48 protein-coding genes and 3 pseudogenes (2 of these 51 running past the window's edge) are annotated in these 56,958 nt (G+C 69.1%); 15 read left to right on the forward strand and 36 right to left on the reverse strand.

Going from position 1 to position 56,958, the window contains the following annotated elements:
- Window positions 1–1,151: the 3' portion of a sodium:solute symporter family transporter gene (locus tag ACZ7G1_RS13760; RefSeq protein ID WP_470871265.1), read on the forward strand. The gene continues 472 nt to the left of window position 1, outside the view; 1,151 of the gene's 1,623 nt are visible here — the last part of the coding sequence; its start codon lies beyond the left edge, outside the window; its stop codon occupies window positions 1,149–1,151.
- 300 nt (window positions 1,152–1,451) lie between these two features.
- Here the strand turns inward: ACZ7G1_RS13760 and ACZ7G1_RS13765 are convergent, their stop codons facing one another.
- The 7 genes from ACZ7G1_RS13765 to ACZ7G1_RS13795 form a co-directional block, all read right to left on the reverse strand.
- Window positions 1,452–2,798: an NAD(P)/FAD-dependent oxidoreductase gene (locus ACZ7G1_RS13765; protein ID WP_470871263.1), complete on the reverse strand. Its 1,347-nt coding sequence runs from the start codon at window positions 2,796–2,798 to the stop codon at window positions 1,452–1,454.
- Between the two features lie 43 nt (window positions 2,799–2,841).
- On the reverse strand, window positions 2,842–4,389 hold the full coding sequence (locus tag ACZ7G1_RS13770) for a long-chain-fatty-acid--CoA ligase (RefSeq protein ID WP_470871261.1): 1,548 nt from the start codon (window positions 4,387–4,389) through the stop codon (window positions 2,842–2,844).
- Window positions 4,390–4,506: 117 nt separating this feature from the next.
- Window positions 4,507–5,970 carry an aldehyde dehydrogenase family protein gene (locus tag ACZ7G1_RS13775; RefSeq protein ID WP_470871259.1) on the reverse strand — a complete coding sequence of 488 codons (1,464 nt, stop codon included), beginning with the start codon at window positions 5,968–5,970 and terminating at the stop codon, window positions 4,507–4,509.
- A gap of 27 nt (window positions 5,971–5,997) precedes the next feature.
- Window positions 5,998–7,095, reverse strand: coding sequence for a Zn-dependent alcohol dehydrogenase (locus tag ACZ7G1_RS13780; RefSeq protein ID WP_449472459.1), 1,098 nt, complete (start codon window positions 7,093–7,095; stop codon window positions 5,998–6,000).
- Between the two features lie 54 nt (window positions 7,096–7,149).
- Window positions 7,150–9,495, reverse strand: coding sequence for an AMP-binding protein (locus ACZ7G1_RS13785; protein ID WP_470871257.1), 2,346 nt, complete (start codon window positions 9,493–9,495; stop codon window positions 7,150–7,152).
- 68 nt (window positions 9,496–9,563) lie between these two features.
- On the reverse strand, window positions 9,564–10,280 hold the full coding sequence (locus ACZ7G1_RS13790) for a transporter (RefSeq protein ID WP_470871255.1): 717 nt from the start codon (window positions 10,278–10,280) through the stop codon (window positions 9,564–9,566).
- Window positions 10,281–10,305: 25 nt separating this feature from the next.
- Window positions 10,306–11,205 carry a phytanoyl-CoA dioxygenase family protein gene (locus tag ACZ7G1_RS13795; RefSeq protein ID WP_449472465.1) on the reverse strand — a complete coding sequence of 300 codons (900 nt, stop codon included), beginning with the start codon at window positions 11,203–11,205 and terminating at the stop codon, window positions 10,306–10,308.
- A gap of 203 nt (window positions 11,206–11,408) precedes the next feature.
- Between ACZ7G1_RS13795 and ACZ7G1_RS13800 the strand changes: the two genes are divergently transcribed.
- Window positions 11,409–12,002: a TetR/AcrR family transcriptional regulator gene (locus ACZ7G1_RS13800; RefSeq protein WP_026058698.1), complete on the forward strand. Its 594-nt coding sequence runs from the start codon at window positions 11,409–11,411 to the stop codon at window positions 12,000–12,002.
- A 126-nt stretch (window positions 12,003–12,128) separates the two neighbouring features.
- Here the strand turns inward: ACZ7G1_RS13800 and ACZ7G1_RS13805 are convergent, their stop codons facing one another.
- Genes ACZ7G1_RS13805 through ACZ7G1_RS13815 form a run of 3 tightly spaced genes read right to left on the reverse strand, consistent with a single transcriptional unit; the run spans window position 12,129 to window position 14,927 of the window.
- Window positions 12,129–12,902 carry a gamma-glutamyl-gamma-aminobutyrate hydrolase family protein gene (locus tag ACZ7G1_RS13805; protein ID WP_017241818.1) on the reverse strand — a complete coding sequence of 258 codons (774 nt, stop codon included), beginning with the start codon at window positions 12,900–12,902 and terminating at the stop codon, window positions 12,129–12,131.
- Window positions 12,899–14,269: a glutamine synthetase family protein gene (locus ACZ7G1_RS13810; RefSeq protein WP_470871252.1), complete on the reverse strand. Its 1,371-nt coding sequence runs from the start codon at window positions 14,267–14,269 to the stop codon at window positions 12,899–12,901. The genes ACZ7G1_RS13805 and ACZ7G1_RS13810 overlap by 4 nt, the downstream gene beginning before the upstream one ends.
- A complete protein-coding gene (locus ACZ7G1_RS13815; RefSeq protein ID WP_017241816.1) occupies window positions 14,262–14,927 on the reverse strand; it encodes a hypothetical protein in 666 nt (221 codons plus the stop codon). Before ACZ7G1_RS13815 ends, ACZ7G1_RS13810 begins: the two co-directional genes overlap by 8 nt.
- A 180-nt stretch (window positions 14,928–15,107) precedes the next feature.
- On the opposite strand from ACZ7G1_RS13815, the gene ACZ7G1_RS13820 reads away from it, so the two are divergent.
- The 4 genes from ACZ7G1_RS13820 (at window position 15,108) to ACZ7G1_RS13835 (ending at window position 20,025) form a co-directional block, all read left to right on the forward strand.
- Window positions 15,108–16,070 carry an alpha/beta hydrolase gene (locus ACZ7G1_RS13820; RefSeq protein ID WP_470871250.1) on the forward strand — a complete coding sequence of 321 codons (963 nt, stop codon included), beginning with the start codon at window positions 15,108–15,110 and terminating at the stop codon, window positions 16,068–16,070.
- A gap of 197 nt (window positions 16,071–16,267) precedes the next feature.
- Window positions 16,268–17,932, forward strand: coding sequence for a flavin-containing monooxygenase (locus ACZ7G1_RS13825; RefSeq protein ID WP_470871248.1), 1,665 nt, complete (start codon window positions 16,268–16,270; stop codon window positions 17,930–17,932).
- Window positions 17,929–18,309 (forward strand): hotdog fold domain-containing protein, encoded by a 381-nt coding sequence (locus tag ACZ7G1_RS13830; RefSeq protein WP_470871246.1) that lies wholly within the window; start codon window positions 17,929–17,931, stop codon window positions 18,307–18,309. Before ACZ7G1_RS13825 ends, ACZ7G1_RS13830 begins: the two co-directional genes overlap by 4 nt.
- 246 nt (window positions 18,310–18,555) lie before the next feature.
- Complete coding sequence (locus ACZ7G1_RS13835; protein ID WP_470871244.1) at window positions 18,556–20,025, forward strand: MFS transporter; 1,470 nt, start codon at window positions 18,556–18,558, stop codon at window positions 20,023–20,025.
- A 241-nt stretch (window positions 20,026–20,266) separates the two neighbouring features.
- Here ACZ7G1_RS13835 and ACZ7G1_RS13840 read toward each other — a convergent pair whose 3' ends face one another.
- Complete coding sequence (locus ACZ7G1_RS13840) at window positions 20,267–20,638, reverse strand: hypothetical protein (protein ID WP_470871242.1); 372 nt, start codon at window positions 20,636–20,638, stop codon at window positions 20,267–20,269.
- 1,204 nt (window positions 20,639–21,842) lie between these two features.
- On the opposite strand from ACZ7G1_RS13840, the pseudogene ACZ7G1_RS13845 reads away from it, so the two are divergent.
- Together ACZ7G1_RS13845 and ACZ7G1_RS13850 are read left to right on the forward strand one after the other, a co-directional pair.
- Window positions 21,843–22,013, forward strand: a pseudogene (locus ACZ7G1_RS13845) (pirin family protein); the annotation flags it as partial.
- A gap of 790 nt (window positions 22,014–22,803) precedes the next feature.
- The gene (locus ACZ7G1_RS13850) at window positions 22,804–24,486 is read left to right on the forward strand and encodes an ISAzo13 family transposase (RefSeq protein ID WP_470871240.1); all 1,683 of its coding nucleotides are present in this window, start codon (window positions 22,804–22,806) and stop codon (window positions 24,484–24,486) included.
- Between the two features lie 40 nt (window positions 24,487–24,526).
- Here the strand turns inward: ACZ7G1_RS13850 and ACZ7G1_RS13855 are convergent, their stop codons facing one another.
- Window positions 24,527–24,853 carry a hypothetical protein gene (locus ACZ7G1_RS13855; RefSeq protein ID WP_470871238.1) on the reverse strand — a complete coding sequence of 109 codons (327 nt, stop codon included), beginning with the start codon at window positions 24,851–24,853 and terminating at the stop codon, window positions 24,527–24,529.
- Window positions 24,854–24,857: 4 nt separating this feature from the next.
- A pseudogene (locus ACZ7G1_RS13860) lies at window positions 24,858–25,734 on the reverse strand (IS5 family transposase).
- Window positions 25,735–26,077: 343 nt separating this feature from the next.
- Here ACZ7G1_RS13860 and ACZ7G1_RS13865 point away from each other — a divergent pair.
- Window positions 26,078–26,926 carry a transporter gene (locus ACZ7G1_RS13865; protein WP_470871236.1) on the forward strand — a complete coding sequence of 283 codons (849 nt, stop codon included), beginning with the start codon at window positions 26,078–26,080 and terminating at the stop codon, window positions 26,924–26,926.
- A gap of 164 nt (window positions 26,927–27,090) precedes the next feature.
- Here ACZ7G1_RS13865 and ACZ7G1_RS13870 read toward each other — a convergent pair whose 3' ends face one another.
- The 3 genes from ACZ7G1_RS13870 to ACZ7G1_RS13880 all read right to left on the reverse strand — a co-directional run bounded on the left by ACZ7G1_RS13870 (window position 27,091) and on the right by ACZ7G1_RS13880 (window position 29,167).
- Window positions 27,091–27,807, reverse strand: a complete 717-nt coding sequence (locus ACZ7G1_RS13870; protein ID WP_470871234.1) for a hypothetical protein — start codon at window positions 27,805–27,807, stop codon at window positions 27,091–27,093.
- A gap of 438 nt (window positions 27,808–28,245) precedes the next feature.
- Entirely contained in the window at window positions 28,246–28,662 is a 417-nt protein-coding gene (locus ACZ7G1_RS13875) for a PPOX class F420-dependent oxidoreductase (protein ID WP_376424975.1), read from the reverse strand.
- 178 nt (window positions 28,663–28,840) lie between these two features.
- Complete coding sequence (locus ACZ7G1_RS13880) at window positions 28,841–29,167, reverse strand: DUF6087 family protein (RefSeq protein ID WP_470871232.1); 327 nt, start codon at window positions 29,165–29,167, stop codon at window positions 28,841–28,843.
- Between the two features lie 409 nt (window positions 29,168–29,576).
- Between ACZ7G1_RS13880 and ACZ7G1_RS13885 the strand changes: the two genes are divergently transcribed.
- Window positions 29,577–29,912, forward strand: coding sequence for a nucleoside triphosphate pyrophosphohydrolase (locus tag ACZ7G1_RS13885; RefSeq protein WP_376595683.1), 336 nt, complete (start codon window positions 29,577–29,579; stop codon window positions 29,910–29,912).
- A 147-nt stretch (window positions 29,913–30,059) separates the two neighbouring features.
- Here ACZ7G1_RS13885 and ACZ7G1_RS13890 read toward each other — a convergent pair whose 3' ends face one another.
- The 4 genes from ACZ7G1_RS13890 to ACZ7G1_RS13905 all read right to left on the reverse strand — a co-directional run bounded on the left by ACZ7G1_RS13890 (window position 30,060) and on the right by ACZ7G1_RS13905 (window position 33,044).
- Window positions 30,060–30,629 (reverse strand): hypothetical protein, encoded by a 570-nt coding sequence (locus ACZ7G1_RS13890; protein WP_470871230.1) that lies wholly within the window; start codon window positions 30,627–30,629, stop codon window positions 30,060–30,062.
- Window positions 30,630–30,719: 90 nt separating this feature from the next.
- Window positions 30,720–31,193 carry a DUF317 domain-containing protein gene (locus tag ACZ7G1_RS13895; RefSeq protein ID WP_470871228.1) on the reverse strand — a complete coding sequence of 158 codons (474 nt, stop codon included), beginning with the start codon at window positions 31,191–31,193 and terminating at the stop codon, window positions 30,720–30,722.
- Between the two features lie 52 nt (window positions 31,194–31,245).
- The gene (locus ACZ7G1_RS13900) at window positions 31,246–32,367 is read right to left on the reverse strand and encodes a sensor histidine kinase (RefSeq protein ID WP_470871226.1); all 1,122 of its coding nucleotides are present in this window, start codon (window positions 32,365–32,367) and stop codon (window positions 31,246–31,248) included.
- On the reverse strand, window positions 32,364–33,044 hold the full coding sequence (locus tag ACZ7G1_RS13905) for a response regulator (RefSeq protein WP_470871224.1): 681 nt from the start codon (window positions 33,042–33,044) through the stop codon (window positions 32,364–32,366). Before ACZ7G1_RS13905 ends, ACZ7G1_RS13900 begins: the two co-directional genes overlap by 4 nt.
- Before the next feature lie 324 nt (window positions 33,045–33,368).
- Here ACZ7G1_RS13905 and ACZ7G1_RS13910 point away from each other — a divergent pair, with 324 nt between their 5' ends.
- Window positions 33,369–33,896 (forward strand): hypothetical protein, encoded by a 528-nt coding sequence (locus ACZ7G1_RS13910; RefSeq protein WP_470871222.1) that lies wholly within the window; start codon window positions 33,369–33,371, stop codon window positions 33,894–33,896.
- Between the two features lie 84 nt (window positions 33,897–33,980).
- On the opposite strand, the gene ACZ7G1_RS13915 is transcribed toward ACZ7G1_RS13910, so the two are convergent.
- Window positions 33,981–35,687 carry a phosphatidylglycerol lysyltransferase domain-containing protein gene (locus tag ACZ7G1_RS13915; protein WP_470871220.1) on the reverse strand — a complete coding sequence of 569 codons (1,707 nt, stop codon included), beginning with the start codon at window positions 35,685–35,687 and terminating at the stop codon, window positions 33,981–33,983.
- 391 nt (window positions 35,688–36,078) lie between these two features.
- On the opposite strand from ACZ7G1_RS13915, the gene ACZ7G1_RS13920 reads away from it, so the two are divergent.
- From ACZ7G1_RS13920 to ACZ7G1_RS13935, 4 genes are all read left to right on the forward strand, one after another.
- The gene (locus ACZ7G1_RS13920; RefSeq protein WP_470871218.1) at window positions 36,079–36,654 is read left to right on the forward strand and encodes a TerD family protein; all 576 of its coding nucleotides are present in this window, start codon (window positions 36,079–36,081) and stop codon (window positions 36,652–36,654) included.
- 166 nt (window positions 36,655–36,820) lie between these two features.
- Window positions 36,821–37,402, forward strand: a complete 582-nt coding sequence (locus tag ACZ7G1_RS13925) for a TerD family protein (protein WP_470871216.1) — start codon at window positions 36,821–36,823, stop codon at window positions 37,400–37,402.
- A 219-nt stretch (window positions 37,403–37,621) separates the two neighbouring features.
- On the forward strand, window positions 37,622–38,770 hold the full coding sequence (locus tag ACZ7G1_RS13930; RefSeq protein WP_470871977.1) for a DUF418 domain-containing protein: 1,149 nt from the start codon (window positions 37,622–37,624) through the stop codon (window positions 38,768–38,770).
- Window positions 38,771–39,074: 304 nt separating this feature from the next.
- Entirely contained in the window at window positions 39,075–40,361 is a 1,287-nt protein-coding gene (locus ACZ7G1_RS13935; protein WP_470871214.1) for a DUF418 domain-containing protein, read from the forward strand.
- A gap of 98 nt (window positions 40,362–40,459) precedes the next feature.
- Here the strand turns inward: ACZ7G1_RS13935 and ACZ7G1_RS13940 are convergent, their stop codons facing one another.
- The 15 genes and pseudogenes from ACZ7G1_RS13940 to ACZ7G1_RS14010 all read right to left on the reverse strand — a co-directional run.
- The gene (locus ACZ7G1_RS13940) at window positions 40,460–42,109 is read right to left on the reverse strand and encodes a lamin tail domain-containing protein (RefSeq protein WP_470871212.1); all 1,650 of its coding nucleotides are present in this window, start codon (window positions 42,107–42,109) and stop codon (window positions 40,460–40,462) included.
- A 416-nt stretch (window positions 42,110–42,525) separates the two neighbouring features.
- Window positions 42,526–43,023 carry a TerD family protein gene (locus tag ACZ7G1_RS13945; protein ID WP_470871210.1) on the reverse strand — a complete coding sequence of 166 codons (498 nt, stop codon included), beginning with the start codon at window positions 43,021–43,023 and terminating at the stop codon, window positions 42,526–42,528.
- A 184-nt stretch (window positions 43,024–43,207) separates the two neighbouring features.
- Window positions 43,208–44,995 carry an ABC transporter ATP-binding protein gene (locus ACZ7G1_RS13950; protein WP_470871208.1) on the reverse strand — a complete coding sequence of 596 codons (1,788 nt, stop codon included), beginning with the start codon at window positions 44,993–44,995 and terminating at the stop codon, window positions 43,208–43,210.
- A 642-nt stretch (window positions 44,996–45,637) separates the two neighbouring features.
- Window positions 45,638–46,015 (reverse strand): hypothetical protein, encoded by a 378-nt coding sequence (locus tag ACZ7G1_RS13955; RefSeq protein WP_470871206.1) that lies wholly within the window; start codon window positions 46,013–46,015, stop codon window positions 45,638–45,640.
- A 38-nt stretch (window positions 46,016–46,053) separates the two neighbouring features.
- Entirely contained in the window at window positions 46,054–48,171 is a 2,118-nt protein-coding gene (locus tag ACZ7G1_RS13960) for an integrase (protein WP_470871204.1), read from the reverse strand.
- Window positions 48,168–49,823 carry a hypothetical protein gene (locus ACZ7G1_RS13965; RefSeq protein ID WP_470871202.1) on the reverse strand — a complete coding sequence of 552 codons (1,656 nt, stop codon included), beginning with the start codon at window positions 49,821–49,823 and terminating at the stop codon, window positions 48,168–48,170. The genes ACZ7G1_RS13960 and ACZ7G1_RS13965 overlap by 4 nt, the downstream gene beginning before the upstream one ends.
- Before the next feature lie 175 nt (window positions 49,824–49,998).
- A pseudogene (locus ACZ7G1_RS13970) lies at window positions 49,999–50,406 on the reverse strand (ABC transporter ATP-binding protein); the annotation flags it as partial.
- A 253-nt stretch (window positions 50,407–50,659) separates the two neighbouring features.
- Complete coding sequence (locus ACZ7G1_RS13975; RefSeq protein WP_470871200.1) at window positions 50,660–51,430, reverse strand: 3-deoxy-manno-octulosonate cytidylyltransferase; 771 nt, start codon at window positions 51,428–51,430, stop codon at window positions 50,660–50,662.
- 22 nt (window positions 51,431–51,452) lie between these two features.
- The gene (locus tag ACZ7G1_RS13980; protein WP_470871198.1) at window positions 51,453–52,538 is read right to left on the reverse strand and encodes an NAD-dependent epimerase/dehydratase family protein; all 1,086 of its coding nucleotides are present in this window, start codon (window positions 52,536–52,538) and stop codon (window positions 51,453–51,455) included.
- Window positions 52,539–52,570: 32 nt separating this feature from the next.
- Window positions 52,571–53,407 (reverse strand): phosphotransferase, encoded by an 837-nt coding sequence (locus ACZ7G1_RS13985; RefSeq protein ID WP_470871196.1) that lies wholly within the window; start codon window positions 53,405–53,407, stop codon window positions 52,571–52,573.
- Window positions 53,404–54,060: a histidine phosphatase family protein gene (locus ACZ7G1_RS13990; protein WP_470871194.1), complete on the reverse strand. Its 657-nt coding sequence runs from the start codon at window positions 54,058–54,060 to the stop codon at window positions 53,404–53,406. The genes ACZ7G1_RS13985 and ACZ7G1_RS13990 overlap by 4 nt, the downstream gene beginning before the upstream one ends.
- Window positions 54,057–54,815, reverse strand: a complete 759-nt coding sequence (locus ACZ7G1_RS13995; protein WP_470871192.1) for a phosphotransferase — start codon at window positions 54,813–54,815, stop codon at window positions 54,057–54,059. The genes ACZ7G1_RS13990 and ACZ7G1_RS13995 overlap by 4 nt, the downstream gene beginning before the upstream one ends.
- A complete protein-coding gene (locus ACZ7G1_RS14000) occupies window positions 54,815–55,660 on the reverse strand; it encodes a class I SAM-dependent methyltransferase (protein ID WP_470871190.1) in 846 nt (281 codons plus the stop codon). Before ACZ7G1_RS14000 ends, ACZ7G1_RS13995 begins: the two co-directional genes overlap by 1 nt.
- A gap of 31 nt (window positions 55,661–55,691) precedes the next feature.
- Window positions 55,692–56,204: a P-loop NTPase family protein gene (locus ACZ7G1_RS14005; RefSeq protein WP_470871189.1), complete on the reverse strand. Its 513-nt coding sequence runs from the start codon at window positions 56,202–56,204 to the stop codon at window positions 55,692–55,694.
- 96 nt (window positions 56,205–56,300) lie between these two features.
- Window positions 56,301–56,958, reverse strand: the 3' portion of a protein-coding gene (locus ACZ7G1_RS14010) for a glycosyltransferase family protein (RefSeq protein ID WP_470871187.1). It continues 395 nt past the right edge of the window; 658 of the gene's 1,053 nt are visible here — the last part of the coding sequence; its start codon lies off the right edge, out of view; it ends in the stop codon at window positions 56,301–56,303.

Below are 56,958 nucleotides of genomic sequence, written 5' to 3' on the forward strand. Positions count from 1 at the left end.
TCAGCGCGGCCCTCCTGCTCGGCATGTCGAGCAACGCGGCCCAGGTGCTCTGCACGGTGCTGATGGGTTGCCTCGTCGCCTGCTTCGCGGGGGTGGCGGACCTGAGGGGCACCAGCTTCGTGCAGGTCGTCAAGGTACCTGTCACGCTGGTGACGCTCGCGGTGGTCGCCCTGCTCGCCCTGCGAAAGTTCTCGTGGAGCCCGGGCGCCCTGCTCTCGGCCGCGGTGGAACAGAGCACGGATCCGGACGCGTATCTGAGCAGGGGGCTCTGGGCGCACACGGCGGGCCTCGGCCCTGTGAACACGATCAGTGACCACATCGTCGTCGTCCTCGGCACGGCGATGATGCCCCACCTGATCCTCCGTGTCGCCGCCGCGCGGAACGGGTGGTGCGCACGCCGGTCCACGAGCATCGCGGTGGGTCTCACGGGTGCCTTCTACCTCCTCCTGATCACGGTCGGATTCGCGGCGGCGGCCGTGGTCGGCAGCGAGGTGATCGGTGGGGTCGACGCGAACGGTCAGGGGGCCCCGATCCTGCTCGCATCCGGCGTCCTCGATCGGGCGTCGACGGCACGCGTGGTCCTCATCACCGTGATGGCGTGCCTCGCCTTCCTCGCCGTGCTGACAGCGGTGACCAGCGTGACCTTCGCCGCCGCCGTCTCCCTCACACGTGACGTCATCGTCAGGAACGGCCGCCCCCTCACGGATCAGGGCGAGATCCGGGCTCTTCGCTCGGTCGTCGTCGCCCTTTGTGTGGGCGGGCTGGCGCTGTCCGTCGCCGTCAGCCAGTACCCCGTCGAGTTCCTGGTCACCTTCTCGCTGAGCGTCGCGGCGACGTGCGTCTTCCCCGCGCTCGTCTACTCCTTCTACTGGCCGGGGTTCAACCGCCGAGGGCTGTCGTGGTCGGTCTACGGCGGGCTGTTCCTCTGCACGGTACTCACGTTCTGCTCACCCGTGGTCTCCGGCACCGACTACGCACTGTGGCCGGAAGCGGCGTTCGACTGGTACCCCTTCCACACTCCCGGTCTGTTCTCCGTCCCGGTGGCTTTCCTCCTCGGATGGCTCGGCAGCAGGAGGCCGACCCGGCGGGAGGAGGGGGATTCTCGAAATCCCGGTCACGACCGGGTGGAGGCAGAGAGAACCGGGTGGTGATCTGTTCGCCGGCCGTGCCCGTTCTCACGTAAGAGGCGGCGGACTGCCGGGCGCCGGGTCCGGTCACCTCGGACCGCACGGCTGCTCCGACGGCGAGTCGCCGACGCAGGCGGTCGCGGCGCCCCGGCCGACGCAGCAGGTCCTGACAGCGCCTTCCGCCGGTCCCGGCCGGCGACGAAGCCTGTCGACTCGTCATCGGCCCCAGCCCGTTGGTGACAGTCGTGCACACATGCGGAAGGGGCCCCGCGGACCTGCCGATAGGAACGGCAGTCCCGAGGCCCCCTCTGCCCCACGGCCCGGTCAGTTCACCGGAGCCGCGCCGCGTCGGGCGTTCCGCCGGCTTCCGTTGATCCGGTCGTTGATCCGGTCGACAGTCCAGATGGTCCGCAGTCCTGGAGCCCCCATCATCACGGGGCGTCCGAACTTGGGCTTCTTCACCCAGAGGGCCTTCAGGTCCTCGTGCTGCTCTCCGTCCACGATGTGGTCGGCGATGAGCGAGCCGAGGTACGGCGCCTGGGCCAGGCCGTGGCCGTTGCAGGCGACCGAGTAGAAGACGTTGTCGCCGATGTCGCCGGCGAGCGGAAGCCACGACGTCGTGATCCCGATCCATCCGCCCCAGGCCCGAGCGGCCGCGACGTCGGCCAGCGCTGGGAAGCGGGTCTCGAAGCCGCGTGCGAGGTCGGCGACGACTGCCTCGTCCGGCTTCCTCAGGGGAAGCGGGTAGCTCTTCCCCCGCTGGATCCGACGCACGCCGAACACGATGGTGTTGCGCGAGGTGAGCCGGTAGTTCTCCATGAAGTTGTGCTGGGTGACCACTCCCGAACGGCTGGTCCAGCCGAGTGCTGCCAGCCGCGCGGGATCGATGGGCTCGGTCTCCACCTCGGTGACCCAGATCGGCACGGACAGTCGCTTCGGAGCGATCGCCAGCTCGCCGCCGAAGGCGTTCGTCGCGAGCACGAGCTTCCTCGCGCGCACCTCACCACCGGGTGTCATGACGGTGATGTGATGGCCGTCCCGCGTGATGTCGGTGACCCTCGTGCGCTCGAAGACCCGGGCACGCGACGAGAGGACGGCGCGGCGGATGCCCAGGCTGAACTTGCCGGGGTTCATCATCCCGCCGACGGACTCGCGAAAACCGCCGAGGAATCCGCGGGGGATGCCCAGCTCCGCACTCGTGCCGAGCTCGACCTTCCCGCCGGCCTTCCGCAGGATCTTGGTCACGCGACGCACGCGGCCCATTTGCCCACGGGACACGGCGGCGCAGACGTTGCCGGTGGCCTCGTAGTCGCAATCGATGTCCAGCCGTTCGATCAGGTGCTCCACGAAGTGCGCGGAGTTCTCGGCGAACCGGACGATGCCGGGGAACTTCCTGGGGTAGAGGATGTTCAGGAACTGGATGTCGCCGCCCGGGGCACCTGCCAGCTGCCCGGCATTGCGCGAAGCGGAGCCGTGGCCGCAGAACTCGGCTTCCAACAGCACCACGTCCTGGCCGCGCTCGGCCAGGCGCAGCGCCGTCGACATCCCGGCCAGTCCGCCGCCCACGACCGCCACCTCACAGGTGATGTCCTCTTGCAGGGCGGGCTGGACGTTGCTGGGAGGGTCGACCCATCCACTGAAGTTGGTGTACTCGACGTTGTCCGTCTTCATCACACGTTCCTTGCTTCGTGTTGTCAGTGGCAGAGGCTCGACTTCAGGCCAGCCGGCGCTTGAGGATCTTTCCGCTGCCGGTCATCGGCAGGCTCGACACGATCTCGACGATGCGGGGGTACTTGTAGGAGGCCATCTGCTCCTTGCCCCAGGCGACGAGCTCGTCGGCGGTGAGGGCGGCGTCCTTCTCGGGGATCACGAAGGCCTTGACCTCCTCACCATGGCTGTCGTGCGGGACGCCGATGACCGCCGCGAGGCTGACCGCGGGATGGGTGTGGAGCACCTCCTCGACCTCGCGGGGGTAGACGTTGAAACCGCCGCGGATGATGAGGTCCTTGGCCCGGTCGACGATGTAGTAGAAGCCGTCCTCGTCGCGTCGTGCGAGGTCCCCGGTGCGGAACCATCCGTCACGGATCGCCTCGGCCGTCGCCTCCGGGCGGTTGTAGTAGCCCTTCATGACGTTGTGGCCCCTGATCGCGATCTCGCCGACCTCCCCGGCCTCGGTGACCTCCGTCCAGTCCGGTCGGATCAGCTTCAGTTCCACGCCCCAGATCGGGACGCCGATCGAGCCCGGTCGGGACGGGAGCCGGGGGTCGCTGAACGTGGCGACGGGCGACGTCTCGGACAGCCCGTACCCTTCGAGCACGGTGACACCGAGGCGCTGCTCGACCCGGTTGATGATCTCGACCGGCAGGGCCGCCCCACCGGAGATCCCGATCCGCAGGTTGGCGGCGATCCGGCGGACGTCGACGTCGTCGGTGAGGGCGTTGAGCAGCCCCCACCACATGGTCGGAACACCCGCGAAGAACGTGATCACCTCGCGGCTCATGAGCTCGACCACCTCACGGGCGGCGAAGCGCGGCACGAGGTGCAAGGTCGCCGCGACCGAGAACCCCGCGTGCATCTGCACCGTCGCGCCGAAGGTGTGGAACAGGGGAAGGCACACCACGTGGCTGTCGGCGGCCGGTTCGTTGCGGAACAGCCGGTTGTTGGCCAGCACGTTCATCATCGTGTTCGCGTGGGAGAGTTCGGCGCCCTTGGCCTGTCCCGTCGTTCCCGACGTGTAGAGGATGACCGCGGTGTCGGTCGGCTCCCTGACCACCGACTCGAACACGGTGCTCATGCCGGCGAGTGCCTGATCGAGCGTCTCCGTACCGGCGATCGGGCTGGGAGATTCCTGGTCGGCGGTGATGACGAAGAAGTGCTCGACCGTCTTCGCCTCGAGGTAGCCGGCATGACCCTCTGCGGCCATGGCGAGCTCCGGGGTTCCTTCGAAGCAGAAATACGCCGAGACGTCCGCGTCGCCCAGGTGGTAGGCGATCTCGCGGCCCTTGAGCAGCACGTTGAGCGGGACCACGACGGCACCCGCCTTGAGCACGCCGTAGTAGACGATGGGGAACGAGGGCAGATTGGGGCAGCTGAGGGCGACCTTGTCACCGGGGCGGATGCCCCGGGACACCAGAAGGTTGGCGACCTGGTTCGCCGCCGCGTCGACCTGGCGGTAGGTCAGCCGGGTCGGGCCGAGCACGAGCGCGTCCCGGTCCGGGAACGTGCGGGCGGAGTCTTCGAGGAGGATCGAGAGGTTCAGCAAGGTGGTTCTCCAGCGGCTCTGGTTTGGTCATCGGGTGATCTCGACGACTGAGTCGAAGACGTCAGCCGCCAACCGCTGCGTCGTTCATCCGTGTCCCGAACACGACAGCGGCGCGATTCACAGCGGAAGGTCCGGCGAGTCGACCCCGACCACCCGGTCACCGCAGAACACGCGCACCGACTCGGCGGGGCCGTGACCGCCGATGCCGGACGGTCCCCAGAAGCTCTGCGCGGAATCGTCGCCGAGGTCGGCGAGCTTGGCGCCGTTGACCCGCACCTCGCCGGACAGCACGCGCGAGCCGACCTCGATCGCGCGTTCCGTGTCGCCGCCGAACACATAGGCATCGAGTCCCGACGGGTGGGCGTTCGCGATGCGCAGCGCCTCCTCGTCGGAATCGACGGCGTGCAGGGACACCACGGGACCGAACAGCTCCGCAGTGGCTTTCGCCGGGTCGGCCCCGGCGGCGACGGTCGGCGAGAGGAAGAACCCGTCGAGCTCGGGCAGCCGGGCCGGCCGGTGGACGCTCGCCCCCAAGGCGCGCAGTCCTTCGATCCGGCTCTCCAGCGTCGCGAAGTGCGGTGCGTTCGAGATCGGACCGAGCTCGGCGCTCTCGTCGAGCGAATGACCGATCACGACCTTGGAGATGCGCTCGGTCAGCGCTTCGAGCAGCGGCCGCACCAAACTCCTGTGGGCGAGGACCTTGCCCGGCCCCTCACACCACTGGCCGTTCAGCTTGGTCATGCCCTCGAAGATTCCGTCGGCGGCGACCTCGACGTCGGCGTCGTCCAGGACGAGCGCGGGGTTGTTGCCGCCGAGCTCCAATTGCAGGACCTTGAAGTCCTCCGCGGCGGCCCGGGCGATCGCCCGGCCGGCGGCCGGACCACCGGTGAACGACAGGACCTTGATGCGCGGGTCACCGGTCAGTGCGGCACCCACGTCGCCCCGGCCGTGTACGAGCTGCAGCGCGCCGCTGGGCAGCCCGGCTTCGACGAAGCACTCGACGATGATCTGCGCGCTGCCCGGTGCGTGCTCCGACGGCTTCAGGATCACCGGGCAGCCCGCCGCGACCGCGCTCACGACCTTCGCCGCGGGGATGAAGCTCGGGCCGTTCCAGGGCGTGAGGATCGCGGCCGGCCCCCACGGGACCTTGTACAGGCGGACATCGCGGCCGCCCGCCGCCAGAGCGCGCACCCGGGGGATGTTCAGCAGGTCCGCCGCCGTCGCCCGGATCCTGGCGGGCAGGAACGCCGCCACCTTCCGGGTGACGCCGATCGGCACACCGCTGGTCAGGGCATCCGTGCGGGCGATGTCCTCGACTCGGGTCTCGATGAGCGCGGCGACGCGTTCGAGCACGTCGGCGCGCTCCTGGCGGGCCTCGTCGTCCCACCGGCCGACGCTGTACACGCGTTCGGCGTGCTGCAGCGCCCGCTCGATGTCCTCGGATCCGGTCGTGACCATGCGGTGCACCGGTTCCCGGGTGTTGGGGTCGACGTTCCATTCGCCCTGGATCGTCTCGCAGTCGCTCCAGGCGTCCGCGATGTAGTTCACCGGCTGGGGAATCGTCGTCTCGCCGCTCGACATGTGAGTCACCTCTGCATCCGTTGTTGGTCAGGCCTGGAGGTCGACGACGACGCGCGTCACGTCACCGCTGCGCATCGCCTTGAAGCCCTCGTTGATCTCGCCGAACGGGATGACCTGCGTGACCATCTCGTCGAGCAACAGCCGCCCCTGCTGGTAGAGGCGCGCGAGCTGGACGATGTCCTGGCGCACCTGACCCGAGCCCATGTACGAGCCGATGAGGCGCTTCTCGCCGAAGAAGAAGTCCGACGCGGGCACCTTGAGCTCGGTGCCCTCCGGGGCGATGCCCACCAGGCACGCGGTGCCGGTCGCCCGCACCACCGAGAGTGCCGTGGCCGCGGTGCGCGCCGAGCCGACGGCCTCGAACGAGTAGTCGACGCCGTCGCCCAGCAGCTTCCGAACCTCCGCGGCGACGTCCTCGGCACCCCCGTTCACGACATGCGTCGCGCCGTAGCCCCGCGCGGCCTCAAGTCGCGCCTCGTCCAGGTCGATCGCGACGACGGCCGAGGCCCCCGCCAGTCTGGCTCCCTGGATGATGGCCGACCCGACGCCACCGCAGCCGATCACGGCGACCGTGCTTCCCGGACGCACCTGGGCGCCGCGGAAGACGGCGCCGACGCCGGTGATGACACAGCACGCCAGGAGACACCCCACGTGCAGCGGCACCGCGTCGTCCAGCTTCACCAGCGCGTTCTCCCGCATGAGGGTGTGCCGCGAGAACGCGCCGACGTCGCCGAGCCGCTCGACCGGCTCGCCGTTCGTCAGCTGGAACGCGGGACGCGGGCGACGACGGACCTCCGCCACGCGCTGACACTGCGTCGACCGGCCGGCCTCGCAGTTGACGCAGCGGCCGCACGACGGCGTCAGCGCCCCGACCACGCGGTCGCCGACACGCAGTCCGGTCACCGCGGAGCCGGTCGCCTCGACGACTCCGGCCACCTCGTGACCCACCACCACCGGCAGGTCGGTCGGCACCGTGCCGGTCATGTAGTGCAGGTCGCTGTGGCACAGGCCCACGTGCGAGACCGCGACGCGCACCTCGTCGGGCTCGGGATCGTCGACCTGGATCGCGGTCATCTCGAGCGGTTCGTTCACCGCGGTGAGCACCGCGGCCTCTGTGTCGATCACGTCTTCTCCTCAGTTGTTCCTTGCAGAAGGGGCCGTACCGACCCCTGTCCCGAGCTACTTGCCGGTGCCCTTCGCGGTCCAGAAGCCCTCGATGCCGGCCCTGAACACGCCGCTCTCCCAGGTCTCCCGCGCGGCGGCGTCCTCTCGGGCGAAGGCCTGCTCGATCTCGTCGAGCCGCGGCCGCAGCAGCGCGAGATGAAGCGCCGTCGTGTTGTTCTCCGGCGTCCACTCGACGACCAGGTCGACCGCGCGGTCGACCAGCTGGTCGGGCGCGACGATCGCGTCCAGGAGACCGATCCGCAGGGCCTCCTCGGCGCCGATCCGCGGCGAGCCGAGGACCATGCGCATCGCGTGGTTCCGGACAAGCCTGTTCAGCAGCAGGCTGGACGCGTTCGAGATCGTGATGCCCCGGCCGTTCTCCGGCTGGTAGTACTCCGCCTTCGGACTTCCGATCCGTGCGTCGCAGCAGAGGGTGATCTCCGAGGCACCGCCCACCGCGAGACCGTTCACTGCCGCGATGACGGGGACCCGTGTCTCCACGATGGCGCGGGTGATGTCGTGAAAGGTCTCGAACGCCTCCCGCATCTCCTCGTACGAGGTGGGCGGCGCCTGGAGGTCCTCGCCGGCGGAGAACGCCCGGCCCTCACCCGTGAGCACGATTCCGCGCACGTTGTCGCCGGCCCCGAACTTCCTTATGACATAGGCGAGTCGCCTTCGCGTGACGACGTCCATGGCGTTCAGCTTCTCCGGACGGCGCAGGGTCAGTACCGCCACGCCCCGTACGACGTCGACGTCGAGGACGTCCGTGGACGGGGGAGAGGACGGGACGGTGGGTGCGCCCGCAGAGCCGCGCCGGGCGCCCAGGTCGAAGGTGACACCGGGCTCGGCCGCGGCGCGGTCCTTGAGGGCTGGCTTGGACACGCGCTCGGACGGTGTCCGCGGGAAGTCGACGACGAACTCGACGTAGCGCGGCACTTTGAAACGGGCGAGCTGGCGGCCGGCCCGGTCGACGATCCGTGCGGCGGTCGTACGGTCGGCCGGCACCCCGGCGGCGAGCTGGACGAAGGCCTTGACCTCTTCACCGAAGGTCTCGTCGGGTTCGGCGACGACGGCGGCGGCGATGACCTCCTCGTCACGTTCGATGGCAGCCTCGACCTCGGCGCTCGCGATGTTCTCGCCGCCCCGGCGCACCATGTCCTTGATCCGACCGACGAGCTGGACGCCGCCGTCCGGCCGGCGGACGACGACATCGCCGGTGTGCAGCCAGCCGTCCCGCAGCACCTTGGCGGTGTCCTCCGGACGGTTCCAGTAGCCGCGCATCAGCGGCCTGCCCGAGACGATCAGCTCACCGGGCTCGCCGTCGGGCAGGTCGTCGCCCTGCGGATCGACCACCCGGACCTGCTTCGTCGGCACCGGAAGTCCCAGGCTCCCGCTCCCCACGGCGTTCACGTCATCGACGGAACTGAACAGGTCGACGCCGGACTCGGTCATGCCGTAGATCTCCCGCCACGGCGCTCCCCAGCGTTCCTCCAGCTGCGCGTGGATCCCGACCGGGATGCCCGAACAGAGCACCAGGCGCAGCTGGTTGTCCAGGTCGTCGGGGTTCGGCGGTTGCTTGAAGAGCAGCGTCGGCATGGACCCGAGCACGTAGAAGAAGGTGGCACGGTGGCGGCGGACATCGGAGAAGAAGCCCGACGCGGAGAACCGGGGCAACACGACCAGCGGGGCCCCGATCGTCAGGGCGAGCGCGGTGTTCCACTGCGGATCCATGTAGGAGAACGGCTGCGCGGTGAGCAGGACGTCGTCGGACCCGAGGCCGGTCAGTGCGGCGCAGGTCCAGCCCAGCCGCACCCAGTAGTCGTGGGTGAGCATGCATGCCTTGGGGAAGCCGGTGGTGCCCGACGTGTACTGGAGGTTCGCCAAGGTCTCGGCGGCGGCGGTCACCGCCGGAGCGGTCGCCGGGAACGGCGCGGACCCGTCCGCTGCGACGTCGACGATGCGCAGGTCAGCCAACTCGGCTTCGGCGTCGGTGACTTCCTTCAGGAGACCTGCCCGCTCGTGGTCGGTGAACACGACCCGGGCTCCCGAATCCCGCAGGAGGAAGGTGAGATCAGCCCGCTTGTACGAGGAGTTGACCGGCACTGCCACCGCCCCGGCCTTCAGCGCGGACAGCCACACGACCGGCCAGTGCACGATGTTCGGGAGCATGATCGCGACACGGTCGCCGGGCTGGATGCCGTCCACCTCGATCAGCCGATGTGCCAGCCTGGAGGTCCAGTCGTCGATCTCGGCAAACGTCCAGGATCCGTCGCCGAAGCGCAGGAACTCCCGATCGGGTGATCGCTGCGCACGCTCGGCCAGCAACCCGGTCAGCGTCGCGATGGACGGGTCCTCTCCCATCTGCTGGGGCCCGACGGCCGGCTGCGGACGGCTAGAGGCCGCATCTGCCTCTCGCTGAGGCGATTCCTTCACGACCACGACTGCTCCCCGGCCACGGCACGGCTCTGCTCGCGTCGGTTCGGCTCCGCATCGACCGACTCGTTGTGCCTGTGCAGGACGCGGTAGGCGAAGTAGTAGGTGAACATCTGGAAACCCCAGGTGCTCAGCGCGCCGATGTAGAAGAGGGTGTGCGCCGCGTCGTCACCTGGAATGTGGACGAAGTCGTATGTCCAGGCGATCGCGCATCCGGCGGCGGTCGCCAGAATCACGCCGGCGGCCATTCCCTTCGCGTCGATCGACCAGAGCCGCCTCGCGAAGTAGATCAGGAACAACGTGGTCAGAACATTGACCACGATGAGGGAGATGGCGACCCCCACGCCGAGCCGCCCGCTGAAGAACAGCAGGAAGAGTCCGACCGCAGCGGCGAACACGAACGCCCCGACATCCGTCCGCACGGACGGCTTGTACCGGTGTGTCACCTGCATCAGGCCCATGACGAGGATCAGCGTGATGCCGACCGACCGGGAGAACTGGTCAAAGAAGAACGCGACGGTGTACATGGGACTCTTCTCGTCGGCGCCCACGAGCGCATAGACGAGGAAGTTCGACCCGGAGGTGGCGACGATGATCCATTCGAGGCCGAGAAGATAGTTCTTAAAGTTCCGAATGAATTTCCATCCGAAGGTGAATCCGACGACGATCATCCAGACGTCGGCGAGCAGAAAAAGCAGGTCTCTGAATGCCATTTTTTCCTCGGTTCCTTGATCCTCGTCAGAGCGTGGTGGGCAGGCCGGCGTCGATCGAGGTGTAGTCGTCCCGCTTGAGCAGGTCCGAGGGGTCGGACATCTGGCCGGCGACTTCGGCCCAGCCGAGGTAGTGCTCCGACGACCAGTCGAGGGCTCGCTGGATCTCTTCCGGGAGCTTCCGGATCTGCTCCAGGCTGTACGCGAGGAAGTGGTTCTCCTCGGTGCGCAGGAAGGCGAGGTCCCAGCCCATCGAAAGACCGAATCGGTGACCGTCCGTGGTGGTGTTCTCGCCGCCGCCGTGATAGGTCGATCCGATCCAGATGAGCGCGGAGCCCGCCTTCATCTCGGTGGGGATCGTCTCCTCGTACCGAGGCGCCCGGTGGTCGTCCCAGAGGTGGGAACCGGGAATCACCAGCGTCCCGCCGTTCTCCGCGGTGAAGTCGCTGACCGCGACCATGATCTGGACCCGAGCTTCGCGCTGGTAGTCCGGATGCCGCCACAGCCAGACGGAATCGTCGCGGTGGAGCGGCTGTGCGCCCTGGCCGGGGCCGATCTTGATGGCCATGGTGGCACCGATGTGCATACCCGCCGGGGCCGGCACCGCCTCCTCTCCGAAGAAGACGTTCAGCGGCTTGTTGAGGATGAGCTCGGCCACCCGGTGGTACAGCGGGTTCAGCGCCACGGTGACCATGTGCTCGGTCTTCGCGAACAGGCCGCCCGCCCGGCGGGTGCGGTTGCCGGCGAACACCTCGTCGTGCCCCGTGTCCACCGCGTCGAGCACGGGATCCAGGTCGTTCTTGAGCCCCGTGATCGTCGCGTCGTCGAAGAGCCCGTCGACGATCACCCCGCCGTCTCGCAGGATGATCTCGACCGCCTCTTCGGGGGTCGTGTCGGCAGTGATCCGACAGAGTCCTGAGGTCGACATGGCAATTCCTTCCAGTCAGGACCGGCGACCACATCACGCCTCCGCAATGCGGTGAGGTCATGCTGCTGCATCATGGTCGCTCGATCAAGTCAAATGACTAACTTCTTCTGCGGGAGAGTCGCAGCGTGCGCCGATCGGGGCAGAGTTGCCTGTTAGCCTGGTTGTCGACTTGATCAAACGTCCAACTTCGACAGGGGGCACAGGTGGCACGGGTACCGACGGCCGAGCGACGCAACGATCTGGTGAACGCCGCCATCCACGTGATCGCGACCCACGGCGTCGACGGTGCGACGACTCGCCGGATCGCCGAGCAGGCGAAGGCCCCGCTGGCGACGCTGCACTACTGCTTCCAGACGAAGGAGCTGCTGTTCGCAGCCGTCTTCGAGAGGTTGGCGGAGCGGTACCGTGAGGTTCTGATCGAGAGCGATGTGCACGGCGACGTCGCCGCGACTGCGCGTGCGATCCTCCGCGGCTTGACGAACTGGTATCTCGAGTCCTCTTCGGAATTCGCGTCCGCGACCGTGGAGCTGATCAGCTGGGCGCAACGCCAGGAGTCGCACCCGGCTGTGACCGTGTACAACGAGGCGTTCAACGTCGTGCGGTCGATCCTCGCGAGAGCGGCCTCCGGCCAGGACATCACGCCCGAGACGATCGATCAGATCGGTTATGTCATCGGTGCGCTTTCCGACGGCTTCGTCGTGAACTGGCTGACGTATGCCGATCGTTCCCGGGCCGCCGAGCAGGCAGAGATCATCGTCGACGTGCTCGATGCGTGGCTGACTGCGAAGCTTGCCTGATCGCAAGAAACCCTGTGCACGCCTCGCCGCCGAGTTCGCCCGGATCGGCCGGTGGACGGCGACCGGCGAACCCGGGTGTGTGTCCGCCTGCCGGCGAGCCCGCAGGCGGACACCCGGGTCGCCTCGTCACAGGCGCTTGACGGCTTCCTCGACGATCCACGTCATCGTCGGATCGTCGCTCTCCATCCACTCCGGATGCCACTGGACTCCCAGAACGGGTGCGCCCGGGAACTCCACCGCCTCGACCACACCGTCGGCCGTCCGTCCCGTCACGACGAGCCCCGTGCCGCAGTGGTCGACAGCCTGGTGGTGCCAGGAATTGGTGACCGCCCGAGCCCCGAACAGTCCCGCCACGATCGAGCCGGGCTCGAACGTCACGACGTGATCGTCCGTGCCGTCGGTGGGTGCGGCCTCCGGGGACAGATGCCGCACCGCACCGGGCGGAAGGTCGGCGATGAGCGTGCCACCGAGCGCGGCGTTGAGGACCTGCATGCCCCGGCACACGGCGAGCACCGGTATCCCCCGGTCGAGCGCGGCACGTACGAGCGCGAGCTCGTACCTGTCCCGCTCGACGTCGTGGACCATCGGATTCGACCGCGGGTCGACGTCGCGGACCACCGACGTGTCCCCTCCCCAGCACGCCGGGTGCAGGTCCTGCCCACCGGTGATGACCACGCCGGCCAGCCAGTGGCAGACCGCCTCCGCATCCGTCTCGTACGAGAGGTTCACGGGGAGACCGCCGGCCTGTGCGATCCGGATCGCGTAGTCGGACATGTAGCTGTCGGTGCAGCGATCGCCGTACCGGCGGTCCCCACCCCTGATCAGTTCCAGCCGGATCCGTCGGCCGGTGATGCCGATCAGCGGCCGCATCGCCGTCGGCGTGTCGCCCGTCGCGCTCACGGCAGCTCGAAGTATCGGGCGGACTCCCACTCGGAGAGTTCGGCGAACGGATCCCCGCCCGCGGTGTGGAACTGCATCCACTCCCACCGGCGCGACCCGACCCAGTAGTCAACGAACTCGGCACCGAGGAGATCGCGAAGGATCGGGTCCGCCTCGAGCGCGGCGGCGGCCTTGGTGATGGTGTCCGGCAGCCGGGTGATCTCGCCGGGCGGCATGCACCACGCCATCTCGGCGACCGGCTCCGGCGGTTCGATCTTGCGTTCCACGCCCGCGATCACACCGGCCAGCACGCCGGCCAGCGCGAGGTACAGGTTCGCGTCGGCGCCGGGGACCCGGTACTCCAGGCGGGAGTACGACGGGTGCCCGCACACTGCCCGGACCGCGGTGGTCTTGTTGCTGATGCCCCAGGTGGCGGTGACCGGCGGGCCGCTGAGGTCCACCAGGCGCCGGTACGAGGTGATCTGCGGGAGCACGATCGAGGTGTTGCCCTCGATCGTCGCGAGCAGACCGCCGACGGCATGGCGCATCATCTCCGACGGCCCCTCCTCCGCGTAGAACGCGTTGACGCCGTCGCGCTGGAGGGACAGATTGATGTGCGAGGCCTGCCCGTAGCCCGCGGTGGGCTTGGCCATGAAGGTGACCGTGTGGCCGAGGTCGAACGCGACCTCGCGCATGATCTGGCGGGTTCGCGCCCAGGCGTCACAGACCGCGATCGGATCACCGGGCGCCAGGTTGATCTCGATCTGGCCGGCGGCGTCCTCGTCGTTCCAGGCCTCCCACTCGATGCCGACCGCGTCGAGCCGGTCGGCGACGGCGTTCATGTAACCGGTCCAGTCCTTGGACTTCGCCAGGTGATAGGCCGTACCCGCGCTCCCGCCGAGCGGAGTCAGGTCGCGGTATCCGCGTGCGCGCGCCTCGTGGATGGACTCCTCGAAGACGGTTGCCTCGATCTCGACAGCAACGGTCGCGGCGAAGCCGAGCGAGGCGAGCCGGTCGACCATCCTGCGCGTGAGGTTGCGCGGACAGAGGGGGACCGGCGTGCCGTCCTTCAGCCAGTAGTCGCCGATCACGGCGTCGAGACCCGGCTCCCACTCGACCCGGGTCGAGAGGTCGGGGCGGAAGTAGACGTCGTCCAGATGTCCGCGCCAAGCGGGATACGCGAAGCCGAAGGCCGGGGCGTTGCCGAGGTCGAGCCCGAACAGGAGGTCGGCGAAGGCGAACCCCGAGTCCACGCCAGAGGCGAACTTCTTCGGTGCCAGCGTCTTGCCGAGGAACGAGCCCTCGTGGTTCGTCGCTTCGATCCGGACAGCCCGAACGCTGGTGTCCCGGACGTCAACTCCGGTGACGGGCTTGATGAGTTCAGACATCGTAACGGACCTTCCAGGATGCGCCGATCATGACCGACAGCTGAGAGAGAGTGCCCTGAATTCCGAGCACACCCGAGGACAGGACGGCGAGCAGGTCGTCGGATCCGGAGAACACGCCGGCCAGCGTCTCCGGTGCGCCGGCGATCAGGTAGTGCGTCTCGCCGTCGCCCAGGACGACCTGCTCAAGACCCTCCGGGCCTTCGGTCACCGCGATGAGCACGTCCGGAAACCCCGGTACGGAGCGCCCGGCATTCCAGAAGTGCTCGGCGGCCGTCCGCCAGTCCGGCACCGGCGGCGACAGCGCGAGCAGCGCGCCCGCGGCCAGGTCCGCGTCACCCGAGGGATCGGAGGTGGGTGCGAACCGGGCGTTCAGGTCGACGGTGAGGGTGGCATCGGGTTCGACGAGGACTCCGCTCGACACGTCGACGGTGCCGCTGCCGAAGGTGATCGTCGCCGCCTGCGGGGTGTCGTGGGACCGGATTGCCACCGTGGCGGCCGACTCCTGCGGGGCCGGAAGCACATGGCCCGCGCGGGCGGCATCCCGCAGCGTGCGGCCGATCAACCGGACGAGCGGAGTCGCATCGTCCTCGATCTTGATGTCGACCTCTGTGGCCGTCGCTGCGCGGGACACCGCAGGGGCCGTCGTGGTTTCGGTCATCCTCCAGTCCTTTCGACTTCGGGAGATCACACGCGCCGCGAATCGGTCGCCGCGGATCTCGGATGGACCGTGATCATCTTGGCCAAATGACTCGATCAAATGACTAGATCAGGTGACTAGGATGGTGGGGTACGGCTCGCGACCTGTCAATGACTTCGGAGAGGCTCGACAGTGAATGAAGTGAAGCCCGCGTACTGGGACCAGCTGGATGCCGATGCGCAGCATGCGGCGCGGTTCATCGCCGAAACCCTCACCAGACCGGTACGGGAACTGGGTGTGAAGGCCGCACGGAAGCTCCTGGCGACCTCGCCGCCGGAGCGGCCCCTCACCCCTCTTGACCTGGTCGAACAGCTGACCCTGCCGGCCCGCTCCGGCGAGCTCCGCGCGCGCCTCTATCACCCGGACGGCACGCCGCTGTCCGCCGGTCCGCGCCCGGTGCTGCTCTATCTGCACGGTGGCGGCTTCGTCCTCGGCACCCTCGACGGAGTCGACGAGGTCTGCCGCGCGATCGCCGCCCGATCCGGGTGGGCGGTGCTCTCCCTGGAGTACCGACTCGCACCGGAGAATCCCTATCCGGCAGCCCTGGACGACTGTCTCGACATCTTTGCCTGGTTGCGCCGATCGGCTCCCACGTACGGCCTCGATCCGCAGGTGATCGCCGTCGCAGGCGACTCGGCAGGCGGAAGTCTCGCCGCCGCGCTGTGCCTCAAGCTCCGGGACGTCGGGCTGCCCGGGCCTGTGTCCCAGGTGCTCGTCTACCCCGCTGTCGACGACGCGTTCGCCACCCCGTCCTGGACGGAGTTCGCCGACGCGCCCCTCTTGACCAGCGCGGATGCCCGCTGGTTCTGGGAGCAGTACCTCGGACCCGACCGCGAGGGAACGGTTGATCACTACGCGGCCCCCATGCACGCCGCATCGCTGCGGGATCTCCCGCCGGCGCTGGTTCTCACCGCCGAGGTCGACCCGCTTCGCGACGACGCCGAGGCGTACGCCGAGAGACTGCGGCGTGACGGTGTGGAGGTCACCGCGACCCGCTGCGCCGGCGTGTTCCACGGCTTCTTCACCGAAGTGGGCGTGTTCGCCAGGACGGACGAAGCGATCTCGCAGGTGGCGCGCCACCTCCGAGGCGTTGCCGGTGGCTGAGCGCGCACACGAAGCCGACTCGACGCGCGTTCGGCTATTGACGGCACTCGGGCCCGTGGCTAGATTCCGTTGGTCATACGACTAAGTCGGATGACCAAGACGTGCGCGCCGATGGGCGGAGGGGCGAACGGCCCCCGCCGAGGCGAAGCCCTGACGGCCAGATGTCACCCACCTTTCGACTACCCGAAGGCACACGCATGACTGAGACCGCTCCACCCACCGCCCCCGTCGTCGACCTCCTCTGTGTCGGCGCGGGATTCTCAGGCCTTTACGCGGCGTACAAGGCCGCCGAGAAGGGCTGGACCTTCGCAGGGTTCGAAGTCGCGCCCGGCGTCGGCGGCACCTGGTTCTGGAACCCGTACCCCGGCGCCCGGTGCGACGTCGAGAGCATCTACTACTCCTACTCGTTCAGTCAGGAGCTCCTGCAGGAGTGGACATGGAGTGAGCGCTTCGCTCCGCAGGCCGAGATCCTCAAGTACATCAACCACGTCGCGGACCGCTTCGACCTGCGCCGGCACTTCAGCTTCAACACCCGGGTGACTTCCGCGACCTGGCTCCCGGACGAGCGGCTCTGGGAAGTGACGCTCGACTCCGGCGAGACCCGGCGGGGTCGCCATCTGCTCGCCGGCTCGGGCGGTCTTTCGGCGCCCAAGGACTTCGACGTGCCGGGCCTGGAGAACTTCACCGGGATCACGGTCTCGACGAGCCGGTGGAACATTCCGCTGAGCGATCTGGCGGGCAAGCGCGTCGCCGTGATCGGTACCGGATCGTCCGCGGTGCAGAGCATTCCGCTCATCGCCGAGGTCGCCGAGCACCTCACCGTGTTCCAGCGCACGCCCAACTACGTGTTTCCCGCACGGAACGCCCCACTGTCGGCGGACTACGTGGACGAGATCAAGGGCAGCTACGCGGCGATCCGCGAGGAGTGCCGCCACTCGCTCGGTGGCATCCCGGACCGCATCCCGGACGCCGCCGCGTTCGACGTCTCCGATGAGGAGCGGCGTGAGCGCTATGAGCGGGCCTACGTACGGAGCGGATTCAACGGCGTCGGCGGCGAGTTCTCCGACCTGCTGACCGATGCGAGGGCCAACGAGACCGCGGCGGAGTTCGTGCGGGGGAAGATCCGCCAGATCGTCCATGACTCCAAGACCGCCGCGGTCCTCGAGCCCCGCTTCCACGCGCTCGGCGCGAAGCGCAGCTGCTTCGGTACCGACTACTACGAGACCTTCAACCGTCCGAACGTCTCGGTGGTCTCCCTGCGCGACGAGCCGATCGACACCATGACGAGCGACAGCATCGTCACAAGGGGCGGCTCCTACGAGGTAGACGCCATCGTGCTGGCGATCGGATTCGACGCCTTCACCGGGCCGCTGTTCGCGCTCAACGTCTCCACCCCGGAGTCCGGCAGGCTGCAGGACGCGTGGAGCGACGGCGTCCGGACGTACTTGGGCATCATGACCGCCGGCTTCCCGAACTTCTTCATGATCGCCGGACCGCAGAGTCCGGCGCTCGCGAGCAATGTCGTGGTCACGATCGAGCAGGCCGTCGACTGGATCACCGATCTCATCGGGCATGCTAAGGCCGGCGGCGCCGAGGTCGTCGAGCCGACGGTCGAGGCTCAGGACGACTGGGTGAAGATCACCGAGGACACGGTCAACCAGACCCTCTACGCGACCACCGACTCCTGGTACCGCGGTTCGAACGTGGCCGGCAAGCCGACGACCTTCCTCGGCTACGTGGGTGGTGTCGGCAAGTACCGCCGGATGTGTACCGAACTCGCCAAGCGCGGCTACCCGGGCATCGAGCTCGACGGCGAGACCGTCGCTCGCCGCCTCGGTCGCATCCACAAGGAGATCGCATGAAGGTGGTGCACCAGCGCTACGTCGCCCACTCCGACGCGCACTACGCGGGGAACCTGGTCGACGGGGCCTTCGGGCTGAAGCTCTTCGGGGACGCCGGAACGCACCTGGCGATCACCATCGACGGCCACGAGAGCCTGTTCGCCGGGTATGCGTCGGTCGAGTTCCTCGCCCCGGTCCGCGGCGGCGATGTGGTCGAGGTCGAGGCGCACCTGGCGTCGAAGGGAAGGCGCAGCCGGACCGTCGACTTCGAGCTGCGCATCATCTGCAGGTCCGTCGACGACAGTGGCCGGGCCGAGGTGCTCGCCGAACCCATCGTGGCCACTCGGGCGCGAGGGACGGCCGTCGTTCCGGCCGACACCGCAACGACGACGCCGTGACCGTGGGGGCAGCGTCGGTCGGCGAGGGCGGTTCGAGATGAACCGCAACAGGTGGCCGTTCACGACGGCTTAGAACAGCGTACGGCGGTGGGCCCGCAGGTCCACCGCCGTATCAGGAGACGCCACCCAGGCATAGAGGGGAGCAGATCCCAGCCGGGGGGCTGTCCGCACGTACGGCCCGCCGATTTCGGCGGCAGGCCGTACTCATGCATGCGTGGTCCCGCAAACAATCACTCGGAGACTAACATGACTGAGCACAGCGAACTGAGCGGCCTGGCAGGGGAGTTGAGGGCAGCCAAAGCGCCGCGGAGGGGGGCGCTCATCGGAGTGGGTGCCCTGCTCGTCATCCTGACCAACGCGATCATGTTCATCCTGCCACCGCTCCTGCCGGTCATCCAGGCGCAGTACGGACTCACAACGGTCTCCGCCACCATGTGGATCTTCACTCTGCTCACGTTGGGAGGAGGCGCGGGCTACATCCTGCTTCCCCGACTCGCCGATGTGTCCGGCGACCGCAACGCGTCCGTGTTCGCCTCCGGGTGTCTCACCGTCGGAGCTCTCATCCCCGCCGTGGGTGACTCGTATCCGGCCCTGCTCATCGGTTCCGCGATCATGGGCTTCGGTACCGCGGCCCAGCTGCTGCCCTTGGGCTTTCTGCGGCGGAACCTGGCGGAAGAGGGGATCGTCACGGCGGTTCGCGTGCTGGTCATCGCCACAGGAGTCGGGATTGTCGTGGGCATGATTGGCGGTGGGGTCATCGTCGAGAACCTGTCCCTGCGCACCTTCTTCTGTATCCTCGCCGCGGCGTTCGCCGCGACGACGATCGTCTCGTTCGTGGTCATCCCGCACTCCCCGCCGGCCGAGTCCGTCGGCCGCATCGGCGTGCTCGGCACGGTGTGGATGATCGCGTGGGTCGCGGCGGTGCTGCTGACGCTGACGCAGGGGCTGGTGTGGGGCAATGCGGCCGTCATTCCGCTGATCGCCGGCGTCGTCGGCGGAGTCCTGTGGGTACGTGTTGAGCGCAGGTCCTCGGCTGCGGTGTTCGACGTGGCGATGCTGAAGTCGTCCCTCGTCACCGCGGCGTCCCTGTCGGTGGCGTTGTTCGGCGCTGTGAACGCGGCGTTCCTGTTGCTGCTGAGCACCTACAGCCAGGTCATTCCCGCGTACCTCCCGCCGAAGGACGCCTACGGCCTCGGACGCACCGCGCTGCAGACGGGTTGGCTCATGGTGCCCTTCGCGGTGATGTTCGTGGTGGGTGGCAAGGTGGTCGATCGACTGGTCGCCCAGGGGCGCGGTGCTTCTGTGCTGGTGATGGGTGCTCTCCTCACCGCCGCGGGGCTCGGCTGGCTTGCTCTGGCCCACGACCGCCCGTGGCACTACCTCGTGGGCGCCGGTGTGATCGGCCTCGGATGCAGCATGGGATATGCGGCCGGTTTCAGCATTGCCCAGATGGCGGTATCCGAGGAGAAAGCCGGGATGGCCGCGGGCGTGGTCGGCACCGCCATGGCGATCGGCATCGCCTTCGGGTCGGCACTGATCACCGGGGTGCTGAGCGCGTCTGTCGTCCCCGTTCCCGGAACGGACATCGAGGTCGCCGAGGAAAGCCTCTACGGCACCAGCTACTGGATCTCGGTCGGCCTCGCCGCGCTGATCGTGGTCACCGTGCTGATCTCGCGAGCGCGCCACGTCAGGCGCGTGCCCGCCGCGGCGTCCTAGATCGACCACGCTTCCGAGACGAACGCCGCAGCGTGCAGCCCCCACTCGTCCAGCTTTCCTCGGACGATCTTCAAGAAGTCCTCGCCCGCGGGGCGCTGACCTGCGCAGGTAGACGTCTAGGGGGTGCTGGCCTGCGGCGTTGCTCCGTTCAGGGGCTGGGAGCTGCTGGGGGTGCCGGACGGCCGCCCCGTGCTCAGACTCGTCTGACGAGCTGTGCGCGGGACGGTGCGGGTTCGGATGATCAGGCTGCCTTGGGCTGGGAGTCGGCGAGGTCGTTCAGGACCGCGTTGACCACGGGCCAGCACATGTCCAGGGTGTCGCGGTCCGGGGCGTGAGCCTCCCGGATCTCGGCGCGCGGATGAACAAAGTTGCGGTACTTGCGCAACTCGTGACAGGTCTTGATCAGGGAATCCAGGCTCGCCCTGCCGGGGGAGGTGCGGCCGAGCAGGGAAGCGTCGCGCTCGTGAACGACGTGGACGAGGACGCCTTCGAGGAGGCTGCCGAGCATGATGATGGCGGCCACATGGGCGCCGTTGGCGTAGCAGGTGTGGGCCTCGTCCAGGCGGTGCTGGAGGAGGCCGACCATGTTCTGGTCCGTGATGAGGTCGGTCATGGTGGCTCTGAGTTCGACTGGGCCCAGGCTGCCCGGATGGGCGAGAGGGGTCGCAGGCGACGAGGCGGGGGCGGCCGCCGGGGTTCTCCAGGCGTACGCCCTCATGGATGAGGAAGGCGTTGACGGCGGAGATGACGGCGGGGAGTTGTTCGGGCTCGTCGAGGTACTCGCGCGGGTCGGCGAGCCGGTGCAGGACATTCTCCAGCTCGGTGGGGTCCTCGCGACGCTCGGTGAGCCGTGCGAGGGCCCACTCCCTGCGGTACTCGCCGTCGTACTCCGGCACGCGCTGCCAGCCGGCGTGTTCCAGGAACCGGGCGATCTCGTAACCCTTGCGGTAGTAGAGGTGTTCGTCGCCGCAGATGACGCGGGCCAGTTCCTCCAGGGTGTTGGCGTCCAGGATGCCGAGAGGGCAGTGCGGGGTCGTGCCGAGCCTTCCGTGATGTCTTCAGATTCCTCGTCCTCAGCCGGTTGCAGACTCGCGAGGGGAGTTCCGGCTGGGCGCCGGCCGTCGCGGAGTTCGGAGCGCCGGAGTACGACCTCCCGATCACCGAGATCCCCGGCACCTCGTCCGCAAGCGTCCGCCGGCTTCGGGCCCGGGGGTGCGAGGTTTGGCCGCGGGGGCGGATCAGGTCCGGGATCCGGCGGCGGATCGTGGAGGGGTGCCCGCCCGCCTGGTCGACTCGGCTGAACCACAGTTCCCGACGGCGGGTGGGTCCCAGGACTCCAGCTACAGGATCCGCGCCACCTGCCGGCGCAAATTCCTCTCCAGGGACGCCTGCTGAAGTCGGCCCCCTCACCGGCCCGGCCCCCTGTCATTCACGGTGATTTGCCGCGACATCGACGAGCCGTCCAGAGGGCGGCGAACCGTCCGGCGAACGGGCTTGATGGCGTAGGTGCGAGGTGCTGCTGACGGCTCCGTTCTCCCCAGATCCTCCCCAGCGCTTCCGGATCCCCGAAAGGCCAGCTCAGAGGGCCTGTGAAGGGGAGGGCGAGGAGATCACCCGCACCTACCGGCACCTGATGCCAGGGAGCATCACCGAAGCTGCCCGGATCCTGGATGCCGGACTCTGGGAAGCAGCCTGATCTCACCACTCGACGAGGGACGGTGTCGACGACGGCGACTTGAGGCTGGTGGAATGTCCCAGACCTAGCGTCGTCGCGGAGCCCTTGTGGAGCAGTCAGTGTTGGGCCCGACGTGGAGCGGACCGTGTTGTGGTGGAACTTCGTGGGCCGCACGGACGAGGAGATCCGCCAGGCCCGCGAGGAGTGGATGACATCCGACCGCTTCGGCGAGGTGAAGGGCTACGACGGTGACCGCCTCGACGCGCCGGAGGTCCCGGCGACCCCGCTCAAGGCGCGGGGAAGGGTGCGCTGACCTGGGTTTTTCCCTTTTGCGTCGATTCAAAGTCGAGGGCTGCTTGGCTCCGCCGGGGCTGTCGTCGCGACTGCGGGAGGGCGCGCATCGCAGCCCCTTCCGCAGTCGTGTAGTCGGTGGGTGCACTTCCAGGGTGTGCTCGGGTGCGAGCAGGTCTGGTCAGCTGAATGCTGACCTTTTGCTGACTTTACTGACGGTTCATCAGGTGCCCTGACGGTGTAGCGCGGGCAGTGGCAACACGCCGGTCTCGGCACCGTAACCTGCGTGGCCATGGCCTGGCGGGGCGTGGTGGTACGTCTGTTCCGGCTGGTCGGCCGGCCTGGTCGGCTCGACGTTAGGCGTTGCCCCAGCCCTAGTCGAGCAGGATGGAGCCAGCGAGCCGAGGGTTCTGCTTCAGTGCGGTGACGTCATTTTCTGGACTGGCCGCGCGTCCTCGCATCGATCAATTGTGCGACCGGCTGATGGTTCAGGGGTCCGCAGATCGTGCTGTGCGAGGAGCAGGCGGGCTCGGGTAAATCGACGGTGGCTGCGGACGTGCTGGAGCGGCCCGCGCACCAGGGGGTGATCGCTGCCGTTCGTATGGAGGGAGCCGGATCACATGAGCGACACCGTGCAAGCCGTCGCTGGTTTGCTGTACCACCAGCAGGCCGCAGGTCTGATCCCGGCCCAGCAGGTGTGATGGCCAAGCTCCGCTGAGGGCCTGGACGTCTCCCGTTTATCGTGCACGAGCTCGTTAGGGCTCGCAGAGAATCAAGGTGTTGCTTCCCTTGATTCGGCTCGTTGATATGGTATGCGCATATCTGACGAGGTCCGTGGTCAACTTGCTGTGAGATTCCAGGTGTTGTTCCCGCACCTGAACGAGCGGCAGCGCCGTCTGCTGATGGGGGCTGAGGCCAGGATTCTGGGCCACGGCGGTATCCGGGCGGTCGCCCGGGCGGCTCAGGTCAGCGAGACCACCGTGCGCAAGGGGGTGGACGAGTTGGAGGCGGGGGCGGAACCGCTGGGCCGGGTCCGCCGTCCCGGTGGCGGGCGCAAGCGGGCGGCCGAGGTGGATCCAGGACTGCGGACCGCGCTGTTGGCGCTGGTCGAGCCGGACATACGAGGGGATCCGATGTCGCCGCTGCGGTGGACGACGAAGTCCACCCGCAGACTCGCCGGCGAGCTCACCAGGCGGGGCCACCGCGTCTCGGCGGATACCGTCGCCGACCTGCTGCGGGAGGAGGGGTTCAGTCTCCAGGCCAACGCCAAGACCCTCGAAGGAAGGCAGCATCCGGACCGGGATGCCCAGTTTTGCTACATCAACGACCGGGCCAGGGAACATATGGGCGCCGACGATCCGGTGATCAGCGTCGACACCAAGAAGAAGGAGCTGGTCGGCCAGTACAAGAACGGAGGCCGCGAGTGGCATCCGAAGGGACTGCCGGCCCAGGTCAGGACCCATGACTTCCTCGACCGCCAAGGACCGGGCAAGGCGATCCCCTACGGGATCTACGACGTCGCCGCGAACACCGGCTGGGTCAGCGTCGGCACCGATCACGACACGGCCGCGTTCGCCGTCGCCTCCATCCGCCGTTGGTGGCAGGCCCGTGGAAGCCGCGACTACCCACGGGCCGCCCGGTTGCTGATCACCGCGGACGCGGGTGGCTCCAACGGATACCGCACACGCGCCTGGAAGGCCGAACTCGCCGCCCTGGCCGCCGAAACCGGCCTGGAAATCACGGTCTGCCCCATGCCGCCGGGCACCTCGAAGTGGAACAAGATCGAGCACCGGCTGTTCTCCCATATCTCCATGAACTGGCGAGGCAGGCCCCTGAACAGCCATGACGTCATCGTTAACAGCATCAGGGCAACCACCACCCATACCGGACTGACAGTCCACGCCGAACTCGACTCGGGCACTTACAACACCGGCATCAAGGTCACCGACACAGACATCGACGCCCTGCCCATCCACCGGCACCGCTTCCACGGCGACTGGAACTACACCCTCTACCCACAGCACGACACGGCCGGCGGGGCCGAGGGCCCCCAGCCAGCCGAGGGCCTGCCGCCTCAGTCCCGCGCTGGCGGTCTGCGACACCCGGAACTGACCGGCATGACCGAGCCGGCATTGGATGAACTCGTCGAGCAGCTGTCCCAGAAACTCGATGAGCTACGTGAACACGGGCGGTCGCAGCAGCGAGGAGGAGACCGCATCCGGGCTCGCGGAGCCGGTGCCAAGGACAAGCTGACCGCCGCTGACCGAGTCCTGGCCACCGTTCTCTACCTGCGCAAACTCGGAACCCGAGACCTGATCGCCCAGCTCTTCGGCGTCAACGGCAGCACCATCACCAGGGCCATTCACCAAGTCCGGCCCCTCCTCGCCGAGAACGGCTACACCGTTCGACCCTCGACAGCCAGGTTCCGCACACCCGCCGACGTCACCACCTTCCTCGCCACCAGCAGGCCCACGAAGATCAAGTCAGCATGTTGATTCTCTGCGAGCCCTTAGAGGCCCTAACACAATGAGGTAGTCACCAGCAGGCGACGCACTGGGTGAGGTCTTCCGACAGGAAGATCGTGAAACGTCTCTGCGATCCAGTGACGGTCGCCATGTAGACCCGAGCTGTTCCTGCGGACTGGAGTCCGGCGATGGCTTCCGCAAGTCCGGGCCGAGGTGTGACGCCCGTGTCGACCATGACTTCGTGCCGCCAGGACCAGATGTCCCAGAGCTGTTGCGCAGAAGCCGTTTGGTTCAGGAAGACCTCGAAGTCCGCGCCTGCCTCCAGCTCGGCCAGAGCTGCGCGTGCAGAGATGCAGCCATCCTGGGAGAGTGCGGATTGCAGGGCGTCTCGGTTCATGCGATCAGTTTGCCGGGCCGGCCAAGGACAGCACCTGGCGGTGGGTGATCAGGCAGCACGCGAGCTTGAGGAAGGCTTCGTGGATGTCGGCTCGGCGTTCCCAGCGGACACGAAGTCGTTTGAAGCCGTGGAGCCAGGCGAAGGTGCGCTCGACCACCCATCGGTAGGCGCCCAGGCCGCTGCCATGGGCTGTGCCGCGGCGGGCGATGACGGGGATGATCCGCCGGGCCCGGACCTGGTTGCGGTAGATGTCGTGGTCGTAGCCGCGGTCGGCGAAGACCGACTCCGGCTTGCGGCGGGGCCGCCCGGGCCTGCCCCGGACGGGTGGGACGGCATCGAGCAGGGGCATGAGCTGGGTGACGTCGTTGCGGTTGCCGCCGGTGAGGATGACGGCGAGCGGGGTGCCGTGTCCGTCGGTGATCAGGTGGTGCTTGGAGCCGGCCCGTCCCCGGTCGACTGGCGAGGGGCCGGTCTGGAGCCCCCTTTTAACGCTCTGACGTGGCTGGAGTCGACAACCGCCCGTGACCAGTCGAGCCGGGCGGCGGCGTTCAGCTCGGCCAGCAGCACCTCGTGCAGCTGCTGCCAGACCCCGGTTTCGTTCCAGTCCCGCAGTCGACGCCAGCACGTCATGCCGGACCCGAAGCCGAGCTCTTGGGGCAGGTGTTCCCACTGGATGCCGGTGTGCAGCACGAACAGGATCCCGCACAGCATCTGCCGGTCCGGGACCGGCTTGCGGCCCGGGTATCTGAACCGTCTCTCCCGCTTCGGCAGGAGCGGCTCGATCCGCTCCCACAGGTCATCCGACACTATCCACGGTGAAGCCCCCATGGCCGGACAACGCTGACCCCGACGACCGGACACGGCCACCAGGACCGATCCACCTCATTGTGTTAGGGCCTCTTAGGGCTTGGCCAGCCAGCGTCACAGGGGCAGTAGTGGTGCGAGACATCAAGCACAGGGCGTGTCCGCGACCCTGCGCCCACAGCCGTGCAGACCTGCACGAGCGGGGACGGCCCTGGCACCGTGCCTATGGCCGCCAAGTTCGACGTCCGGGGCTACCCGAGTGCCTGGTATCGGCGTGGCGTCGATCTCGCTGCTCGGAATAGGGCGGTCCCTTGGCGGCGGGGCCCTCGGGGAAATAATCCCGGCGTCCTGGGGCGTTCCCGATCGGCAATCGCTGAGTGGGGGTGGCTGGACCTGAAACTGTTCGAAACGGCGAATGGCGTGACCGAGGTGACGCCGTGGCTGGCTGAGGCTGAGGCCGATGTGCAGGCGCTCGTTGAGAGCGCGATGGAGCCCATGCTCGGGCTCCGCTTCCTGGCCACCGAGTACAGCACCGGCCCCGTCCACGGCGGGCGCATCGACTCGCTCGGGCTGGACGAGAACGGCTCGCCGGTGATCGTCGAGTACAAGCGGGCGACCGACCCCGGCGTGCTGTCGCAGGGCCTGTTCTACGTGGCCTGGCTGATGGACCACCGGGAGGAGTTCGAGGCCCTGGTCCGCGAGCGGCTCGGGCCGGCAGCAGCCGCCGGAGTTCTGTGGAGCACGCCCCGGCTGATCTGCGTGGCCGGCGGCTTCACGCGCTACGACCTGCACGCGGTGCGCGAGCACCGGCGGTCCATCGACCTCGTGCGCTACACCATGCTCGGCGAGCACCACATCGCGCTGGAGACCGTCGCATCGGTCGCCGCCCAGGGCAGCGGGACACGACGGCAGAACCGCCGCGGCGGAGAGGCATCGTCACCGCGCCGGCGGACCGACGCCATGGCGGAGCTGGCGGCCGTGGTCGACGAGACGCTGCTCGGGCTGGGTGAGGGCGTGACGAAGGTCGAGCGCAAGCAGTACGACGCCTACCAGCGGCTGCGGAACTTCGCCTGCGTCACCGGACGGCAGGACAAGCTGCTGGTGTACCTCAAGGTCGCGCCGGCCACGGTGGAACTCGTGCCGGGCTTTACGCGGGACGTGACGGGGCTGGGCCATCACGGCACAGGCGACCTAGAGGTCCAGCTGCGCTTCGAGAAGGACGTGGAGCGGGCACTGGAGCTGTTCCGGCTGTCGTACGCCGCGGCGTAGTGCTTGGTGGGGCGAGGATCTCGGTGGGGGAGGTGCCTTTCGACGGAGGGGCGGGGGAGTGGCGGTGGTGTCGTCCATCCTCCGCGGGATCCCCGGTTTCGGAAACCGGCGATCCTCGCCTATATTGCGCCCAGCCTCGGTCCGGCTTTGCGTGTGGGCAAGCGTCACGCCGCCGAGTCGAGGCGTCCTTCGCAAGATTCGAGAATCTTTGCAAGGTCCTCCCTCGCGGCCTTCAGTGCCACTTGATCACCCTCGATTGCCTGCTCCACCTTTTCTCGCAGGGTAACGATTACCTCGGAGGGGAGGAACGGAATTCCCAGGAACGCGTACCCCGTGTCTACATTGGTCCTCAGGTCGATCTCTACGGCATCCCAGGACCTTCGGGCCGCGTCACGTTCCTTCCGCTTTTCGCCGTCTTCTGCGAGTTCGATTTGCTGTAGATCGCGTTCGAGCTCCCGGGCGTTCTTGTAGAGTTGGGTGGAAATCTTTCGCAATCGCGCCCATGTCCGGTTGCTGGCTCCGATCATTGCGCCTCCCAGTGTGACGGCAACTGGAACGACGAGAGAGGGGCGACTATTGAGTACAGCCATGTATACGATGAGCCCGGCGAAGTAAATTCCTGCCGCATTCCCTACGGTGCGACTGATCGCTGCACGCCAGATGCGTGCACTCATCCGATCAAGCAATTGAGTATCGGACGGTTCCGCCGGATCAGCCCACTGGTGCCAGAAGGGAAGCGTCATCCAAGCGACCTGGAGCAGGAGCACGGGCAAGAAATTGCTGTTCTCCAGCTCCCGCGGGTCGGCGGCAAGGCGATTGAGAAGTCGCCAGGCGTACAGGGCGACAAGGATCGTTCCGATGCCCCAGGCAAAGATCTTCACGCCCCGCCAGCGTTCCTGCCAGGCTGGCTCGTTCCACCTGGAGGCGATGGACTGGTTCCAGCTGTGAGCGACTCGGGTGCGTATTCTCTGCCAGGGGCCCCAGTTTTGGGTGGCGCCACGCCAGAAGCGCGCCCCGTAAAATGCCAGGATTAATCCACCGAAGAACAGGAAAGCCCCCTCCGTCCTCCACGGTGTTCCGTAAAGCGTGTTTCCCCAGGTGTTGGCTACGAAACCGATGGGGAAGTACACCCTGCGCCAATGAGTGCGTATCGCCCCTGTGTAATGTCCCATTACTGGCATGGGTTTATGTTCGCGCGAGCGCTCTGATCTGGGCGGTATTTGATGAAAATCAGAGGTTGGGCGTATGCCGCCTGCGCACGCAGCAGACATCGGCCCACCACTGCACGCCACGGGGACCGCTCGGTAGCCGAGCAATCCCTACCAGCCGGAGGGTTTGGTGGGCCCCAGGGCGCGCGTGACGGTGATCTCGATGACGACCCGGTTGGGGTTCACGCGAGGGGTTTTGTACCGCTCGGTGTAGCGGCGCTCGGCGTCGGCGACGGTGGCGGGGTCATCCTTGATGACGGCGGTGCCTTCGAGGGTGGACCACCGTCGGCCTTCGGCCTGGCTCACGTTGACCCGGGCGTCGGTCCCGGCGGCCAGGGCGGCGCGGACGTTGCGGACCTTCTTGTTGCCGCCGTCGGTGATGACGCGGGCGATCCGCGTCTCGGGGTCGTAGGTGACGCCGACCGGGGTGGTGTGGGGGGAGCCGTCGGGGCGGAGGGTGGTCAGGAAGCAGGTCCGGCGCTCCTGCCAGAACAGGTCCCCGTCGGCGGGCAGGGGGGCAGTGTCCAACGGTCGATCTCCTCGGTGCGATGGCTCGGACGCCGGAGGCGCCGTGCAGGTCGCTTCGACCGTAACGCGAAGCTATCCACATCAGGGGATCAGGTGCTGCGGCCGAGCGAGGCCGGGGGCGAAAACGGGGGCGGCTTCGAGACGGGTGAGGGATGCGGGGCTGGGATGAACCTCGGGCCTACTGGTCCCGATCCTCAGCTGAGGATGGCTTCCGGTGCTGGCCGCGTCCCTTGCCCATGGCGGGCCGGTCCCACTCGGTGGGCTTCTCCTGCACGGGCGGCGGCGGATACAACAGGGCCTTCGCGGCGGCCAAGTCCTTGACGACGCCGACGACCGTCCACTCGGTGCCGGTCCACTCTTCGATCGCCCTCGGGGCGTCAGGGTCTACGTGGGCCCCGCGGTGCGGGCCGTCACTGAGCGGCACCGCGCGTCGCTTGCCCTTCGAGGCGGCCTGGCGTGCGTCGCGCCGGCGAGCCCACTCCTCCAGCGGTTCGTCATCCTGCACCAGGGCATCGTGGCTGAGAAGCGGTCCGGGCCGCCACCCAGGCACCCCCGCGGGTGATGATCGCCAGGAGACTCTGCACCGCTGCCGCCCCTATGGGAGGGGGCCCGCTCGGCCCGGCGTGCTTTCCACCACTTCTCTCTCGTCAGCTTGGCGTGCTCGGGCAAACGACAAGACCCTCCATCCTCGCCCGGGATAATCCCTTCGCGCAGCCGAACGGCCCAGCCAGGCCCGGTCCTGCGACCTGCAGGACGCGCTCGGCGGTCGGTATCTCGTGGACAGGACGACATGATTCATCCCGTCCGCTCCGGCCGGCCGAGGCGGAGCGGAACAACGCGGCCGGCGGCACGCGTTCCTGTCTCCGTAGGGCAGACGGACGCCCGCGGCCCCTTACTGAGCTGAGGAAGGTCTGATGGCAGGCACCGAGACGAGCCCTGGGACCGGCAAGTTGGTACGGGACCGGATCCCGCAGATCATCCGGAACGAGGGAGCCGAACCGGTCACCTACATCGCAGGGCCCGAGGAGTACCGGGCCCGACTCCTGGAGAAGCTGCGCGAGGAGGTCGCGGAGCTCGTGGACGCCGACGAAGGGGCGGCGCCCGGCGAACTAGCCGACGTGGCGGAGGTGCTGCTCGCGCTCGCTGCTGATCTCGGCCTCAGCTCAGAGCAGTTGGAAGCGATCCGCGTCGCGAAGGCACGCGAGCGAGGCAGCTTCGCCGGACGGATCGTCTGGATGGGCAACCGCTGACACAAGAGGCCGGGCGCCGACACCTCGAACAGGCCGCCATGAATTCCGACAGAGAAGACCATGGGAACGACGACGCCGACTGCCGGCGGGGTCCGGGACTGCTCCAAGGGTCGAGGTACGTCCTCTCACCACACGCCGGCTGCATTCCTAGCCTTTTCTATCAGCCTTGATGAGGTCAGCGACCTTGTGCGTGTGCTGGGCGAGCACGGCTCCGGACGCGAATGCCTGGTCCCGCAGATGCCCGGACTCCTCCTTCAGCGCTGTTCGGGCTTCCTGATCGTCGGGGGCGACCAGGAGCAGACGGCCGGCCGCGTTCATCACGCGCAGGTGCTCTGCAGCCTCGGTGCGGAGGTCCTCGGGCAGGCAAGTGAAGGCAACGTTGCCCACCGCGGCCATGGTTCTCTGGGAGCGCTGGCTGTCCGGGAAGCGCAGCCCGTGCCGGGCGACGAGGCGATAGGAAGCGGCAACGCAGACGGCGACGGTCAGGTCGGAGGCGACCCAGACCGGTGCCCGGGCCCCTTCGCCGAGGAAGAACGCGGCAAGCTCACCCGCGGTGCCGCCGGCCGCGAAAGTGATGAGCAAGATGGCGAAGGCTCCTAGGAGGAAGGTGATCTCGTCGAATTCCTCGTCGATGATCTTCGGTGCGAGGTAGCGGGCAGGGCCTGCGAGGGTGGGGGCAGGTTCGGTGACCACGATGTTGTCTCCCCAGCTGATCATGGATGGCTCTTTCTGTGATGGTTTGAGGGCTTGGGCGTACAGCCGTGGCCGGCTGTTCTGCCTCGGATCCGTTTTCACGGCGTGGGACCGTCACCTGCGCAGCGGCCGTGCCTGAGGTACGGCCGCCGGAAGGGGAGGCTCGGCAGCCGACCGCGAGGCGGGGGCGGGCGCCGGAAGCGGCCTGGGGCTCGGCTGCGTGGGGGACGGAAGCAGGTCGGCGGCGGTGCCGACGAGCTCGGCCAGGAGGGCGTGGGGAACGCCAGCGGACAGGCGGATGGTCCACGATGCCCGGTCGAGGCCCTCCCCGCCGTACAGCGCCCATCGGTCCGCCGTGGCGTGCGGGGTGAACTCGAAGGTGATGGTTCGGTCCGGTGCCGTCCAGGTGGTGCGGGCGGGGTGGCTCGCCGGGTGCCAGGCGGCGGCGTGGAGGACGTCGTCCGGGTGGTCCGCAGTGCTGAGCAGCGGGGCGTCGAGGTACTGGAGTATCGCGCGGATCAGGGGGACGGGGGTGCCGGCGGTGAGGGTGGAGTGCCAGAGGCGCTCGCCGACGGGTTTCCCTGTCAAGTTCAGCATGTTGAAGCGGCCCAGGCATCAGGGGGCATCGGCTGGTTTATGGTCAGTCGAACCGGGCGGGGGCTCGTAGTTCGATCTTGTATCCGCCGTTTGGGGTTGGTTCGGCAATCAGGGTGCCGTCGAGCAGTTCGGCGCGCTCCCTCAGGCCGATGAGGCCGTGGCGGGCGCTGGGGAGGGCGACGGTCGGGCGGGTGGGGGCGGTGTTGGTGACGGTGACGCCGAAGTGGTGCGCGTCGTGCCACAGGCGTACGTCGGCGCGGGCTCCGGGGGCGTGCTTGCGCACGTTGGTGAGGGCTTCCTGCACCGTGCGGTAGACGGTGCGCTGGGCGGTGGTGCTGATGCCGGGAGGAAGTTCGCCGGTCAGCGTCGTCTCGATGCCGCTGTTGGCGATGAGCTGCCGGAGGTCGGCGAGGGTGGGCTGGGGGGTGAGTTCGGTGGCCTTGCCGCCGGAGGCGCGGAGCAGGGTGACCATGTGGCGGAGTTCGTCGAGGGTGTTCGCGCTCAGGGTGCGGATGGTGCGGGCGGCCTCGCGGGCGTCCGGGTCCTTGGCCGCCATCTGGAGGGCTCCGGCCTGGACGGCGATGAGGCTGACCTGGTGGGAGACGACGTCGTGCATCTCGCGGGCCAGTTGGGCGCGTTCGCGGGCGAGGACGGTTTGGGCGTACAGGGCCCGTTCGTGTTCCCGGGCCTCTTCGACCTCGACGAGCTGTCGGGCCACGTCGTGCCTGGCCTGGACGAGCTGGCCGAACAGGACGGGGGCGAAGGCCGTGGCGAGCGTGTAGACGAACTGGACGAGCGTCCAGGTCCGGTCGCCGTCGAACGCGTCGGACAGCGGCCAGGCGAGCGTGCCCGCGGCGGCGTTCAGCAGGGCGCAGCCAGCGAGCAGCGGGCGGTTGCGGGTGGACGCGGCGAGTGTGTACAGGGCGGCGATCGGGGCGACCGCCACGTCCATGAACAGGGTCATGGGCAGGGTCAGCAGGAAGACGGCCAGCGGGAAGCGCCTGCGGAGAAAGAGACCGGCGGAGCCCACGGCGGCGCAGGCCCACATCACCGCGGTGCCCTCGCCCACGAGGTTGATCCAGGCGTCGAGCGCGGCCAGCGCCACGAGCCCCGTGTCGACGGCCCAGGGCGGCAGCCGCCGCCACCATGCCCGGCCCGTGCTCATCGTCCGTTGTCCCGTGCCGCGTCGTCGTCGTTGCGGGAGAGGAGTCCGGCGCGCTCGGCGAGGAGTGCGGCCTGGACCCGGCTGCTGACACGCAGCTTGGTCAGGATCGAGCTGACGTGGTCCTTGACGGTGCCCGCGCTCAGGTGGATGCGGGTGCCGATGTCGGCGTTGGAGAGCCCTTCCGCGACCAGCACGAGGACGTCGCGCTCCCGGTCGCTGAGCAGGCCGACGCGTGCGACGTCCGCGTCTTGGGGTGCGCCGGCCCCCGGGTGGCTGCGCAGCAGCGCGCGTGACGCCTTCGGCGACATGACGACGCCGCCCGCGGCTAGGGTACGGACCAGCTGGGCGAGCTGTTCGGGCTCGGTGTCCTTAAGGAGGAAGCCGGAGGCTCCCGATCGCAGCGCGGTCAGGATGTACTCGTCCGTGTCGAAGGTGGTCAGCATGGCCACGTGCGGCGGTTCGGGCAGTGCTTGGATCTGGCTGAGGACGGTCAGGCCGTCCACGTCCGGCATGCGGATGTCGAGGAGGACGACGTCCGGCCGCTCGCGCCGGACCACCTCGGCCGCCTGGGCGCCCTCGGCGGTCGCCACGACCTCGATGCCGTCGGACGCGTTCAGGATCATCTGGAAACCGGACCGCACCAGTGCCTCGTCGTCCACCACCACTACCCGGATCACCGGCGTCCCGCCTCACACTCTCGTCCGCGCTGTCCCGCTGCTCGGCGCCCCCGTACGTTCGGGGCCCCGCGTGCTCGTACGGGCTCGCCTGACGTCGACCATACGTCCGGCAGGGTACGCGGGGCCGTGATCACCCACCGACTCCGGACACCCGGCGGGTCGGCTCCAGCCGTTCGGGGGGTGCGCCCCGGCCGGTCGGCAGGCCGGCGGGCGAGGCTCGGCGGATGGCGCCCGCCGTGCTCGTACCGTGGGATCGGTCCGTGGCCCCGCGCCGAGTCCGAGGGCCGCAGCCGATGCCCGTACCGTTTCGAGGACCGTCCCGCCATGCCCGCCTCATACCTGCGTCAGCCCCTCCGTGCCCTGCGCCGCCTCGCCGCGCGTCCCCACGTGCTGTTCGGGGGTGTGTACGGGGCGGTGCTGGCCAGCTCGATGGTGGCCGCCCTGTCGGAGCAGGGGGAGACGGCGGCGTCCGACCGGTTGACCAGCGCCCAGTGGCTCCTGGTCACGGCCGTCGCCTCGGCCCTGGCGCACGGCTACGCCCATCTGATCGCCCTGCGCGGCGACCGTACCCACCACGGCGTACGCGCCGGGGTGCGGATGCTGCTGTCCGAGTGGCCGCTGGTAGCCGCGACGGTGCCGACGCTGCTCCTGCTGCTCGGCGCGGCCTGGGGATGGTGGCCCTCGGAGGGCGTCGAGTACGTGGTCTTCGCCGTGAACGTGGTCCTGCTGTTCGCCTGGGGTCTGCTCGCGGCCCGCGCCGCTGGCCGCACCTGGGTCTCAGCCCTGCGGATCGGCGTGGTGGACGCGCTGCTCGGCCTCGTGGTCGTCGTGGCCAACGCCCTCATCAAGTAGAACCGCGAACAGCGCCACCGTCGCCAGAACGGCGAGCGCCAGAACCTCATTGCCGGTTTGACCCAGTAAGCGAGGCGCCGCACGTCAGGCGGCACGCGATCGCCGCCTGAGGAGGGCGGGCAGGCCGGGCGTCGTGACGAAGCCCTCCGCGCGGCCGGCCGCCAGGGCGATCCGCGGCAGTTCGCCGCTCTTTTGGAAGAGGACGAAGCGGGGTTCCCAGACCGGTTGGTACTTGGCGTTCGCCCGGTACAGCGATTCGATCTGCCACCAGCGGGAGAAGAACCCCAGGGTGGTGCGCCACAGCCGCAGGACGGGGCCGGCGCCCAGGCGGTCTCCGCGCTCGAAGACTGACCGGAACATCGCGAAGTTCAGCGAGACCCGGGCCAGTCCCACGTCGTCCGCCTGCCGCAGCAGTTCGATCACCATGAACTCCACCAGGCCGTTGTCGCTGTCGAGGTCCCGGCGCATTAGGTCAAGCGAGAGCCCCTTGCTCCCCCAGGGGACGAAGCTGAGCAGCGCGCGCAGTTCGCCGTGGGCGTCGTGGCACTCGACCATCACGCAGCGCCCGTCGTCCGGCGAGCCGAGCCTGCCGAGCGCCATCGAGAAGCCGCGTTCGGTCGCCCCGTCGCGCCAGCGGTCGGCATCGGCCACCAGACGGGCCATCTCCGGCTCCGGTATGTCCTCGTGGCGGCGTACCCGCACGGTGTAGCCGGCGCGCCGGACCCGGTTGTGCGCCTGACGGACCCCGCGCATCGCGCGTCCCTCCAGGGTGAAGTCCGCGACCTCCACGACGGCTTCGTCGCCCAGTTCGAGGGCGCTGAGACCGTGGCGTCCGTAGATCACTCCCGCTTCCTCGGACGCCCCCATCACGGCCGCGGCCCAGGCGTGCGCCCGTGCCTCGTCGAGCCAGGCGTCGATGGCGCCCGGCCACGCCTCGGGATCTCCGACGGGGTCGCCGGAGGCCAGGGAGACGCCGTTGACCACGCGGTACGTCACCGCCGCCTTGCGGCTGGGGGAGAAGACGGCCGCCTTGTCGCGGCGCAGGGCGAAGTAGCCCAGGGAATCCCGCTCGCCGTGCCGGTCGAGGAGGGTGCGCAGCCGGGCCTCGTCGTCCTCGGTCAGCACCACCCGGCCGCGGGGGCTGCGGAACGCCACGTACAGCACGGTCAGGAACACCAGCGCTGCCGCCACGTTGAGCGTCCCGTCGACCCAGCCGGGTACCTGGAGGAGGCGGGCGGCCTTCTCGGAGGGGTCCAGCGTGACGAAGCGGGACAGGACGTAGCCGAGGCGATCGGACAGGTCCGCTCCCGCACCGGTGCCGGTCGCCCGCACCAGCACCACCCCCAGCGCGCTGCCCAGCACCACACCGCCGGCCAGGGTGGCGAGCGCGGTCCGCGGGTTGGAGCGGTCGCCCTTCGACGTGAACTCCGTACGCCCCACGAGCAGGGCCAGCAGGAAGAGGGCGGTGAGCGCGGCGGACGCCCAGTTGATCCAGTGGTGACGGAAGCCGGGTTCCTCGCCGGGCCCGATCAGCCAGACGATCATGACCGACAGGGTCAGCGCGGCGAGGACCATGTTGAAGATCCACGCCGCGCGCTTACGCCTGCGCATGGCCACGGCCAGGCACAGGGCGAGGATCGCGGACACCAGGCCGGCGGTGAGCAGGTACGGGGTGAAGTGCTCGCCCTCGTTGTGTTCCCGCACCCGGTCGCGCAGGGGAACGGACAGCACCGCCAGCACATTGAGCAGAGCTACGACACGCAGGTACCAGACGCTCGCTGCGGCCGCCACGCGACGGCACCGTGGTGCCACCACGGCCGGGTGAGGCTTCACGGCGGTGGTCGGCGGAGTCGTTGATGCAGTCACGTCTACGACATTCGTGAGGCTGCGGAGGATTCACCATCCGGCGACCGGCCACGCGTACCCCGCCGGGTGGCGGGGGTGGCGGAGCGGCGACGGTCCGGGCCCGTGACCGTCGCCGAGCGGCGGATGGTCTCCCGCCGCATGGCGGGGGGCGACCGGTCATCCGTCGGATACCGCCGGGCCGAAGCATCGACGAGGTTGGGGATACGCAAGCCGGGGTGCCGCCGTGGGCAACAGACGCCTGCCGCGCCTCATCGCATCCGGTCCGGACGGGCCCATGCGGTCCTTCTTCGAGTGTCCCGAGTCAGGAGAGAACATCATGAGTGTTTCGCTGTCCAAGGGCGGCAACGTCTCGCTGAGCAAGGAGGCTCCGGGCCTCACCGCCGTCCAGGTCGGCCTGGGCTGGGACGTACGCACCACCACGGGCGCCGACTACGACCTGGACGCGAGCGCGCTGCTGTGCGGCGAGAGCGGCAAGGTCGCCTCCAACGCGTCCTTCGTCTTCTACAACAACCTCACCAGCCCGGACGGTTCGGTCGAGCACACCGGCGACAACCTCACCGGTGAGGGCGACGGCGACGACGAGGTCATCAAGGTGAACCTCGCCACCGTACCCGCCGACGTGGCGAAGATCGTCTTTCCGGTCTCCATCCACGACGCCGCCGCCCGCGCCCACAACTTCGGCCAGGTGCGCCACGCCTACATCCGGGTGGTGAACCAGGCCGACGGGGTCGAGATCGCCCGCTACGACCTCAGTGAGGACACCGCCACCGAGACCGCGATGGTCTTCGGCGAGCTCTACCGCAGCAGTGCGGAGTGGAAGTTCCGGGCCGTCGGCCAGGGCTACGCTTCCGGGCTCGCCGGCATCGCCCAGGACTTCGGCGTCAGCCTCTGACCCCCGGGACACCCGCCCCGCAGCCAGCCAGCCAGCCAGCCAGCCAGCCAGCCAGCCAACCAGCGCTCGCGTGGGCATCCCCTGCACGCGCGGCCGACGGGCCCTCCCCGCCGGCCGCCGTCCGGGCCCGGCCACCCCTTCGACTCGACCCACCCCGGGAGTACACATGTCCCTCAACCTCACCAAGGGCCAGAGGATCAGCCTGACCAAGCCCGACACGACTCCCCTCAGTCACGTACGGATGGGGCTGGGCTGGCAGCCACGGGCACGCACGGGCTTCCTCGGCAGACTGATGGGCCCCACGGCGATCGACCTCGACGCCTCAGCGGTCCTGTACACGGGCCGCAGGGTCGTGGAGGTCGTCTACTTCCAGCACCTGACCGGCATCTTCGGCGCAGTGAAGCACACCGGCGACAACCGCACCGGCGGCGACGGGCCTGGGGACGACGAGGCCATCACGGTCGACTTCACGCGGATGCTGGCGGAGGTGGACCAGATCGTCTTCACCGTGAACTCCTTCACCGGCGCGACCTTCGACGAGGTCGAGAACGCCTACTGCCGCCTGGTGGACGACTCGACCGGGGCCGAACTCGCCCGCTACACCCTGTCCGGCGGCGGCTCCCACACCGCCCAGATCATGGCCAAGATCTCCCGCATCAACGGGGCGTGGCAGCTGACCGCCCTCGGCGAACCCGCCTCCGGGGCCACCTTCCAGGACCTGCTGCCCGCCATCGACCGCCACCTCTGATCCCGTCCGCCCGGGCCCGCCGGTCGGCGGGGTCGTCCCAGCCAATCGGCGGGGGTGCCACCGAAGCCCGCCGGATGGTCCGCGTCCGCGCCCCACCGGGAGATTCCTCGTATGACACAGATACAGCCGTCGCATGCGGCGTCAGCCCCGCGACAGGACGCGTCTCCCGTGGCCGCGGCCTCGCCCGACCCCGCCGGGAAACCCTCGGGCGGCCCCTCGATGGGGCGCCTGGTCGGCGTGGACCTGGCCCGCGCGCTGGCGGTGTTCGGCATGTACGTCGTCCACGTCGGCCCGGTGCTGTCGTCCACGCACGGCGTCGGCACCTGGGTCCGGTATCTGGCCGACGGGCATTCGTCGGTCCTGTTCGCCACCCTCGCCGGGTTCTCGCTGATGCTGATCGCCGGCCGCCGTGAGCCGAGGACGGGCCTGGCGGGCCGGCAGGCGAAGGCCCGGATCGCGATCCGCGCCGTGGTCCTGCTCGCGCTGGGCACGGCGCTGGCGATGGAGTACGGGGGCGTGATCATCCTCGGCTTCTACGGGGTGTACTTCCTCCTCGCGCTGCCCCTGCTGCGGCTCTCCGCTAAGGCACTGGCGATCATCGCGGCCGGGCTCGCGCTCGTCACACCGCAGCTGGCGTTCGTCCTGAACTCGCGGATCAGCGAGTCCGTCCAGCAGACCATCGACGCGTACGACCCGCTCAAGAAGCTCAGCGAGGTCGGCGTCCTCGACCTGCTGCTCACCGGCTTCTACCCGGCGATCACCTGGATGTCGTTCGTCGTCGCCGGCATGGCGCTGGCGCGCCTCGACCTGTCGGCCGTCTCCGTCCGGCGGCGCCTGGCCGCGCTCGGCGCCGCCCTGACCGCCGGCGCGTACGGCCTGTCCCTGCTGCTGGCGGGCCCGAACGCGCTGCGCAGCATGGCGGAGGACGGGAAGTCGTCGTCCTCCGGGTTCGAGGAGGCGTCGTCCTTCGGTAGCGGATCCTCCGGGCCCCAGCGGGGGGCATCGGAACTGTTGTCCGCCGGGCCGCACAGCGGCACCACCTTCGACATCATCGGCAGCGTCGGCGTCGCCGTCCTCGTGATCATCGGTGCGACGGTGCTCATGGACCGCCTGCCGCGCCTGCGCCGCCTGGCGAAACCCGTCATCGCCGTGGGCACCATGTCCCTGACGGCGTACGTCGGTCACTTCCTCGCCCAGTCCGTGCTCGGCGTGTCGGCCGGCGAGAGCACCCAGACGTCCTGGATCCCCGTGCTCACGTTCATCCTCGGGGCGATCGTGTTCGCCGCGCTCTGGTCCCGCTTCTTCCGCCGCGGACCGCTGGAGGCGCTGCTCAACGCCGCCACGAAGCCGGCGAAGTACGTCCGTTGACGTCGGGCCGGGGCGATGCCCGGCCCTCATGACCCGCACCGGCCCGGCGACCCCGCGCCCCCCGCTGGACGCTCCGCTGATGACCGGCCTCCCCCTCCGGGACAGGTACTCCGTCCCTCAGGGGGAGGCCGCCCCGCGTCGCCGGACGGTTCGACGCGAACAGCGCCTGACTCATCTGTACCGCGCGGCGGTCACCCGCCCCTCCCTGCCCGCCGGTCGGCGGGGGCGGTCCCGGCCGGTCGGCGGGGTGCCACCGAAACCTGCCGGATGGTCCGTATCCCTACCCCACCGGGAGATTCCTCGTATGACACAGATACAGCCAACGCAGGCGACGTCGGCGCCGCGGGAGACCTCGCCTCCGGGACTCCGTACCTCGTCCGGGTCCGCCGGGAAGCCCTCGGACGGCCCCTCGATGGGGCGTCTCGTCGGCGTGGACCTGGCTCGCGCGCTCGCGGTGTTCGGCATGTACGTCGTGCACATCGGCCCCCCGCTCGAGGCCACGAGCGGGGTCGGCACTTGGGTGCGGTTCCTGGCCGACGGGCATTCGTCGGTCCTGTTCGCCACTCTTGCCGGGTTCTCGCTGATGCTGATCGCCGGCCGTCGTGAGCCGAAGACGGGCCTGGCGGGCCGTCAGGCGAAGGCGCGAATCGCCATCCGAGCCGTGATCCTGCTGGCTCTGGGCAGCGTGCTGGCGATCGAATACGGGGACGTCATCATCCTCGGCTTCTACGGGGTGTACTTCCTCCTCGCCCTGCCCCTGCTGCGGCTGGCCGCCAGGACTCTCGCGATCATCGCGGCCGGGCTCGCGCTCGTCACACCCCAGCTGGCGTTCGTCCTGCGCATATGGCTGAACGAATCGGTCCAGCAGAGCATCAACGCCTACGACCCGCTCGAGAAGCTCAACGGCGTGGGAGTGATCGATCTGCTCCTCACGGGCCTCTATCCGACGATCACGTGGATGCCGTTCGTGATCGCCGGTATGGCGCTGGCCCGCCTCGACCTGTCGGCCGTCACCGTCCAGCGTCGCCTGGCCGCCCTGGGCGCCGCCCTCGCCGTGGCCGCGTACGGCCTGTCGCTGCTGCTGGCGGGCAAGGACGCGGTGTTCTCGGGAACCGGTGGGTCGTCCGGCGGCTCCGGGTCCTGGTCCGGCGGCTCCGAGGTCGCTTTCAGCGGATCCGGACCGGGGTCCGGCGGCAGCGGCTCCAGTGGGCAGCTCGTGTCGTCCGCCTCGGACCTCCTGGGTGCCGGCCCGCACACCGGCACCACGTTCGACATCATCGGCAGCGTGGGTGTCGCGATTCTCGTGATCGTGGGTGCGACGGTGCTGATGGACCGCGTGGCGCGCCTGCGCCGTCTGGCGAAGCCGGTCATCGCCGTGGGCACCATGTCCCTGACGGCGTACGTCGGTCACTTCCTCGCCCAGTCCGCGTGGCCCGCTTCCGGCTCCGGCACGACGACGTCCTGGGCGCCCGTACTCACGTACATCCTGTGCGCGATCGTGTTCGCCGCGGTGTGGTCCCGGTTCTTCCGCCGCGGACCGCTGGAGGCGCTGCTCAACGCCGCGACCAAGCCGGCGAAGTACGTGCGGTGACGTCGCGCCGGGGGGGGGGGGGCCTTCCCCCCCCCCCCCCCCCCCCCCGGCTCCGACGGCCCTTGGCCGCCGTCGCGGTCGAGCCGGTGGACCGGGGCTCAGTAGGCAGTTCCGTCGGCGCGCCGTCCGGGTGAACTGGTCAGCGGGCTGATGGTGGTGTGCTTGACCCAGGCGCCGGTCGCCGAGCCGTCGGGGCTTCGGTTGACGGAGACGCCGTCGGAGTCGGCCTGGCTTGAGGTGTAGGTCATCGACTGGACCGTCGTTTCGGTTGCGTCCCGCAGGATGACCTGGTCACCGCTGTTGGACAGGTTGAGCCCGCCGGTGCCGGCCGCCACCGCGACGATGCCGGCGGGGATCGCGGAGCTCGCGCCGAACACGGTGATCGCCTTGCCGGGCTCCAGCGTTGTGCCGGCGGCGAACGTGTGGCGCACCGCCGTCCCGTCCCGGAGGGTCCAGCCGCCGATGCCGATGGCCGTGCCACCGGTGTTCACGATCTCGACGGCCTCGCCGGCGGCGCTGCTGCCCGGTTCGTTGGCCAGTACCTCGTTGATGACGACGTTGGCGGGGCCGCCGCCGCTGCCGGCGGTGACGGTGAGGTTCCGGGTCGTGGTGTGGGTGGCTCCGCCGTTGTCCGTCACGGTCAGCGAGACCGGGTAGGTTCCGGCCGACGCGTAGGTCACGGTCGGGTTCGTCGCCGTCGAGGTCTGGCCGTTGCCGAAGTTCCAGCTGCGGCTCACGACGGTGCCGTCGGAGTCGGTGCTGCCGTCGGTGAACGTACAGGTGAGCGCGGTGCAGGAGGATGTGTACGAGGCCGTGGGCGGCTGGTTCGTACCGCCGCCACCGCCGAGGGTGAAGTCGTAGCGGGCCATCACCGGGTAGTGGTCGCTGGTCGTCGTCGCGTAGTTGGGGACGTAGGTCTGGGGCTGGAATGCTTTTGCCGAGCCCGCGACGTACTTGGCCTGCACCTCGTTGGTGTTGAGCTGGTGGTCGATGAAGTCGGTGTAGCCCGTCGTCGACGCCACGCCGGCCAGCGACAGGGCCCGCGTCGGGAACGTGTAGCGTGACGCGTCGTTCACGAAGTTGGCGTACGGCGATGCCTGCCCGGACGTGATGGAGGTGTCGACGTCGTCGTTCCAGTCGCCGAGGACGAAGACGTTCTGCGTGGGGTAGGCCGTGTCGAGGTAGGACTTCAGGGCCTGCGACGCGGGGTTGCGCAGGTTCCAGGCGTCCTGGGTGGAACCGGCCTTGGCGTGCAGGACGATGAAGACGAGGTCACGGGTGACGCCGTCGAACGTGCCGCGCAGCGTGAACTCCACCGGCGGACGGCCGGCGAAGTTGCTGTTCTGGTCGGTCAGGATGACCTTCGCGCTCACCAGGGTGGCCATGCCGGTGCGCCAGACGAGGGCGACCTTCTGCTCGGTGTTGCTGAAGTCCGAGTAGTACTGGGCCCCGTTCGTCACGATCGGGTCGTTGGCCACGACGCCGGTGTACCCGGGCATGCCCGCCACGAGGTTGGTGAAGGCCGAGGTGCTGACGACCTCGGAGAGGCCCCACACGTCCATGTCGGCACCCGCCATGACGTCGCGGACGTTCTGCTGTTGGAGCGTCTCGTCGGTCGGGCCGTAGTTCGTCGCGCCGAACCACTCGACGTTCCAGTTGCCGACGTCGAGTTGTGTCGGGGATCCCTGCGACGGAACGGAGACGGCGGCGTTCGCCGTGGGGGCGGCCGTGAGTGTTGCCAGGGTCATGACAGCGGCGAGGAAGGCGGTGCCGACTGCGGAGGCGCGGCGTGAGCGTCTGGCGGATATGCGGCGAGGTGACATGGGGGGTGCCTTTCGCGAGCGGTTGCGGACGGTTCGCGGGATGCCGCACCGGGCGTGCGTGTGGGAGGGGGCACGCCTGGGCGGCAGGGCAGTTCTATGCGTGCCGGATTGCGCGTGGAGGGCCGGGAGGTTTCCTCCACGTGTCGGTTCTACGCGCGTTGCACAGTGTGCACGGGCGCCGGATGCGGCGCCATATCCCTGACCAAAAACGTCTGTTGGGTGGCGACCGGGGCGGTCGGTGTGCTTGCAGGGTCCCGCCTCCGTGGGTCGACCGGGTCACGACTCGGCGGCCCGGAGGAGGTCGGCGAACGTGGTGCACGCCACCGGCGCACCGAGGGCCCTCATGGTCCAGGCGCCGCCGCGCGGGTCACCTCCGCCGTGATCAGCGCCGCGTGGAGGCCGTGGGCGGGAATCGCGTACCGGGCCAGCTCGTGGCCACGGCCCTCGTCGACAATCCGGCAGTGCGCGCTCTGCACGGTCTCGAAGGTGCTGCCGTCGAAGGAACTGACGGCGAATACGACGCGGTCCGCGTGCGGAGGCAGCCGGGACAGACGGGCGACGAACGACTCCTTGTCCCCCTCGACGTTCTCCACCACCGGGCCGGCGAAGTGCTCGATGGAGCCGTCCGAATGGGTGGGGTTGTCGGCGAACACGGCGTCAAGGAAACGGCCTTGTCCGTACAGCAGGGCGAAGGTGCCGGGACGGCCGCGCCGACGGTGCCCGAGCGAGCCGGAGTACGAAGCGGACCGCCAGCCAATGCCCATCCGTATCAGGTTGAGCGGGCGGCCGTTCGCCCCGTTCAGCGGGACTTGCTGGCCCGTGGCCATGAGGACGGGCATGGGAACTCCGAGCGAGGTGGCGGGACAGAGCGTGGGGGAGCGAACCGCCCGGTGACGCGCGGCGCTACCCTCAGCCTCACGCTCCGTCCGGTGCGCCGGTACCCGACGACTGTCCGCCGCCACTCCGCCACCCAGCGGGCCCACCCCCGCCGCACGGCGGGGGCGGGCCGTCCGAGCACCCCACTCACACGGCGGGGTACTCGGTCGGGACCAGGAGCTGAGTCGCCGCCAGTTGTGCGTACAGCTCGTCCCGCTCCACCAGCTCCTGGTGAGTGCCGATCGCCCGGACCGCGCCGGCGTCCATGACGACGATCCGATCGGCGTCCGTCACCGTCGACAGGCGGTGCGCCACCACCAGGACGGTGGTCTCGCGTGCCGTCTCGGCGATGACGTCCCGCAGCGCCAGCTCGTTGACCGCGTCGAGCTGTGAGGTCGCCTCGTCGAGGAGCAGCAGCCGGGGCCTGCGCAGCAGGGCGCGGGCGATCGCGACGCGCTGGCGCTCGCCGCCGGAGAGCTTCGAGCCGCGGTGCCCGACCAGGGTGTCCAGGCCGTGCGGGAGACGCTCGACGAGCGTGTCGAGCCTGGTCCGGGCGAGGACGACGGGGATGTCGTCGTCCGTCGCGCCGGGCGCGCTGAAGACCAGGTTCTCCCGCAGCGTGCCGGCGAGGACCGGCGCGTCCTGCTCGACGTACCCGATGACGGACCGCAGCTCGGACAGCGGCCACTGCCGGATGTCCGTGCCGTCGACCAGGATGCGCCCGCCGGTCGTCTCGTAGAACCGCTCGATGAGCGAGAAGACCGTCGACTTGCCCGCGCCCGAAGGCCCGACGAAGGCCGTCATCCCGGCGCCGGGCACCTCGAAGTCCACGCGGCGGTGGATGTCGGGCAGCCCGGGCCCGTAGCGGAAGGACACCTCCTCGAAGCGGACCGACGCCGGACGCACCTCGGTCCGCACCGGCCTGTACGTGGCCGACGGCTCCGCGGCCAGACGGTCCACCTCCTTGATCCGGGAGATCGCGGCCGCGCCCTCCTGGTACGCGGAGGCGGCCTCGACCAGCTTGTACACCGGCTCCATCAGGTAGAAGAGGTACAGCAGGAAGGCGATGAGCGTGGAGACGGGGATGTCCCCGGACGCCACCCGCGCCCCGCCGACCGCGAGCACCGCGAGGAACGCCAGCTCGACGGCGAGGTTGTCTGCGGTACCCAGCAGGGCCTCCCATTTCGCGCCGCGCACGCCGTGGCGCCACGCCCGCCGGGCCGACGCCTCGACGCGGGCGGTCTCCCGCTCCTCGGCACCGGATGCCTTCACCGTACGGAACGCGCCGAAGACCCGTTCCAGGCCGGTGGACATCTCCCCGACCGCGGCCTGGGCACGCTCGGCGGCCTGCCCGATCTTCGGCATCACCAGGGCCGCGCCCGCCCCGACAACCACGACCACACCGAGCGTGACGCCGAGCAGGACGACGTCGAGGAAGGCCATCACCACGACGGCCGCGACCAGCGTGAGCGCCCCGGTCGCTGCGTTGACCACCGCCTGGGTGCTGACGGCCCGCAGCAGCGTGGTGTCGGAGGTGACCCGGGACATCAGATCGCCCGGCTGCATCCGGTCCACCGCCGAGAGCCGCAGGCGCAGCAGCCGGCCGATCAGGCTGCGGCGAGCGGCCAGCACGACCGACTCGGCCGTCCGCTCCAGGACGTAGGCGCCGAACGCCTCGGCCACCGTGCTCAGCAGCACCAGCGCGGTCAGCGCCAGCAGGACGGTGGCGAGCGTGCCGCCGGACGAGAGCCGGTCGACGAGCGCCTTCGTGGCGAGCGGCTGCAGCAGCCCGCCGGCGGAGCCCACCAGCGCCAGCAGCAGACCGAGCACGACGGTCCAGCGGTGCGGGCGGACATGTCCGTACAGCGCCTTGAGCGTATCGCGGACGCGCAGGGACTCGGCACCCGTCGTCTCCGGGGCGGATGCGGTGTTCACAAGATTCCTTTCGCACGTGGTCTCCCGCCCATCGCGTCAGCAGCGGCGGGCATCAATCAGAACCGGGCCGTGGCACTCGACTCAAGGCGCCTGCTCGACGGCCGTCGCGGCGATCGTGTGCACAACGGCAGCGCAAAGGTCAGGGCTAACGACAGCTAGGTAGAGGCCGCTCGCCGCAAGCGCCATGCCGAGGAACCTCCCAGAGCACGCTCCGGCGCCGCCCAACGTCCCCACGGTCCCCAGCTCCGGCCGGCGGCCGATGGGAAGTGCTGGGCCCCAGCTCCTACGCACGCTCTGCCATGCCACCAGCCTGCAAGCCCGTACCTTCTGTCGGCCATCCGACGATCGTCGGATGCACCCCCGCCAAGTGGCTGGCCCCCCCCAGCACACGCTGTCACTGTCGGTGTCCCAAGCTCACAGCGTCCACGGTGTACAGCACCGTGTCTCGGTCCGTCGGTACGATGAGCTGGTCGAGGTCCTCGCCGTTGTTGTCGGTAGCGCACATCGGGGCCGTCGTCGATGTAGGTCACGAAGTTGCCGCCGTACTTGGAGACGGCCCACTACCGCGTCGCGCATCTGAGCGCGTGAGTGGCGCACAGCTCGCTTGCATTCCTTGCGGCAGACCCGATTCATGTGCTCAGTTCACGGGGACGGCGGCTGCGGTCGTATGGGCAGCACGCGAAGTGTCCCGTCTCGTGTGACGAGTTCCGTCCGTAGCTGCTGGTTCTCCAGTGCTAGCTGGTTGAGCGTGCGAACCAGACCCTCGACGTCGGCGCGTAGCTGGGTAAGTTCCTCGGCGTCCTTGGCCCGCAGTTCCTTCAGCTTGACAACCTGCTTGCGTAGCCGCTGCTCGCTGTCCGGCATCTGTCCGCAGGCCCGGACCCTGCCGTAGAACTCCTCCTTCAGGTCCAGGTGTCGTTGGGTGAGCGCGTTCCTTGGGACTTGGGCTTCCTTGGCGAGGGCGACGACGGTCAGCGCCCCGTTTGAGTGCTGCGCTCGTCCGTCGAGGATCCGGTCCATGGCGGCCCGGATACGCTCGCGTTCGTCTGCCGACCCGCTCACTGCATGTCCTTCAACGTGATCCGGTCGTGGTCGTGGGCGTCGGCGAGGGTGCGAAGCCGGCCAGCGTGGCGTTGTAGTCGTTCACCGACCGGCTGCGGGGCGTGAGTGGCCTGGTGGTCGAGGAGCGCGGCACGGTCGCGCAGGCCGACGGCGTGATGGTCAGTCCGGACGATGTTGCCGCAGCCGGGGACGCACTGGTCCAGGCGAGGCGTCTCACGGACGTCGTCACGGTGACACAGGGCCTGCTCGCGCTTGTAGTGGCACAGCAGGAACGCGTGCGGGTTGTCGTAGAGCAGGGCGTGGTCGTTGGCGAGCAGGCGGCGCGCGCTGGTGGCGTTGAGGAGAGTGCCTTCGAAGAGAGGAGCATGGGCAGCAGCCTGGATCGTGCGTCGGGCGGCAGGCCCGGAGATGCCGATGCCTGCGGCGAGACGGTCATTGAGGTGGGCCAAGGTGTCGGCGACGGCGCGCACGGTTTCGATGTCGATGAGGTCGTGGATTCCGCCGCGGCTGCGGGAGGCGTAGCCCTCGCTGGCGAAGGCGGTCTCGAGGTGCCCGTACTGGATGGCCAGGGCCACCAGGCCCCCAGGGCGACGCGCAATGTGCCAGGCCAGAGTGCGGCGGAAGCGTTGGGTGCCGATGCGCCCTGCTGGGTCGGGCGGGATGTGGTGGGCCGGCAGGCTGTGGGCGGCGGCCTGGAGATTGGCCCAGGCGATGAAATCCTGGATGCGGACCGCGAGTGCGCTGGGGCGCAGTGCGCCGCGGTGGTAGCGGGAGGTGCCGCCGTGGAGGGAGTGACTGAACAGCAGCTGATCCCCGGGAGCCAGACGTTCCAGCACACGGATGGCGTTCACGACGGGGGTGATAGCGACCCAGGGCACATCGCGCTCGATACCGGCGGAGAGGTGGTTGCCGTCTTCGTCGGTGGCGGTCTTGTAGGCGCGGGCATGGATGTGGTGCCAGCCGAGCTGCGGCGGACGACCGAGGTCCGGAGGCGGGCAGCAGCCGGTACGCAGGCCGAGGATCTCGCCCGGGCGCATGCCGGTGAGGTAGGCGATGACGATGAAGCAGGCGGTGGCCAGGTGGCGGACAAGGCCCGGTGTTTCGTTGAAGTCAAGGGCCTCACGCCATGGCCGGCCCTCGATGCGGCCGCGGACTGGGGTGGTCAGCGGGCAGGGCCCTGGACGCTGGACCGTAGCTGTGACGAGTCCTGCCTGTTCGACGTAGCGCGCGACCTGGTGGCGCGAAGCGCCGGTCAGCCCCGCCACGTAGGCGCGTGCGAAGCCGACACGGCCCTGGTTCACGGTCGCCGGCAGCGGCATTCCGCCGACGAGGAGTGGGTCCAGGAAGGCACGCAAGGCGGCCTGGCCGTGGTCGGTGGTGGGGTTGGTACGGGCGGCCACGGTGAGGCACTCGGTTTCGGCGTGAGCGGCCAGGATGTCGTCGGCGAAGTCGCCGACCATCCGCATCGCCCACACCAGCAGCGGCCCCATCGTCGCTTCGGCGATCGGCTCCGTCTCGTTCTCCCCGCCGCGCGAGGAGGCCGGCGGCAGGAATGTATCCCTGCCCGGCTCGTCCCACGGCGGCCGGGCAATCCCGGACGGCCGGGCACTGAGCAGATCGAACGCCCACAGACGCGTCAGCGAGGTGAAGATGTCCTCGATCCGGTCACGGGAGGCGCCGCTCGCGGCGAGGTGCTGTGCGTAGAGGCACCACACGTCACTGGTGCACTGTCCAAGTGAGGTCAGGCCCTGCCTATCCAGCCATGCGGCCAGGTACATCCACTGCTGCACGGTCTCCTTGACCTTGGACAGGCTGGTGCGCGACCGAAAGCGGGTACCGCGTCCGGCCAGGAAGGTGGGCCGCAGCTCTCCGTTGATCATCGTCCAGGCGGCCCGGCGGACCTCGGGCTGAAAGCCGGGCGGGCAGCGTCGCCAGTGGATCTGCTCGAGGGACCGGCTGGGATTCTCAGACAGTGCGGCAAGTGGCCACACTGGATCCTCGAACCGCCCGTTGATGTCCGCGTGCAGGGGCCGCGCATACCGCTCAAGGACGATGGGGGTGCCGGGCACAGGCTCGGGGAGGAGGTAGGCGTCAACTTCTGCGGGGGTACTCATGGCTCCAGTGCTCCGCTCAGCAGGTGGTCGACGAGCAGGCGGTCCTCGTCGCCGATCCGCTCCCGTGCCTGCTCCCACACGCCGTCGCCCAGCCGCGCCCGCACATCCTGGAGCCGGGCGTGTGTCCGGCTCCAATCGCGAGCCCAGACCCGCGCGGGCAGTACGGACCGCAGGCCCTCAAGCACGCCGTGCAAGTGCACGAGGCGCGGGTAATGCCCGGGGTGGATCCGAGCATTGGTACAGCCCAGACACATCAAGAAGGAGGCGGCGCATCCACCGTCCGGCCCGAGGTAGGGGCCGTGCTCGAAGTCGCAGCAGTCGGCCATCACCGTGGGCAGGTGGCCCGGCTGCGGTGCAGTGTGGAACGAGGCAGCCACAGTCGCTTCGGCACGGCGGGCGGCGTCCTGCGCGGCCGCGGCGATCACCTCTGCCGCGCCGGTCTGAACCTGCGGGTCGGGCAGCACATAGTGGCGGTCGTGGGTCGCCTGGCTGTTCTGGCCCGCCTCGCGCCGCAGCAGCGCGTTCACGGTGCGCCGGCCCCGACGAAACGGAGAGCCGGCAAACCCCTGGCGCCGAGCCCACTCGTTCGCGGCCGTGTGGTGCACCCCGAAGCGGAACTGGCCCACCGGCGGGTGGTGCTCACTGCTGCGGATGGCCGCGCCGCCCTGCTCCCACCGCCACACCAGCAACACGTCCGTGCCCGGAGCGAGGTCCTCGACCGCAGCGCGGGCGAACCGGGTGGCCTCCAGTGCCTGCGTGATCAGCCGTCCCGCAGTCCCGACACCGTCGTCGGTGACGTTGAGTGACTCATAGGCGCGGCCGTTGCCGCGTCGGTACTTCTCCAACGGGATGCGATAGGTTGGTCGGCCATCAGGCCCAGGGTCCGGTGAGGCCCGCGGCACTTCGAGCCGATGGATCACCGACAGGTTCCAGCCGAACTCGCACATCAGCAGCACCCCCAGCGCCACCGCCTCCAGACGCGACAGGAACAGACGCTGCCAGGTAAGCGCTGGACTGCTGCCACCCAGCGCCCGGTGGAACCGCCATACCGGGTTCTTCGCCCCAGTCCCGGAGATCCTGCGAGGGATGTCCCCGGTACGCGCGAGCGAGTTCAGCGCCTCCCCAATGAGGCTCTCCCGGCTGCCTGGGACGAAGTCCCCGGCCCGCCAACGATGCAGGTGTCGGGCGTTGTCGTTGATCCGGATCAGCGCGGCACGAAAACAGCGCCGTGCCGCCGCCCTGATCGCATCGAACTCGGCTTCGCTGTAGGACTGGACCCCGCTCACCGGTCGACGCACCCGTACCGCCAGTTCCTCGGCCACCTCCACGCCAGCCAGCCGCGGATCCTCCCGCAGCAGGCTGCTGACCCGGGTGATCGCGTTGTAGCCCTGGCGTCCGGCTGATTGGCTCAGGCGCCAGCGCTTGAGCAACGCGCCGGCCAGCTCGTCCACGTCCCTGGGGGCCGGGTCCTGCGTGGCGATGAAGGCAGCGAACTTCCGCAGTAGCTGCCACGTCAACCGCGACGAATGGTGGCTCGTCCAGTGATGCGGCGTACACCGGGCCGCGAACAACGTTGCCAGCGAAAGCTGTATCGGCACAGCGACCGGCAACAGCGCGAAGTCGTACTCGGCGACACCGCCCGCCCGATCCACATTCCGCACCACCAGTCCGCCCGCTCCGACCGCCTCCGGACGGCTGTGATCGCTCGGAGGTACGGAAGCGGCCCGACCCCGGCGGTTCACAGCACACGACCCATCCCCGGTGCCAACCGTGCCTCCAGATCCTGGATCCCGTCCGATTCCCGCGCCACCCGCGCGAACACCTCATGGGAGTGATGAGACGCTCGGCATATGTGGCCACGGCGGCCGCCACACGGGTCAGTGCGGCGGCGACGCCGACCACAACCAGCGCCGGCAGGGCTTCGTACAACCGGTCGGCCACGCTTCCCGCGCCGAGGAGCGGATGCATCGCGCTGGCTGTCGCTGCCAGCAGCACTGCGGCCGCGGCACCGGTGACCACCGGACAGGCCAGGAGGAGCAGAAGGGCCCGGCGGTCGATGCGCCACGACATGCCGATGATGCGGGCGAGCACCTTCGGGACCTGGCCGTAGAGCTTGCGGAAGGAGGCTTCACCGAGGGGGTTCACCGAGTACTCCCCGGTGTACTGGATCTCCGCCGGCGGCGGGGGAGGGACTGTCTCGTTCTGCTGGACCTCACGTGTTTCTGGTGCGCTCAACTGCGGTCCTCCATCACTGGCGTGCTTGATTTCCGTGACGACACCGAGGTCAACGACGCGGCTTCGATATCGAACACACGTGTTTGAGACGAGGCATGAAGCCCGAGACTGAGCCCTCGGCGTCGTATGTAGGGCGCACGGACCCTTGTTCGGCCTGGGGGTCGAAGGATCCACTCATGGCTGACACGCCGAGCTTCGATGCACGTGTGGCGGGTGGGTTTTCGGGCCGCCGCCCCTGGGCTGCAGCGGGCGGTCAGTTAATCGGGCGAGAGTGAAGGAGCGAGCCGGCTCTCATGAGGTCTTCCGGTGTGTCGACGGCCAGGCCGTCGTCGATGACAGGAAGCATCCGCACGCCGTGGCCGTGCTCCACGAAGCGCATCATCTCCACGCCTTCGGTGAGCTCCAGCGGCCCTTGAGGCAGTTGTTGGAACAGGCTGAGGGCCGCGCCTGTGAAGCCGTAAAGCCCCAGCTGGCGTCGGTACCTCGGTCGGTCTCCTCGTGGGTACGGGATCGGCTGGCGGGAGAACATCAGCGCGTTCTCCTTGGCGTCGACGACGACCTTCACGACGTTGTGGTCCAGGACTGCGCCGACATCGTCCAACACCGTGTATGCGTTCACGGCGAGCGTTCCCGGTGCGAGGTGTTCCAGGGCTTTGGAGACCACGTCGATTGCGGCAGGGGATATGAACGGTTCGTCGCCCTGAACGTTGATGTACGCGTCTGCCGGAAGGCGCGCCGCGCACTCCGCGACGCGGTCCGTGCCGGTGAGGTGCTGGCCAGTGCGCATGCACTCGATGCCCAGCTCGTGGCATGCCCTCTCGATGCGCTCGTCATCAGTGGCGACTACCACGCCGTCGAGACGCTCGGCCTGCAGGCATCGCTGGTGGACGTGCCAGAGAAGCGGCTTGTCCCCAAGCTGGGCGAGGGGCTTTCCCGGAAACCGGGAGGCTCCCCAGCGACAGGGGATGACCGCCACATGATGGCGACGTGCGGTATTCGGTGGTGCGGTCGTGGTGGCGGCCACGGCGTACTCCCGTCGGTGGGTGTCAGGAATGGGTGGGGCGATGGAGGTGGGCCCCGTCGGCCAGGGCGGCCGACGGGGCGGAGTCGTCGAACGAGCGCCACCCGTGGCTGCTCATCTCTTCGGTCTGCAGCGCGGCGGCCAGAGCCTGCATGTGGGCACGCATGCCGTGGTGAAGGTCGACCTGGGGCTGCCAGCCCAGGACCTCCTGGGCGCGGCCGCGGTTGGCACGGGTGGTGAGGACGTCGCCGCTGCGCGGGTGCTCCTGGTGAACTTGGACATCGCGTCCGGTGAGGCTGCGCGCGATGTTGATCACTTCGAGCAGGGAGGCGCCCGAACCACCACCCACGTTGATCACGCCCTGCGCGGTCGGGACGGTGGCTGCGGCGATGGTGGCCGAGATCGCGTCGTCGACGTACGTGAAGTCCCGGCGCTGGTGACCGTCACCGTACAGACGGAGCGGTTGACCGGTCAGGGCTGCAGTGAGGGCACGGTGTGTGAACATGTCCGGCCGCTGGCGGGGGCCGTAGACGGTGAAGTACCGCAGGGCGACGACGCTGGTCGGGCAGTGGGTCTGCGTGGAGTGCGCGAGGCAGAGCTGCTCCTCGGCGAGCTTGGTGACCGCGTACGGGGACGCCGGCTGGGGCCTGTCGGTCTCCACGCTCGCACCGCCGTCCGTGGCGCCGTAGATGCTGGAGGACGAAGCCACCACGAGCCGGGGAACGCTCATGCGGGCGACGGCGTCCATGACGCGATGGGTCCCGAGGATGTTCGAGGCAACGTAATCGCTGAACTTCGGCCCCCAAGAGGGACGTACCCCGGGGATGCCGGCCAGATGGAAGACTGCGTTCGCGTCCACCAGAAGCGGCTCGATCGCACAGCTGAGGAGGTCGGCGGTGACGTGCATGTATCCCGGGAGCCCCTGCAGAGCGGCGAGGTTGGCCGCGGCCGTGGGGTCGGTCGCCGGGTCGCGCCGGTCGACGCCGATGACGATGGTGCCGGCCCGGACGAGGGCGTGCGCGAGGTGGGAGCCGATGAAGCCGGCGGCGCCGGTTACGACAGCCCGACGCGGGACAGTGGTGGTCAAATGGGCGGGCGAGTTCTGTGACACGGGGATCTCCAGAAGGTGGCGAAGGGAGGCATTCAGGAGAGACGGGTCAGCACGGTGCGACCGTGGGCGCTGAGGGCGGGGTCGTCCTGCTCGTGTCCACGCACCAGGGCGGTGACGGCCTCGATCGCGCCGAAGGACTCCAGCAGCCGCTGTTCGGTGTCGCTCAGCGGCTGTCCGTACCCGGCGAAGAAGGCCGTGCGCAGGTTGGGTGCTGCCTGCCAGCGGCGGAACTCGAGCCGGGCGAAGTCGCGGATGCGGGCCTCGCGGCGCATGTGCTCGAAGTCGCACAGCCCGAAGGCGTCCCCGAGGAGCCAATTCCGCGGTTGGTAGTCGAGGTGGCATACCGCGCTGTCCAAGGACGTGCTCGCCAGGTCGTCCGCGCTGTGGCTCAGGCCGTCGCGTTCGACCGCGGAGATGAGGCCGGCCCGGTCCGCACGGGCGATCCAGTGACGCAGCCGCTGGGCAAGGCCCGTGCCGACGGCTCCGTTGGGCGGCACCGAGGTGGCGCGGTGCAGCTTCCCCAGCACACGCCCGGCCTCGTAATGGACCTGCTCCTCCTCGGGCGATCCCGGTGCGAGCGTGTCCGCCCGTACGCCGGGAACGGCGGTGAACAGCAGCGTGCACGTCATGTCCTGCTGGCCTACGACGTGGGGGATGTGGCCGATCATGTGAGCTCCCCAGGCGATATAGGCCTGGAGCTCCCGAACGTACCGGTCGCGTTCGCTGTGCTGTTTGGCGAAGAACTCTTTGCCCTCGGTGTCGACCAGGCGCAGGACTCGAGGCGGGAGCATCGGGTCGTGCACGATCCGAACCACTCCGAGGGTGCCACGGGCCAGGTTCAGACGCGGGTCGTCAAACAGCGTGATCACGAGGCGGCCTCCTGCGCTAAGGCGACCAGGTGCTCGGTGTCGTTGTGACGGTCGAGCATCCATCGTCCCTGCCCGAGTCGGTTGAGGTGGTGCTGCCAGCGGGTGATGGACCCATGGGAGACCGTGAATCCGGCCGGCGAACCGAGTGGGATTCCCAGGAGCAGGGTGTGCGCAGCGATCACGGTCTCGCCGTGCGCGGCGAACAGGACGCGTTCGCCCTCGTGCTGGTCGATGAGTTCCTGCAGGAGGCCGCCGGATCGCTCCAGGTAGCCGTTCCAGGTGTCGGATCCAGCAGCCCAGGGGTTGTCGGGATGGGCGTGTGGCCCGCCGTCGGCGGCGGTTTTCACCTCGGTCCAGGACTGGCCGTCGGCGGCGCCGTGCAGGGGACCGTCGAGACGGTCGTCCGTGCGCACCGGGAGCAGGAGGGCCTGGCTGATGATTTCGGCGGATTGGCGTAGGCGGATGCGCGGGCCGGCGTACAGCGCGTCGAACGGCCTGTCGCGGTGCTCGGCGGCGAGGCGGACTGAGACCTTCTCGACCTGGGCATACCCGCGGCTGGTCAGCCCGGTGCAGGTGCGCGGGCCGCCGACCAGGCCGTCGACGTTGCACTGGGCCTCGCCGTGGCGGACGAAGACGAGTTCGGTGGTGATCATGCGGAACCTCGGGGGCAGAGGCGGGCCGTCCAACTGTCGCGGTAGCCGTTGCGACCGGCGTACGGAGCGGTGAGGACGGCGTGCAGGGCGAGGAAGTCGTCGAGCCGCTCGCGATCCGTGGTGCCGAGCCGGGGGTCGTGGCGTTCGGCGGATTCGTTGTAGGCGCGCAGGGCGGAGTCGATGGTTGGGGCCGGTAGCGGTCCGTACGTCAGGGCCATCGTCGCGATCAGCTTCGCCAAGTCGTACGCCATCGGGGCGAGCGTCAGGTCGTCGGTGTCGACCGTAAAGACGCCGCCGATCTCGGTGATGATGAAGTTCCGCAGGTTGCAGTCCTTGTAGAAGGCGGTCGGTCCCTCGGCGGTCCTCTCCAGCAGCGTCAGCATCGCGTGGAGGGCGCCCCGGTCCGGCAAGTACCCCTGTTCCACTCTTCTTCGGAGGGCGGTCTGCCGGGGCCCGATGTAGTCGCCGAACGCGATGCCGTCCCGGAAACGGTGCGGCGTGTTCAGAGAGGCCGGCCGGAGGTCGGTGGTCCAGGCGGCACCGTGCGCGTCGCCCAGCAGCCGGGCCAGGGTCAAAAGGTCGTGGGGCCGGGCCGGACGGCCATCGATCCACTCGTACGTCAGACTCGTCGGCCCGACCACGGTCAGCGCCGGCAGACGCAGCGACCGTGCGTGTTCGGTGAGCCAGGCGTGATGGCGGGCAGCTGAGGCCACCTGGGCCGCGGTCTCGTACCGCTTGGTGAAATACCGAAGCATCACAGCTTGCCTCCCTGCGACCGCGCCACGACGAACGTGACGAGGGATGTAGTGGTGAGCGGGCCGTCCGGAAGGGACTGGTGCAGGCTTGCGGCGAGCGCGCTCGGATTGCCGTACAGACCGGGGGCGAGGTCGTACTTCGGGTTGGTGGCCAGGTACTCCGCCACGTGGTCGTGGCCGTCGAAGGTGAAGCTGTGCTCTTCGTGCTCCACGGCGAGTACGTCAAGCGACGCGGCGGCCAGGTCGGCGAGATTGCCGCTGTGCGCCGAGATGTACAGGCTCTCGTGCTGCTCGGCTCGCGGATCGAGGCCGACGGCAGCGACCAGCTGGTCCATCTCCCGATAGCTGTCGAGCCCTTTCGTAACGAGCACGGCCAGACCGCCGGGAGCGAGCGCCCGACCGATCTCCGCGACTACGGTCAGCGGATTGGGCGAGTGGTAGAGGCAGAACGCGGCGACGACGACATCGCACGACCTGGCAGTCACGGGGAGACGGTGGAAGTCCCCCCGGTGGAAGGTCACCGGGAGGCCGGGCAGCTGCCGGGCGCGCCGACGGGCATGTTCGACCAGGGCGGGGGCGGCGTCGAGGCCGACGACGCGCCGGGGCCGGAGCCCCTCGGCGAGGGTCAGGCTGCTCGTGCCGCGGCCGCAGCCGAGGTCCAGCGCCAGGCCGAGAGGGTCCGGTCGCTCGTGGTGGTCGCGCACCAGCCCGACGATCGTGTCCGGTACAGGGCGCCCGGAGGTCTTCGCCCGCATCAGCGCGCTGGACCGCCCGGCCAGCCGAGAGGCGTGCCCGTACAGCTCCGTCTGCCGCGCGGGGTCCAGGAAGGGGTTGATGCCGCTCATGCCGCACGCTCCCCTCGGGTGAGCGGTGCGCTCAGCGGTGCTCGGCAGCGACCTTCCGCAGCCAGCGGCGCGTCTGCCGTCGGCTGGACAGCAGCACCACCTCGGCACGACCCGAGGCGAATTCCTCGATCTTGGCGATGACCCGCGGGCGCATTTTGCGGCGGTACGTCGCTACGTACTTGACCACGCCCCAGTGGATGCGGTTGTGCACGCCGTTGCCCTTGTGCCCGGCCCCGTGCCGGATCTGCCGGGAGAAGATCCCGTACAAAGCGGCCACGGTCGAGACGTCCATCAGGACCACGGTGTCGCAGGCTTCGAGTCGGGTCTGCAGGGTGGAGTTGTAGTTCCCGTCGATCACCCACTTCGGCTGCGCGACGAGTTCCCGCTGCAAGTCGGCGAACTTCTCCAGGGGCAGCTCGTTCCACTCGTCGTCGTAGAACGCTGCGTCCAGGTGCGTCACAGGGGCGTCGAGAATCCTGCCCAGCTCCCGTGCCAGGTACGACTTGCCGCTTCCTCCGCAGCCGACGATGGCGACTTTCTTCATGATGCTCCAGCGTAATGGTGCTCGGATGCCGGGTCGGACCGGCCGCCCAGGCACGTTCGGACGATCCAGACGCGATGGCCTGGCTGCTCAGCTGCATCAGACCGCCCCGCGTCCCATCGCGACGGGGCCGGCGGCCGTGTCCAGGACGGCTTCCAACACGTCGACCTGTCGGCTCAGGCGGAACAGGTCCAGGCGATCCAGACAGCCCGCGATCAAGTCCGCGTGCTGCTGGGTGCCGGCGATCCGCTGGAGGTGGGCCAGCCGCTCGATTGCCTCGTCGCCGGAGCTGACGATCAGTTCTTTGGGCACGAAGCGGTCGGCGTGCACGATGTCGACAGGAGCGAGTGGAAGGCAGCCGGAGAGCACGGCCTCGAAGATCCGCTGTGTCATCTGCCCGACGGCGGCGTATGTGGTGGGCAGCATGAGGACGGTCGCCAGCGACCTGCCGTACACGCCATGGACCGCTTGGAAGGGGAGTCTGCCGAGGAACCGGACGTGCGGCCAGCGGCCGGTCCTGGTCCACTTGCCTCCGACCAGGTGGTCGAAGCGCTCGGCGGCCGGTGCGAAGAAGCGGTCGAAGTGCTCGTCGCGGTCGTACTGGTTGCCGACGTACCCGAGGACGAGGTCCCGGGGCCGCTTGGCGAGCGCGACCGGATCCGCCTCGTCGAGCAGACGGTCGTCGACGGGGAAGAGTAGGCGCCGCGCCCCAGGCGTCGGTTCGAGGGCGGCCTCGCAGACGGTGGCATGGGGGACG

It is taken from the genome of Streptomyces sp. NPDC037273 (genome assembly GCF_055603625.1).

What these genes read in the sequence shown, in the direction of transcription:
- ACZ7G1_RS13790 (WP_470871255.1), bottom strand. Translation starts at nt 10,280, where the DNA reads ATGGCATTCAGAGACCTGCTTTTTCTGCTCGCCGACGTCTGGATGATC.
- ACZ7G1_RS13775 (WP_470871259.1), bottom strand. Translation starts at nt 5,970, where the DNA reads ATGTCGAGCGGCGAGACGACGATTCCCCAGCCGGTGAACTACATCGCG.
- ACZ7G1_RS13835 (WP_470871244.1), top strand. Translation starts at nt 18,556, where the DNA reads ATGACTGAGCACAGCGAACTGAGCGGCCTGGCAGGGGAGTTGAGGGCA.
- ACZ7G1_RS13940 (WP_470871212.1), bottom strand. Translation starts at nt 42,109, where the DNA reads ATGACCCTGGCAACACTCACGGCCGCCCCCACGGCGAACGCCGCCGTC.
- ACZ7G1_RS13935 (WP_470871214.1), top strand. Translation starts at nt 39,075, where the DNA reads ATGACACAGATACAGCCAACGCAGGCGACGTCGGCGCCGCGGGAGACC.
- ACZ7G1_RS13785 (WP_470871257.1), bottom strand. Translation starts at nt 9,495, where the DNA reads ATGGGAGAGGACCCGTCCATCGCGACGCTGACCGGGTTGCTGGCCGAG.
- ACZ7G1_RS13920 (WP_470871218.1), top strand. Translation starts at nt 36,079, where the DNA reads ATGAGTGTTTCGCTGTCCAAGGGCGGCAACGTCTCGCTGAGCAAGGAG.
- ACZ7G1_RS13990 (WP_470871194.1), bottom strand. Translation starts at nt 54,060, where the DNA reads ATGATCACCACCGAACTCGTCTTCGTCCGCCACGGCGAGGCCCAGTGC.
- ACZ7G1_RS13765 (WP_470871263.1), bottom strand. Translation starts at nt 2,798, where the DNA reads ATGAAGACGGACAACGTCGAGTACACCAACTTCAGTGGATGGGTCGAC.
- ACZ7G1_RS13815 (WP_017241816.1), bottom strand. Translation starts at nt 14,927, where the DNA reads ATGACCGAAACCACGACGGCCCCTGCGGTGTCCCGCGCAGCGACGGCC.
- ACZ7G1_RS13995 (WP_470871192.1), bottom strand. Translation starts at nt 54,815, where the DNA reads ATGCTTCGGTATTTCACCAAGCGGTACGAGACCGCGGCCCAGGTGGCC.
- ACZ7G1_RS13930 (WP_470871977.1), top strand. Translation starts at nt 37,622, where the DNA reads ATGGGGCGCCTGGTCGGCGTGGACCTGGCCCGCGCGCTGGCGGTGTTC.
- ACZ7G1_RS13910 (WP_470871222.1), top strand. Translation starts at nt 33,369, where the DNA reads ATGCCCGCCTCATACCTGCGTCAGCCCCTCCGTGCCCTGCGCCGCCTC.
- ACZ7G1_RS13795 (WP_449472465.1), bottom strand. Translation starts at nt 11,205, where the DNA reads ATGTCGACCTCAGGACTCTGTCGGATCACTGCCGACACGACCCCCGAA.
- ACZ7G1_RS13855 (WP_470871238.1), bottom strand. Translation starts at nt 24,853, where the DNA reads ATGAACCGAGACGCCCTGCAATCCGCACTCTCCCAGGATGGCTGCATC.
- ACZ7G1_RS13810 (WP_470871252.1), bottom strand. Translation starts at nt 14,269, where the DNA reads ATGTCTGAACTCATCAAGCCCGTCACCGGAGTTGACGTCCGGGACACC.
- ACZ7G1_RS14005 (WP_470871189.1), bottom strand. Translation starts at nt 56,204, where the DNA reads ATGAAGAAAGTCGCCATCGTCGGCTGCGGAGGAAGCGGCAAGTCGTAC.
- ACZ7G1_RS13840 (WP_470871242.1), bottom strand. Translation starts at nt 20,638, where the DNA reads ATGACCGACCTCATCACGGACCAGAACATGGTCGGCCTCCTCCAGCAC.
- ACZ7G1_RS13900 (WP_470871226.1), bottom strand. Translation starts at nt 32,367, where the DNA reads ATGAGCACGGGCCGGGCATGGTGGCGGCGGCTGCCGCCCTGGGCCGTC.
- ACZ7G1_RS14000 (WP_470871190.1), bottom strand. Translation starts at nt 55,660, where the DNA reads ATGAGCGGCATCAACCCCTTCCTGGACCCCGCGCGGCAGACGGAGCTG.
- ACZ7G1_RS13955 (WP_470871206.1), bottom strand. Translation starts at nt 46,015, where the DNA reads ATGGACCGGATCCTCGACGGACGAGCGCAGCACTCAAACGGGGCGCTG.
- ACZ7G1_RS13830 (WP_470871246.1), top strand. Translation starts at nt 17,929, where the DNA reads ATGAAGGTGGTGCACCAGCGCTACGTCGCCCACTCCGACGCGCACTAC.
- ACZ7G1_RS13890 (WP_470871230.1), bottom strand. Translation starts at nt 30,629, where the DNA reads ATGATCAGCTGGGGAGACAACATCGTGGTCACCGAACCTGCCCCCACC.
- ACZ7G1_RS13885 (WP_376595683.1), top strand. Translation starts at nt 29,577, where the DNA reads ATGGCAGGCACCGAGACGAGCCCTGGGACCGGCAAGTTGGTACGGGAC.
- ACZ7G1_RS13825 (WP_470871248.1), top strand. Translation starts at nt 16,268, where the DNA reads ATGACTGAGACCGCTCCACCCACCGCCCCCGTCGTCGACCTCCTCTGT.
- ACZ7G1_RS13960 (WP_470871204.1), bottom strand. Translation starts at nt 48,171, where the DNA reads ATGAGTACCCCCGCAGAAGTTGACGCCTACCTCCTCCCCGAGCCTGTG.
- ACZ7G1_RS13945 (WP_470871210.1), bottom strand. Translation starts at nt 43,023, where the DNA reads ATGCCCGTCCTCATGGCCACGGGCCAGCAAGTCCCGCTGAACGGGGCG.
- ACZ7G1_RS13925 (WP_470871216.1), top strand. Translation starts at nt 36,821, where the DNA reads ATGTCCCTCAACCTCACCAAGGGCCAGAGGATCAGCCTGACCAAGCCC.
- ACZ7G1_RS13850 (WP_470871240.1), top strand. Translation starts at nt 22,804, where the DNA reads ATGCGCATATCTGACGAGGTCCGTGGTCAACTTGCTGTGAGATTCCAG.